This is a genomic window from Prochlorococcus marinus str. MIT 9211 (genome assembly GCF_000018585.1).
Classification (GTDB): Bacteria; Cyanobacteriota; Cyanobacteriia; order PCC-6307; family Cyanobiaceae; genus Prochlorococcus_D; species Prochlorococcus_D marinus_B.
The window spans coordinates 1-57671 of record NC_009976.1 but is presented as its reverse complement, the minus strand read 5'-3'; the positions used below and the strand labels follow the sequence as shown (position 1 = coordinate 57671).

Here is a 57671-nt window from a genome sequence, read left to right as displayed (position 1 = left end):
AAAAGTCAGTCCGACGGGGCCTGAAGGTGATTCATTAGATTTAATGGTATTAGTTAAAGAACTGAATAGTCGCAATCTAAAGTCACCTCTTTTACTTCGTTTCGATGACATTCTTGAAGACAGAATCAAAAAATTACATGGTGCTTTTAAAAATGCAATTTCACATTATGAGTATGAAGGAGAATATAAAGGTGTCTTTCCAATCAAATGCAACCAGCAGCGACATGTTGTCGAAGAAATAGTTACATGTAGCCGAGAATGGCATTTCGGCCTCGAGGCTGGAAGCAAAGCAGAATTATTAATAGCACTTTCCTTATTAGATGACCCTGAAGCATTACTAATTTGCAATGGTTACAAAGATAAGCGTTATATAGAAACATCTATTTTAGCAAGACAATTAGGAAGGAAACCTATAGTAGTTATTGAACAATTAGATGAAGTTGATCGCATTATCAATGCTACTAAGAAAATTGGATCTGCACCCTTTATAGGTATAAGAGCAAAATTATCGAGTCAAAGTAGTGGTAGATGGAGCAACTCTATTGGAGAAAAATCTAAATTCGGCCTATCAATACCAGAAATATCTCAAGCAGTCCAACAATTAAAAGATGCGGGCCTGCTCAAAGAATTAATTCTTCTACATTTCCACATAGGGAGCCAAATTAATGACATAGCAGTTTTGAAGAATGCATTGCAAGAAGCCAGTCATATTTATATCGAATTAAAGCGCCTAGGAGCACCAATGGGTCATCTTGATGTGGGGGGTGGCTTAGGAATCGATTACGATGGTAGTCGTACGGCAACACAAGCCTCTACAAATTATTCACTTCAAAATTATGCAAACGATGTAGTAGCCACCATTCAAGAATGCTGTAAAGAGAACCAAGTCCAAGTACCAACCTTAGTGAGTGAAAATGGAAGAGCCGTTTCTAGTCATTTCTCAATATTAGTTTTTAATGTTTTAGGAACCAGCTCAATTCCTAGTGATACTCGAGCAACAACAGAACATGAGTGTCTCAGTGTTCAAAATCTACGTCAAACATTAAGATCTCTAAGTGAAGAGCCACACAATATTGGCGTTGATATCTCAAGGTTGCAAGAAGCATGGAACGACGCACTTAAATTTAAAGAAGATGCATTGGCTGCATTCCGTTTAGGGTACATAGGTCTGGAAGAACGAGCTAAGGCAGAGCAACTTACCTGGGCCTGTGCAAAAGCATTAGCGGTGAAACTGCCAAAAGACACTTTGATTCCTGAAGAACTAAATGCACTTAATGCAGCACTAGCTGAGACCTATTACGCCAATATATCTATTTTTCGTTCAGCACCTGATACATGGGCCATTGGCCAACTCTTCCCAATAATGCCCATACATCGACTAAATGAAAAGCCAACTCAACTAGGGCATTTTGCTGATTTAACTTGTGATTCAGATGGTAAATTATCGAAATTTATTGATAATGGACAAGCTAAATCTCTGATTGAGTTGCATAGGCTTAACTCTAATGAAGATTATTTGATAGGCATGTTTCTAGGAGGGGCATACCAAGAAGTGATGGGCAATCTCCATAATCTATTTGGAAGTACGAATTCGATACATATCCGCATGGCAAAAAATGGAGGGTACAAATTAGATCACGTTATTCGTGGGGATACAAAAGCAGAAGTACTTAATGCAATGGAACATGACTCCGAGCAATTATTAGAAAGACTGCGAATAGCGAGCGAATCAGCTATACAACAAGGAAAGTTAAAAATCAATGATGCTCAACGCTTAATAGAACATGTAGAAACCAGTCTTAGGCAAAGCACATATTTACAAGAATAATTTCAAAGTAAAGCACCCATTAATTGCTCTCTTGCAAGATCTAAAGCCTTATCTAGAGGCTTCGCATCACGGCCACCTGCTTGCGCAAAATTAGGGCGCCCTCCTCCTCCTCCTCCACACATCTTGGCTATTGGCCCAAGAAATTTACCGGCATGTAATCCATGAGCAACTGTCTTAGCTCCAAATGCCGCAACAAGAATTACTTTATTGGGATCGCTCTGAGTTGGAGTTCCTGCAAGTAGTACAGCAGAACAATCACCCAATTGATCAACTAACACCTTTGCTGCCGATTGCAGTGCTTCACTTGGCACACCATCTAAACGGTGAATAATATAATGACTAGATTTAATAGCTGTTGCTTTACTAACAAGTGCCGAAGTCTTCGCGAATGCAATTTCTTCCTGTGCTTTGATCAGTGACTTCCCTAATAGCTTAACTTCATCTTGTAAAGCAATCACTCTATCGACAATCTCATTTGATTGAACCTTAAAACGTTCGCTCAGAATCCGTACAACTGAATCACGAGCATTAAAATAATCAAAAACTCCTGGGCCAGCAACAGCTTCGATTCTACGAATTCCAGCAGCTATTCCGGATTCTCCAACAATCTTAAAAGCTCCTATATCAGCTGTATTCGCTACATGTGTTCCGCCACAGAGTTCCATAGATACCCCTGGCACATCAACTACTCTCACTAAAGTGCCATATTTTTCGCCAAACATTGCAACTGCTCCAGCTTGTTTCGCATCATCTATCTTCATTTCTTTGACTACTAAAGAATGTGATTCAGATATCCATAAATTTATTTTTTTTTCAACCTTCTCTAGCTCTTCAGAGGACACTGGAGAGGAACAATGGAAATCAAATCGCAAACGCTCAAAACTTACTAAGGAGCCGGCTTGACTAATTTCAGAGCCAACAATTTCCTTTAATGAAGCTTGTAAAAGATGTGTAGCAGTATGATTTATTTGAGCACGTCTTCGATTTATATGATGAACTTGACTTTGAATTATATCGCCTACCTGTAGCCTTCCATTCTTAACAATACCTCTATGAACAAACACATCATTATTTCTAATTACACTATCAATTTCAATTAAGCAATTAGTGACAGATTCCTTAAACAGGATCCCTGTATCACCAATCTGACCTCCGGATTCTCCATAAAAAGGCGTAATATCAAGGGCTACTTGTATTACATCATTTTCTTGAGCTTCTTGAGCAAGCTCACCATTAATGAATATTGCTTGCACAGTACTAGTTTCTGTTAAGCATTCATACCCCTTGAAATTTGTTGGCTTAAGTTCTCTAACCGCCTTGTCAAGTGTATCCTGCAGTGTCAAATCAATTGTTGTACTGGCTGCTTTCGCACGGATACGTTGCCTCTGCATTGCCTTTTCAAAAGCTTTTAAATCAACTTCAATCGAATTTTCCTCAGCAATTTCTTGAGTTAATTCCAATGGAAATCCATACGTGTCATATAACTCAAATGCCTGTTCACCTGATATTTCTTTTGGATTGTTTGAAAGTAGATCTGCCAACAATCTCTCACCTCTCTCTAATGTTTCTAAAAAACGTAGCTCTTCTCTTTGCAACTCTTTCAAAATCACATCACGCCTTTCAAGTAGCTGAGGGTATGTAGACTTCATTAGAGAAATAGCTACTTCACCCAGATCAATTAAGAAAGGTTTTGGTATACCAAGAAGGCGCCCATGTCTAACAATGCGCCTCAACAATCGCCTCAAGATGTATCCACGCCCTAAATTACTCGCTGATACACCATCGCTTATCAACTGAACACATGCTCTAATGTGATCACCAATAACCTTATAAGAGATCCGCGTTTTTTTATCTGTCTTTTGATAATCAACACCTACTAAGTAGGCAACCTTTTCTAATAAAGGGTAAATTAAATCTGTCTCATAATTATTAGGCACTTTTTGTAAGATTTGTGCCATTCTCTCTAGACCCATACCCGTATCAATATTGCAATTAGATAGTGAAGACAACCTGCCAGTAGAATCCCTATTAAATTCCATAAAAACCAAGTTATAGAATTCTATAAATCTAGTGTCATCTTCTAAGTCAATACAATGATTCCCAAGCTCTGGATTGAAGTCATAATACAATTCCGAACAAGGTCCACACGGTCCTGTAGGTCCCGAAGACCAAAAATTATCTGCCTCATCCATCCGAATAATCCGATCAGGATTTACTCCAATGATATTTCTCCAAATTTCATAAGCGTCATCATCTTCTCGAAAAATACTAACTACAAGGTATTTGGGATCTAAGCCAAAGGTTTTTGTACTTAACTCCCACGCCCATTGAATTGCTTCTTTTTTAAAATAATCACCAAAAGAAAAGTTACCTAGCATCTCAAAATAAGTCTGATGCCTGGCAGTACGGCCAACATTCTCTATGTCATTTGTACGAATACATTTTTGACTCGTAACTACTCTAGACGAAGGTCTCTCTTCATGACCAAGAAATACAGGCTTAAAAGGTAGCATGCCTGCAATTGTGAGTAAGACTGTTGGATCATCAGGCACCAAAGATGCACTAGGTAAAACTTGATGACCACGTTCGGCAAAAAAATGCAAAAATGCAGTCCGAATCTCCTCTCCTGTCAGAGGGTGTGACTTTGAATGAGGCGACAATTGTTCAACTGTCATGATTGGCTATAGAGTTGACCTAAATCGTTATTGCCCTTGATGGAATAACGTTTCATAGGGAAGGAGCTCCAATTCATGCTAACCGCGTTGCGGGTATGAGTCTGCTACACGCTACTTGGCTGCCAGCAATGCGAACCGGAAGTTCGCATAATCCAGGACTACTCATCTGGGCTGATTCATGGAGAGTTGCAAAACCAAGCATAGTCAGCAATCAGCCTGTAATACATCCATTTGCCTTATCAGCAGCAGATTTACGTATTTGGCTATTGCAAAAAAAGCTTTTACCTAAAGAAAGTATTGAATGTACAGCCTTATTAACTCTACCTAGTAAATCTATTAAAAACTCATTAGACAAAAAATTAAATGGAGTAACGGACTCACAAAATACTAGCGATCAACCTCAATGGAGTGGACTACCTTTACAAGCAGGAGAGCCAGTAACTAAACAATGTGAATGGTGGCCCTGGCAAGTTGAAGGTATAGCAATCAAACCCAGTGAAGCTGCATCGTGGCTTGCAAACTTACCTCTCACGAAAAAAGATCCTGAGCTTAGTGAAGAGATCCTATGGTGGAGTCATTTAGAACGTTGGTCTCTAAGTTTAATTGCTCGTGGCCTTTGGTTGCCACAAGTTGAATTAAATACAATTGATAATATTGGAGCTAGAGCTAGGTGGAGTCCTTTACTTAATAACGAAAACGAGCGCAAAAGATTAGAAGAATTCTCTATCAGGCTTCCATTAGTAGCAACATGTGCCATAAAAAGAGAGGAAACTTCTGAAGAAAATCAAAACCATATATTAAAGACTACTCCTAGGGAAACACTCGATGAATACGGACTTGCAGTATGTCGACCAATCAATAGTCGACTTCAAGTGGCTTATCTCTTAGAAGAACTCGTGGATGGACAGCTAAGAAAAGATTTTGAGGAAAGTTCTGAAGACCTTGATCCATTGCTGAAAGCTTGGCAAGAGGCATTAGGATCACATAATGGAGTCATTCGTCTTCCGTTGGAAGATTGTGAAAGATTAGCCAAGGCAAGTAAAAATTGGAAAGAAAATTTATCAGGCAATGTTAAAGGTGCAAGAGCATGCCTTGAGCTTTTTGCACCACTTGAAGGAGAAGATTTATGGGACTTACAATTCTCTTTACAAGCTGAAGCAGATCCATCACTAAAGGTAGCAGCAGAAGCAGTATGGAATGCAGACTCAGCAGTTCTACAGATTGGTGATATTCAAATAGCGCAGCCTGGAGAAATTCTACTAGAAGGTCTTGGCAGAGCACTCAATATCTTTCAACCAATAGAAAGGGGTCTGGAAAATGCTACTCCAAATAATATGCAACTCACACCTGCAGAAGCTTTTGTTCTAGTACGTACAGCCTCAAAGCAATTACGTGATATTGGTATTGGTGTAATACTACCTAGAAGTTTATCAGGAGGATTAGCAAGTCGACTAGGTATAGCTATTAAAGCAGAGTTAGCGACTAGTGCCAGAGGATTAACACTTCGAGAGAATCTAGAATGGAGTTGGGAGCTAATGATAGGGGGAAGCATATTAAGCCTTAAAGATCTAGAACAACTGGCAAGTAAACGCAGCCCTCTAGTTCGCTATAAGGATTCATGGCTTGAATTACGTCCAAATGATCTTAAAATCGCCGAAAAATTCTGTAGCAATAATCCTGAATTAAGCCTAGATGACGCATTAAGACTTACCGCAACTAAAGGGGAGACTCTAATGAAGCTTCCAGTACATCAATTTAATGCTGGGCCAAAGCTCCAAGGCGTTTTAGAGCAATACCACCAACATACAAGTCCTGAGCCTCTAGCTGCACCAGATGGCTTCTATGGACAACTGAGGCCTTATCAAGAACGTGGCATAGGATGGTTGGCTTTCTTGCATCGTTTTAATCAAGGTGCATGTTTAGCAGATGACATGGGCCTGGGCAAAACAATTCAAGTGCTTGCTTTTATTCAGCACTTAAAAAGTAACAAGGACCTCAAGAAACCTGTTTTGCTAATTGCACCTACGTCAGTATTAACAAACTGGAAACGAGAAGCTTATTCATTTACACCAGAGTTATCTGTATTAGAGCATTACGGTCCTAATCGTTCATCTACATCAACACTCTTGAAAAAGATTCTCAAAAAAGTAGACATTCTTATTACTAGCTATGGCCTACTACATAGAGATAAACAGCTTCTGAAAACAATTGATTGGCAAGGTGTAATTATTGATGAAGCACAAGCTATAAAAAATCCAAATTCAAAACAAAGTCAAACAACTCGTGAAATTGTTAAAGGCGGAAAAATAATCCCTTTTCGTATTGCATTAACTGGTACCCCTATAGAAAATCGTGTAAGTGAGCTTTGGTCATTAATGGATTTTTTAAATCCATCAGTACTTGGAGAAAAAGAATTTTTTGATCAACGCTACAAATTACCGATTGAACGTTATGGTGATATTTCTTCGTTAACCGATCTCAAAGCTCGTGTCAGTCCCTTTATTCTTAGAAGGTTAAAAAGTGATAAATCAATTATCTCGGATCTACCAAGCAAAGTCGAACTAAAAGAATGGATTACTCTTAGTCAAGAGCAAAGAGCTCTTTATAACAAAACTGTAGACAATACCTTACAGGAAATCGCAAGAAGTCCTATTGGTCAGCGTCATGCGAAAACCTTAGGTCTATTAACACGTCTCAAACAAATATGTAATCATCCTGCTCTTGCCCTCAAAGAAAAAAACATTAGCGATGATTTTGGAATACGATCAACCAAACTTCAAAGGCTGGAAGAACTTCTTGATGTGATATTCGCAACAGAGGACAGAGCTCTTCTTTTTACCCAATTCGCTGAATGGGGTCACTTACTACAAGCTTATCTAGAAAAAAAGTGGGGACATAGCATACTTTTTCTACATGGAGGAACTCGCAAAATAGATAGACAATCAATGGTTGATCAATTTCAAGAAGATCCCAGAGGCCCAAAATTATTTTTACTTTCTCTCAAAGCAGGTGGTATTGGTCTGAACCTGACTCGAGCTAACCACGTGTTGCATATTGATCGATGGTGGAACCCTGCCGTAGAAAATCAGGCAACAGATCGTGCTTATAGAATTGGTCAAAAAAATAGCGTAATGGTTCACAAATTTATTGCTACAGGGTCAGTAGAAGAAAAAATTGATCAAATGATTACTGAAAAGTCTAAGCTCGCAGAAAATATAATTGGTGCAGGTGAAGATTGGCTTGGCAAACTTGGCATCAATGAATTACGTGAATTAGTTTCCTTAGAAAAAGAGAGTTAACAACTATGTCATTCTCTTCCAAAAACAACTCCGAAATAACAACTGCTCTGGGTAAAGAAGGACTAGGACAACAATCTTGGTGGGTAGAACAATGGATGGAACTAATTAATTCCTATCGATTTAAGAAACGTTTAGAGCGTGCCTGGGGCTATGCAAGAGAAGGCAATGTCACCTCAATACGGTTTGAAGGAAGAAGAGTGCATGGAAGAGTTCAAGGGACTGAAAAAGATCCTTATAAGGTAAAGCTTTGGTTAGACGTGCTAGATGAAGAAGATTGGCAATATGTCCTAGAAGCCATGGCTCAAAAAGCAAAGTGGTCAGCACAGTTATTAGCAGGAATTATGCCTAAGGATATTGAAACGGCTTTTGCAGCTAGTGGTCGCAGACTGTTTCCATTCAAGCTACAAGAAGTAAAAAGCGAATGTAGCTGCCCAGATCAAGCAAATCCATGTAAACACATAAGCGCTATTTACTTTTTAATGGGAGATAGATTTAAAGAAGACCCTTTTGTCCTTTTTCAATTGCGTGGTCGTAGTAAAAATCAACTATTAATTGACTTATCCAAGCAACGAGTAAAAATCTTAGAGGAAATTACTACAGGAACACATAAAAAGAAAGTATCCAGAAACAAAAGTGAAAAGCAATTAGTCAATCAAAGCCATCCAGCATTTTCAAATGCGAGCTTGTGGTGGTCATACACCAGTAATTTAAATTCAGATTTAGTGATCATCACAGCTGCTATGGAAGGAGAAGAAGGTTTATCCATTGCTGGGGCCTTGCCATTGGCTGAAGATCCACAATTCCAAAAATCTCATCAAACATTCTTCAAAAATTTAATCAGACATAATCAAAAAGAAGCACAAAAAGCAATGATCAAAGCAATGTCAGAAAATAATTAATGTAACCTAGTGAAGGCATTACTTTAGTTCTAATAAAAAGCATTAAGGAATGATTGGCTTTTCACTAAAGTTAGTCACGACAATTGACTTTGACTTATTAGAGTCTGCACAATCATGAAAAGAATGCATGACTGACCCTGTTGCTGTAATTGATCAATCCCAACCTGAGCTTCAGCTATCTTTGCAATGCGAGATAATTGCGCCCAATACTACTACTATTCGTTCATTAGATTGGAAGCGTAGTCGGTTCGATATTGAATTTGGTCTCAGAAACGGAACAACCTACAATAGTTTCATTATAGAAGGTGAGAAGAAAGCCTTAATAGATACCAGTCATGAAAAATTTCGAGATAGCTGGCTAAAACTTTTTAAAGAGCAAGTCAATCCACAAGAACTTGATTTTTTGGTTGTTAGCCATACAGAACCAGATCATTCTGGCTTAATCAGTTACCTTCTTGATTTCAATCCAGAAATTCAAATTATTGGCTCAAAAGTTGCAATTCAATTTTTAGAAAGTCAAGTTCATCGCCCCTTTAAATCCCAAGCTATAAAAACTGGATGCGAGCTTGATCTAGGCATTAACCCATCTAATGGAATCCATCACAAATTGGAATTTCTAAGTGCACCAAATTTACATTGGCCAGATACCATTTTTTCCTTTGATCATGCCACTGCAATCCTCTTTACTTGTGATGCCTTTGGCCTCCATTACTGCTCAAGTGACATGTTCGATATTGATCCAGAATTAATACTTCCTGATTTCCGTTATTACTACGATTGTCTCATGGGCCCAAATGCACGTAGTGTTTTACAAGCACTAAAGCGAATAAAAAATTTACCCAAAATAACAACAATCGCCGTTGGGCATGGTCCCCTTTTACGACACAACATTGATCTTTGGCTAAGCAGTTATCTAAGCTGGAGTGAAAAACGTAACAAAGGGGAAGGGTATGCAGCTGTTTGTTATGTAAGCCAATATGGTTTTTGTGACCGCCTAAGTCAGGCAATTGCATTAGGTATTAATAAAGCCGATGCGCAAGTTCAACTTATTGATCTGAGAGCTTCTGATTCTCAAGAAATCAGTGCACTCATAGGAGAAGCTAATGCAATCATTGTTCCTACTTGGCCTCATAACACTGATGCTGAACTTCAAAGCGCTATAGGAACACTGCTTGCAGCTCTTAAACAAAAACAATGGGTAGCTGTATACGATGCTTATGGTGGAAATGATGAACCAATTGATGTAGTAGCCAATCAATTAAGAAGCCTGGGTCAAAAAGAAGCCTTCTCGCCACTAAGAGTTCGTGGTACACCGGATGCAAATACTTTTCAACGTTTTGAAGAAGCAGGCACTGATTTAGGACAACTACTTAATCGTAAAAAAAATATTGCAAATATTAAAAGTTTTAGTGGCGATCTAATGAAAGCAATGGGTCGAATAAGCGGGGGTTTATATGTAGTAACAGCCAGTCAAGGTAAAGGAAAAGAGCAACGACGAGGCGCAATGGTAGCCAGTTGGGTAAGTCAAGCAAGCTTCAATCCTCCAGGCATCACTGTTGCCGTTGCAAAAGATCGTGCAATAGAAACTCTTATGCAAGTGGGAGATCGTTTTGTAATCAATGTACTTCAAGAAAATAACTATCAAAAATTATTCCGTCAGTTTCTAAAAAGATTTCCACCGGGAGCTGATCGTTTTGAAGGTATCTCCATATTAGAAGATGTCACAAAAGGAGGTCCAGTATTGGTCGATGCCCTCGCATACTTAGATTGTCTAGTCAAGCAAAGATTAGAGACTACAGATCATTGGGTTATCTACGCGTTAGTAGAGCATGGAAACGTCGCTAACGTAGAGTCCAAAACAGCTGTCCATCATCGCAAAGTAGGCACGTCATATTGATGTCAAATACAACAAGTCATCCATTATCTCAAACAAAAACTGACAAACATGTTGTCAGTATTCCTATAGAAGAAGATTTAATTTGTCTGAAATGTATGAGTCCAAGAAAATTAAGATTTGAAATTGAATATGCATTAGAAAAGGGAACAACAGCCAATGCTTTTCTATTTACTCAAATAAATGAAACCAATTCATCTGCTGTTTTAGTTCATCCACCAGGAATTAATTTTGAGGAAGTTTTTATTGCAGAACTAATCAACATTATTTCTCATAAAGATACAAACTTATTAGTTGTCATTGGGCATATCAACCCTAATAGGGTCGCCTTATTAAAAAAACTAGCGGAGATATTCAACCATATTGAGTTTGTGGCTTCTAATCCTGCAGCAAAATTATTAAAAGATCTTTGGTATCAAGTTAAGCCTTCACAACTCAGAAATAATGAAGAGAGCAATACAATCATTCCGCCTCTACCAAATATTAAGTTAATAAAGCAAGAGCAGACCATAGCTCTTTTTAATGAGTATGAAATGCAGCTCATACCTAGTCCTACTGCTCGATGGCCTGGTGGATTAATCAGTTTTGAGCGAAAATTAGGCCTACTAATGAGTGACAAGTTATTTGGTGCTCATTTGTGCAATGACCTCTGGGCAGAACCCAACAGAAGCAGTACCGAAGAAGAGCGTCGTCATTATTTTGACTGTCTAATGAGTCCTATGATCAGCCAAGTAAGTTCAATTATTGAAAAACTTGAAGATCTGGATATTCAAACTATTGCGCCTGGACATGGGCCAGCCATAGAAACCAGTTGGCGTAGTTTACTTAATGACTATCAAAGATGGGGCGAAGGTCAACAGAAGGCCTCCTTAAAAGTAGTTTTACTATTTGCAAGTGCCTATGGAAACACAGCATCTATTGCTGATTCTCTTGCAAAAGGAATTAATTCAACTGGTGTCAAGGTAGACAGTTTAAATTGCGAGTTCACTCCTGCAAATGAACTAGTTCAGGCCATAAAAGAAGCGGATGCCTATCTTATAGGATCACCTACTCTGGGTGGACATGCACCAACTCCAATAGTTGCAGCACTGGGAACCTTACTTGCTGAAGGAGATAGGCAGAAACCAGTAGGAATTTTTGGTAGCTATGGCTGGAGCGGAGAAGCATTAGATCTTCTAGAAAATAAGCTCCGAGATGGAGGTTTTGAATTTGGTTTTAACCCAATAAAAATAAAATTTAGTCCTAATAATAATATTATTAAAACCCTTGAAGAAACAGGAACCCAATTTGGGAGACAACTATTAAAAGAACAACGTCGCAAAAAACGTCGACTAGGGGGAGGTATTAGTACAACAAAAAGTGATCCTGCATTATTGGCTCTTGGGAAAGTAATAGGTTCTTTATGTATCTTAACTGCCTTCAAAAATACTGAAGAAGAGAGCCTTTCAGGTGCAATGGTCGCCAGTTGGGTAAGTCAAGCAAGCTTCAATCCTCCAGGTATAACAATTGCAGTGGCTAAAGACAGAGCTGTCGAAACCCTACTGCATAAAGAAGATTTATTTGCGTTGAACATTCTTAATGAGGAAAACTACCACAAACTTTTAAAACAATTTCTACAACCTTTTAAACCAGGTGCAGATCGATTTAAAGGAATACAGGTTGACCAAAGTCCAGGGAAACAACCAATACTTCCAGAAGCATTGGCCTGGCTTGAAGGCTCTGTCCAGCAAAGAATGGAGTGTGGTGATCATTGGCTCATCTATGCACAGATTCACCATGGCAAAGTACTAAGTTCAGATGGAGTCACAGCAGTCCACCATCGAAACACAGGAGCAAATTATTAATACTAAATTCTGATAAACCTAGATAAGGAACCTTTTCAACAGATTCGAATGATTACTACCAACGATTTACTAGTAATGACAGCTAGTAATGGCGAAAATCTCAAACTCGCGGAACGTTTTGTTCTTGCAAGCAAAAAACTAGGAGCCAAAGCTGATTTACTTGATCTGACAACACTTAATCTGCCTCTCTACAATCCCAGGACTCATCAAGAAAAAGGGAGTCCATCTTCTATTAATGCCTTACATGAACAATTAGTGACACAACCAAGATGGGTCATTTGTGCGCCTGAATACAATGGCTCAATACCTCCGGTACTAACTAGCGCAATTGCTTGGTTATCAGTTCAAGAAAATGATTTTCGCAAATTATTTAATGGCAGGCCCATTGCAATTGCAAGCGCTTCAGGTGGTGGATGCATGGAACTGCTGCTCTCGATGCGAATACAGCTCACACATCTAGGCGCTCAAGTAGTAGGTCGGCAATTAGCTAGTAATAGCAAAAATCCAGCAAAAGATGAATCCATTGAAGATCTTTTAAAAAGACTCATGCAAATGGAACCATTGAGGCTTTAGAGCAAAGTTCTCACACTCTATATATAGAGTTAGGCTAAGCGTAGGAAATACTCCAGTCATTTCTATCTTCAAGCAAGCAATTATGCTAAATCTTTTTTCAGGCCAAGGGTTTAGCAAATTAAGCATCCGATAACACAAGCTCAAGGAAGTTCATAATCTACATTTTTCATAATTGCAAAGACCCCATATATTGTGCTTTTATATAAGTAAGACGTGCAGCAATTATTTTCAACATGAGAGTCATCTCAGAAAAAATTACAGCAGTTCGCTATAAAGGTTTTATTCTGCTTGAACAGCACAACAAAACATGGCTGGTCAGACCAGAAAGAAGCCCCATGCATTTATTACCTTTTAGAACACCAATATGTTCTTTATTGGAAGTCAAAAAAATACTTGATTTAAAACTGTCTCAAAAAGAAGAAAATATTCAAGCGGCTTAATATCAGAACGTTTTTAAGAAGTTTATAAATCCTGATGCCATGCTTTCAGAACTTCTCTAGCCATTGGCAATGCATGGACTGAACCTCCACCAGGAGTATTTTGTGCAAAAGCGACTACAACAATTTCTGTTGATTCATAAGGGGCAAAACAAGCAAACCATGCATGATCACTACCTCCTGTACTGTCTTCAGCAGTACCTGTTTTGCCAGCAACAGGAGGGAGTGTAGATAAATCCTGATTAATGCTTCTACCGGTTCCGGAAACAGCTACTTTTCGGAGCCCCTGGCGAATTTTGTCTATCGTAGAAGCTTTTATATCTACCTTTTTTCTAAATTTTGTTGATAACCAATCAATCTTTCCATCAACCAAATGAGGAGTAATTAAATAACCCCCATTTGCAAAGACAGCATATGCACGAGCTAATTGTAACGGTGTGACCTGCACAACAGCCTGTCCTATAGATGCACTCGCTATATCTTCTGGAATCCAAGGCGTTGTTCCTGGCCTTCCCCAACCTCTACCTTTAGCGGCCCAAGCTTCATTACCAACAAAACCTTTACTCTCTTCATTTTTAATCTCTATACCTGTAAAAGAATGAAAGCCCAACTTTATAGCAGCTTCGTATAACTCTTCTGCACCAACGCCTACACCAACTTGATAAAAGAAAGTATTACTTGAAACACGTAATGCATCCTCATAACCAATTTTGCCAAAACCTTGACCATTATGTTCAGGAAAGCAATGTCCTCCATATCGAATGCAAGGAACAGTGTCCAAAACCACATTCGGCGGGAATTTTCCACTCTCCATCCCAGCCATCCCTGTAACTACCTTCCAAGTACTTCCTGGGTCATATGCATTTAAAGCTCTACTTAAAAGAGGTAATTGCGAAGATAAAAAGATTTCCTCATATTCTTTTTGAGTAGTAATTGATTTGGTAAAGAAATTGGGATTAAAGCTAGGTTGACTTGCAAAAGCTCTAATTGCTCCATTGCGTGGATCTAATGCAACAATTGCACCTCCTCTCTTTCCTTCCAGCGCCTTTTCAGCTGCTAACTGTAACTTTAAGTCTAATGTAAGCTCTAAATCTTTTCCGGCCTTAGGAGACTGATAACCAAGACTCTTTTGAATAGTACCTGCAGCATCAACTTCTAACATTTCACCTCCCCATTCTCCTCGAAGGTGATTTTCAAAAACAGCCTCTAGACCTATTCTTCCAATGCGATCCTTTATCTTATAACCCTTTTTAGCTAATTTTCTATATTCATCAGAAGTAATAAACTGGGTATAACCTAATGCATGAGCAGCAAGATTATTAAAAGGGTAATATCTAATTAATTCAAGATGTATTTGGACCCCTGGAAAGAGATTCTCATTTTCTCTAAAGCGTACAACCTGTTCATCAGACATTTCATTAATTAGAGTAATGCTAAATTCATTATCTTGAATTCCCTTGTTAAACAATTGATCAATTGTATTGTTATCTAAATATAATAAATCAGAAAGATTTTTAGAAAGCTCTGGCCATTTTTTAGTACTTATAATATGTGGTTGAATAAATAAAGAGTGAACAAGTCTACTGTCTGCTAAAATATTCCCATTAATATCTAATATCCTTCCTCGGATTGGTGGGCTGGATACTAGTCGAATTCTATTTTCTTCAGACAATTTGCGGTATAAAGAACCTTGCAAAATTTGCAAAGAAAAGAGTCGTGAAGCAATTAAACTAAATAAAGCAATTGTAAAAATTGCTAGTATTTTAGGTTGATTAGTTAAGTCAATCTTTCTATTCTTATTTGCATTAAAGCGATTATCTTTATCTGCTTTCATTTTAAATAATCCAATTAGAAAATAAAGATTTTAGGTTTATTCATCACTTAAATATAACTTAAGCAAATCCAATCTATCCTCAATCCTCTTTAGAACTGGTATCAATACAGAATCATCTTCTACATTATGATCATCTACCAAAATCTCTACTTCCATAACGGGATTACCCAAACCAGGGCTAATTTGATCAAGTTGCTCTCGTAATGATTTGGCTGCAGAGTGACCTTCAGTTTTCAGTTCTTGAAGAGGATCTAAAGATGAGGAGAATGCTTCTGCAACTTTATTTGCCCCACCCTGCCGAACTCTCTTAAACAATGCCATTCCTACAGGCAAAACTTCCTGCATCAACATTAAACGCAAATTATCCAAAATAGATGCAGGCATCAGAGGCCCTAAAACTAGTTGATACTAGTTTGATCTGTCGAGGAAAAATATGGAGTGCAGCTATTACTAGAAATACCCATCGACCAACCTCCAAAAACTGCAAAAACACAAATAGCAGCTAAAGGTACAACAGCTTTATGAGTTGTCTCAAGACTAAGCCATTCTCTCCATTCTCTCCAAAGTCGTTCTCTAGCGATCCGTTGCTTTTCTTGAGATTCCTTCTTAAAACGCCTTCTAAAAGACTTCTCTACCCACCTTTCAAATGCACGTTTTTTAGTAACCGCCATCTTCCTTTCAACTTCCAGGAGCTGTCCTGAACTAAGCTCTGGATGAAAAGTACTAATTAATTCAAGACTTTTAAGAAACATCTCAACAGCACCATCTTTAATATTTTTTTCTTCTTGCTCTAAATAATTCCAATCAATTTCCGGATAAAAACGCATTCGATTTATTCTAATTTGCTCTTCTCCTATTTGACCAGGTTCTCTCAACCATCGATCCGTATTGGTATCAAATCTGCGCCAATACAAAAAAGGGTTTAAAAAGATTGTTTTACCTGACAACTGGATACTGTCATACTGAAGCCTTCGATCAGCAACTACTTCAGTTTGATTGGCTACTGTCAATGTATTTTAAGTCACTGTTCTAAAATAACTACTACTCATCGCTTTAGCTAGTCCTAAGATGATGTCAATAGATATCGAAGAAAATAAATCAGCCATAAAAAGTCGTTACCGCTCAGAGATTGATGGTCTAAGAGCATTTGCAGTTGTAACCGTTATCATCAATCACTTCAACAAAGACATCTTACCTGGTGGATATCTCGGTGTTGATATCTTTTTTGTTATCTCAGGATTCGTTATAACATCATCTCTTTATCAAAGACCCAGTAAAAACTTCAAGGATTTCATCAGCGGATTTTACGAACGAAGGATCAAGCGATTAGTGCCAGCACTATCAGTTTTTGTCTTCATCACAAGTATTGCGATCTGCTTATTCAATCCAATACCAAACGTATCACTACAAACTGGTCTGACTTCATTATTTGGTTTATCTAATATATATCTCTTCCAACGATCAACTGACTACTTTGCCCAATCAACAGAACTCAATGTATTCACACACACTTGGTCTCTTGGTGTGGAAGAGCAGTTCTACATCCTATTCCCATTTCTGATTTGGTTTTCTGGGTTTAGCAGACAAACGAAAAATGGTTCTCGTAACCTATTCCTGACAGTTGGAGCACTAACAATTGCCTCATTGATTGGTTTCCTTTACCTCTATCCAATCAAACAATCAGCAGCATATTTCCTAATGCCGTCCAGGTTCTGGGAGATAGCATCAGGTTGCTTACTTTTTATTGGATTTCAGAAACGAAAATCGATCGAGTACTTACTTGCGAAGATACCGCCCCTAATGGTTTTAGCATTGATTGTTGGGGTGATGTATTTGCCGATGTCTTGGGCAGCAGCATCAACAGTTGCAGTTGTTGCTCTATCTTCCGTTCTTATCGCCTCTTTGAGGAAACAAACAACAGCATTCACATTTTTCACCAATCCCAAAGTCGTTTATATAGGTCTAATATCTTACTCGCTCTATCTATGGCATTGGGGTGTCCTTTCCATTAGTCGTTGGACAATCGGAATTCATTGGTGGTCAGTTCCATTCCAGATCGTTCTGATGTTTGGATTAGCAAATGCTTCCTATCTATGGATCGAAACTCCGCTACGAAAGGGCAACTGGTTTGGAAAACGATGGAAAACATTGATGATCGGCGGAGGATTGTTGGTTACTCTTTCTGCGGGTCTAGTTGCCCTTAGCAAACCGCTCAAAGGAAAACTCTATAGTGGTGAGGACTTTACTAACACCATCACAAAACCATTAGAGTTCAAAGGAGATATTACTGGGCGCATTGCAAAAGACTGCCATAGTTCCGACAGCAAAGAAAATGATGCCTTGGTAGGTGCAAATAAGATCACAACTCAATTCATTGATAACTGTTTGTCAGCAAAAAGTGAAAGACCGCTAGTTGCCTTTAGCGGAGACAGTCATTCGCTCGCGATCTTTCCCATTAGCGAGGTGATTGCATCTACATCGCAATACGATGTTTTTTCTCATAGCAGAGATGGATGTGCCTTCCCTCCCCAAGGTGAGACTAATAGAAAATACTGTTACGAGGTTCAGTCATCAATTATCAAGACGATGATTGACAAGATGAAAAGAAGGAGTAGCGGATCAGTCCTGGTCGCAACATCATATCTAAACTCTCATTTTGGATACGGTGGAAAGCATAGATTCCAAATCAAGAAGTATTCTGAACGTTCAAGAAATACTGTTGACAAAAACCTCTCAGACTTTATAAATACCTCCAAGAAACTTGCAAGCAAATTGAACGATGCCAATGCCTCTCTAATATTGGTTGCTCCACTCCCGCAGCATCCAGGTTTTAATGCTGAACTGTGTTCACCACAATGGTTCCGACCATCAATAAGAATCATCTGTCAGAAAACTGATAAGGATTTTCTCCAAAAACAAAGAAAGCACATACTTGAAGCGATGAATGCACTGGCAATGGAAGTTAGTAACATTTATATTTTCGATCCGTTTGATAAATTCTGCGACAAAAAAAACTGCTATGTGGTAAAAGAAAATACTTATTTATACAGTGATTCTGACCACCTAAGCAAAGAAGGAGCGATTATGATTTCAACAGACCTTCTCTCAATGATAGTTCATATAAACTCTTCAAAAGGTCATTCCAATAAGAATCAGTAGACAAATCAATACTTTACAAATACAAATTTAGTCTCGTGCACCTTCTCAGAGTATCTGTGGTCTATTCATCGAGACATTTGGTAAATTAAATCTAGCAGGTAGAGATGATTGAAGAAATTAAAGCAATATTCCCTATACATCAATTATTCAATCAAACATAAACGTAGAATGGCAAAATATAGATGTAGATAATATAAACCTACAAAACTTTGAAAACGACCTTGAGATAGCAATCAAATAAAAAAAATTGCCCAGTAAAAAATAGGGTAGGGGGTTTTATACCCCTACTTCAAACGAGATAAACTAAGACCAAATTTTCTAGATTTTTGACTAGAAGATGGGTCTTTTTGTTTCATAGTTCCAGTAAAGAAAGCATATTGACCAGTACCAAAAGTTCTCATTTGTTTTATAGGAAATTGACTTCCTTTTTTACTGAATAATCTCTTAGTTCGTACCCTCAAAAAACAATGTTTATATGATCTATTCAATCTGGTTTTAGTTATCCCCATATTGTCAGCGATAATATCTTCAGGAACCTCATCGTATATGGATTGAGAAGCATAAAAATGCCTCAAAGAATAAGGAACTAATTCTTTTCCTTTCAATTTATATTGATTAGTAAATTCTATAAGTCCATTACAATTACCTTCCCCATTGAATATGTCGCTGAACCAATCAGGTTCTAATCTATTGCCTTCTAAATCAGTAAATATCCAATCATTTTTACTTTTGAACTTTGTCTTTTCATAGATGTTTCGGAACCAGATACCACCAGTACAATGTGCTTCTCTTTGTCCAGTTTTAGTTGATGGATGAGTAATCATTTCAATCGCCAACTTATCTTCTTCATCAATAGAATCTTCATTTGGATAATCTTTTACATCTTTCCACTTCAATAAAGACCATTCTTTAGGTCTAAGTCCAGAGCAAGCACAAATACGAATGAGTTGATGAGCGATAAATGATTCCCAAACACGATCTTGATCTTCAGAGTTTTGTTCTAAGGCATACCAATCACATTCTCTTTTTAGGAACTCATTCCATTCATTCAATTCCCAAGTATCCCTTTTTACTTTTTCATCTTCAATGAAATTATGATCATCAAACGGGACATCTAATGATGATCTGATGAATCCTTTCTTGACTCCCCATCTCCAAACCTCACGAAACAAAGTAATCTCATCACCAATAGTTGATTGACAAGGTGCTTTTTTCTTTTTACCTACACCTGCCCAGTTTTCTTCTTGCCTTCTCCAATATTCCCATTCCTAAAACTCCTTAGGTTTTAGATTAGTAGCAATAGTATTAGCACCAACAAAAGGAATAAAGTAATTTTTCAGTTTTCCTTTTATATTGTCATACCTATCTTTAGTAATACTTTTACTACCACCTTCCTTTTTACCCATCATTTCAGGACGTACATTGATGAATTTCTTGGAAAGGAACTCATCAATCATTACTTGAACCTTACTTCCACATACATCAACACCTTGATCTAGGTCAGACATAATATTCACTACTTTTTGGAGTGCTTTTTTCTTCGCATTAGATAAATCGGAAGTACGAAGAGATAATCTTTTCCCATTACATTTGTTTGGAATGGGGATACCTACATACCAAGTTCTTTCTCTAACTGGTTTATTAGTTTCGCTGTCTAATCTTTTATAGATGTAAGCATTAGGTGAGTCATCATTCACAGCAATATCTAATTCAACGTACTCAGCGAAGGTACGCTCATTGTTTCCACGGAAACCCATAATTCTTCATTTTGTAAATTTATAAAAATATCGAATGTGCCAATCTAAGATTTCTCTGTGGAGATGCTTCAAACTTCTATGTGTGATGGAAGTGAAATGGTCATCTCAGAACCCTTGAAAAATGGGTTTATATTATCTTGTGTGTGACCTATGTGTGATCATTCCGATCACCCGATATCCCTTATTATAACAGGGATTACAGGAAAATCAACCCCTAGAAACTATTCCCACTCAATTGTTCCAGGTGGCTTACTTGTTATATCTAAAACAACGCGATTAACGCCCTTAACCTCATTCACTACTCGATTAGAAATAATTTGCAAAAGTGAATCAGGTAACCGTGACCAATCAGCTGTCATGCCATCTTCGCTAGAAACACATCTCACAACAATCGGCCATGCATAAGTACGTTGATCACCCATGACACCAACAGAGCAGACTGGCAATAAAACAGCAAAAGCCTGCCATATTTCATGATATAAACCTGCTCGATTAATTTCCTCACGAACGATTAAATCTGCATCACGTAGACAATTTAATTTCTCATCAGTAACTTCTCCAAGAATTCTTATTGCTAAGCCAGGGCCAGGAAAAGGGTGTCTACCAACTATTTCTTCAGGTAGTCCAAGTGCTCTGCCTACTTTCCTTACCTCATCTTTAAATAACATTCTTAAAGGTTCAACTAATTTAAATTGAAGATCCTTTGGTAGGCCACCAACATTATGATGACTCTTAATTTTCACAGCTATTCTTTCTCCAGTTTTAGGGTCTAAATTTGTCCCTGAACTTTCTATAACATCTGGATATAGGGTGCCCTGCGCAAGATAGTCAAAAGGTCCGAGGCGTTCACTTTCTTCCTCGAAAACACGAATAAATTCCCTGCCTATAACTTTTCTTTTGTCCTCTGGATCAGAGATTCCCTGGAGTTTAGAAATAAAGCGCTCACGCGCATTAATATATTGAACATTAATTTTAAATTTTTGATCAAAAAATTCCATCAAAAACTCAGGTTCACCTTTTCGCATAAAACCTTGATCAATAAACATGCAAGTTAATTGATCACCAATAGCACGCTTAAGTAGAAAAGCTAAGGTTGAAGAATCTACACCTCCTGATAAAGCAAGCAAAACCTTTTTATCTCCTACTTGACTTCTAACCGTACTTATTGCTTCATCGATAAAAGTGCTGGTTGTCCAATCAGGCTGACAACAGCAAATGTTATAAACAAAATTCCTTATCATTACCATCCCTTGCGTTGAATGAACAACTTCTGGATGAAACTGAACACCGTAGAAACGTTTGGTATGTAAAGCGATAGCAGCCTCTAAAGTATTGCTTGTATGGGCTAAACGAACAAAGCCTCTCGGAAGTTTATCTACAGAATCGCCATGACTCATCCACATTGTCGATCCACTCTCGACGTTCGTGAGCAATGCAGTTGGATCATCAACATGCAAAGGTGCTTTACCATACTCAGCCTTACCAACTGCAGCAGTTACATGTCCACCTAACTGTTGCACCATTACCTGCATCCCATAACAAACACCAAGAACGGGAATGTCCAAATCCCAAATCTCAGGATCAGATAGAGGTGCTGAAGCTGTATAAACTGAACTAGGACCTCCGCTCAAAATGATGCCTTTGGGAGCTAATTTGCGTAATTCTGCTGCTGAAGTGCTGTAACTCAAAACAATTGAATACACTTCTGTCTCTCTAATTCGTCGAGCTATCAATTCAGAATATTGTGAGCCAAAATCAAGGATGACTATTGAGGGGCTCCTTTGGCTTTTAAGCAGTGAGTCAGAAGACATATCAAACAAGAATCTGCATAAAGTTAGACTAGAGAAAACATCAAGACAAAACTTCAAGAGTTACGCCAAGCGCATTAACTTTTTTCAGACCTATTGGTCCTGCCCAGCGTAATTGTCTTTTACGATCAAACAAAATAGCTCCTATCTTTATAGACGAGGAAACATAACGTTTAACATATTCATGGCTTCTCTTCTCAACTTCTCTAGCCAATCTCAGCCAAAGTTTTTTAGCAGCTAAAGGATCTTGCTCTTCTAATATCAATAATGCTGATTCAATGGAAGCAGACTGAGCTAATAATTTAATTAAGTCAAAAGGAATACGTTCCTTCACTGCTAAAGCAGTAAGCACTTCTAATCGACCATCTGCTAAATGATGGTGGGTATGAAATATACCTCCTGCCAGTTTGACTAATTTTCCATGATAACCAAATAATAAAAGTTCACTAACGCGTTCTTCTGCAGCAGCAACTATTAAAGGGCCTAACCAATTACCAGTTTTTATGATTGGTTGAAGATTCAATCCAGATTGAATGGCTAAGTCCAATCCATTCTCTCCAATGACAAAAGTCAAAGCACCTTCAAAAGTTTGACTGGAGCATTGATTTCGCAACTCATCAAGAGATTGATGAAGTTGGTCAGGAGAAGCGCTAGTTTGTACTTCTGCTTGAGTACCAATCAACGCCAATCCATCAACGACACCAAAAGCGGCATTACTAGTTCGCTCAGCCAAGCTTTGTCCTTCAGGAAAAATAACTTCCAGTTTTATCTTCCGGCCTTTTTCTTTAAATGGTAAAAGGTTCAAATATAAAAGTTGTTTGGCAAAGTCTGACAGACAAATCTCTCCATTCGATTCAAACTTTCCAACACCAAAACCACCTATTATTTTTAACCAGGAATCTACAGAAAGTTCTATATCCTTTTCATCGTCCAATGTTTCATATTCCAACATCACCCATATTTCTAATCCTCTAGTTAAATCAAGACATAAGCCAGGGTCGCAATGACTAATCCCCATCGCTTTTTGAGCATTTACAAACGAACCAGCTGAAGTAACTGGGACATTTATGAATTCTTTTGTGTTTGGCAGTTGAATCTTCTGGGATGAGCAAAAAGCCTTTCCTGCCATAGCTTCAGCAGCACCCTTTGCTGCTGCTGCGACCCATACTGGCAGTGTAAAACCTCTCGAATCAGAAGATGAATTAGAAATAAAGTGAATTCCCTTGATAGCTTTTTAAGATAACTGTTTGGCCCCCCTCCTAGGCGATGAAAGAAAAACTTGCTCTAATGATCCCTGGACCAACCCCAGTGCCAGAGAGAGTTCTAAAAGCTCTAAGTCAACATCCCATTGGTCACCGCACTCCAGAGTTCCAAGAAATCGTCAAAAAAACAACTCAGCTACTGCAATGGCTGCATCAAACAGAAGGGGATGTTTTAACAATTACTGGCAGTGGGACTGCTGCCATGGAAGCAGGAATCATTAATACCTTAAAAAAAGGGGATAAAGTTATTTGTGGAGAAAATGGAAAATTTGGTGAAAGATGGGTGAAAATTGCCAAGGCCTATGGACTCAATGTTGAAATTATTAAGTCCAATTGGGGTGAACCATTAGAACCTGAAAAGTTCAGAAATATACTTCAAGCTGATAATGAAATTCGTGCCGTAATACTTACCCACTCAGAAACATCTACAGGAGTTATTAACAATCTAGAGGCAATTAGTAAAGAGGTTAGAAAACACGAAAAAGCAATCACTATTGCAGACTGTGTTACTAGTTTAGGTGCATGCAATGTACCTATGGATGAATGGGGCATAGACGTTCTTGCATCTGGCTCTCAAAAAGGATACATGATGCCTCCTGGCCTCAGTTTTGTTGCAATGAATCAAAGAGCTTGGAAGGCAAGTGAACGCTCAGATTTACCAAGTTTTTATTTAAACCTGAAGTCATACAAAAAAACTAGTGATAAAAATAGCAATCCTTTTACGCCTAGTGTAAATCTATATTTTGCATTAGAAGAAGCGTTAAATATGATGAAAGAGGAAGGTTTAGAAAAGATATTTAGTCGTCATAATAGACATAAAGAAGCAACCCAAAAAGCAATGGAAGCTATTGGTTTGAAATTATTTGCAGCCCCTGGGTATGGCAGTCCTTCCATCACTGCAGTAGAGCCTAAAGATATTGATGCTGATCTAATAAGAAAAGTAGTAAAAGAAAATTTTGATATATTACTTGCAGGTGGTCAAGATCACTTAAAAGGAAAAGTCTTTCGCATAGGTCATCTTGGATTTGTCAATGATCGTGACATTATTACAGCTATAGCATCTATAGAATCTGCTCTTAATCAATTAGGGGCTTTAAAAGAGCCAATTGGTACTGGAGTAGCTACCGCTTCAAAAATACTTTTTAAAGAAAATAGAGTATGAAGCTTTTCTCATAGGGAATACTTTAATTATTGAAGATCTTGCATATTTTCCATTAACTCCTAAATAATTAATTTTAGAAGGTAATCCGGCAGAATATTTTTTAAGCTGCTATCTCTTGGTTTTCTCCTGTATCGTCTGTCCAAAACTCATCATTATTTTCAACAGCGGTTGATGTATTTAATAGACCTTTACATTCCTGTAACAACTGATCAACTCCATCCAGCATAACTATTTCTTCATCAGTCTGACTTACTTCAGATTGATTGGACTGAGTTTCTAAGGCTTCTAATCGCTGCTCGAGTTTGACTAACCGCTGAGAAATGGCAGCAAGAGTCTGAGCAAGATCTTCAGCTGTTCTTGTAATCCTGAATGAACAAGAGGATGACATTTCGCAAATTAAGTACTTTCACTGATAACAACACATAAATCAAGAACTCTCAAGTCTCAAGTCTTTACAAACATTGAATACAAAATTTAGAATAGGCAATCAGGTTGACAATAGCGTCTACTAAGAAGTTGACTGTTTGGGTTAAGTGGACAAATTAACCTAGTGGGTAGTCTCAAGAAACTCCAAGAATCGTAGCTGGAACAACAACCATAACTGCACAAATGTAGTGAGCTTAATTACTGACGACTGATTTTGCCTTTAGTAATTAAATGACCTAGCTCTGACAAGCCTTCTAAATTGCCCAGAATACTAGACATTACTCAATAGGTAGATAACTTTACCAATAGGCGCATCACATAAAAATTATGCTCAAGAAAGACAATTTCATGACTATTCCAGTTTCAATTGGTTTTCTTACAGCAGTAAATTTAATTACTGCACCAATAGGACTAGCTGGGGCTGGTATTGGTGTAGATATCTACTGTGTCATGCGACAAGGAGGAAATGATCATGAAGCAAGCTGGCGAGCTGCTTATGAATCAATAAAAAATCAAAAGCCAGGTTTATTTAAAACTTCTCCAAAACAAGCCGCGGCTATGATTGTTGAAGCAGTTGTAAGAGAGCCAGAAAGATTTGATGGATGCATTAGCTATCTAGGAGATTTATATCCGAAACCATTAAAAGCTGAGAACAATAACATCTCAATAGGAGAAGAAGAAAATAATAATACTTCGAAAGAGAATTATGCAAAAGATAGATATAGCTACTAAGTATCATCTCCTGGAAAAAAATTTAGATTATTAAATTCAACTTTCTAGAATTAACGTCTCCAATAGAAAAGCGATAATTAAAGGTTAATAAGGCTGATCGTTATTTGATGAAGCTAAATATAAAAAACAAAATTGATTGAACATATTGACTAGAAGGTATATCACGTCAATATTTAGATAACCGAGAACCTCGGATGCAAAATAGGGACGCAGTTTTTCTCGAAGATTTCTGCCCCAAATTACGTGTTCGACGCTGGAGACAGTCGCTCCATACATTTACTGGCGAAAGTTGCATTTATTGCGGCAAGCCATCTGAATCAATTGACCACGTGCTTCCTAGAAGTCGAGGTGGTTTAAGTATTACCGAAAATTGTGTTCCAGCATGCCTGTCATGCAATGGGCATAAATCAGATGCAGAAGCCTTTGATTGGTACAGACGTCAAAGATTTTACGACCCTAGAAGAGCTATGGCTATAAGAGCTTGGATGGACGGAGATCTACGACTTGCAATTCGTTTGCTTGAATGGGCTCAGCCACAAATAGATAAAAATCAAGCCAGAAGCAAAGATTACTCAACCGATTGGGATTTCCAAGCTGCATAAAAAATTTCACCAAACCTTACAGGCATGGACAGAGTTGTGCTTTTCGCATATTGATGCAAATTGATGAGGCCTCTCAGGTACGAGAAAAGCAGCAAAGGCACATAAAAAAACTACAAGTATTAGAATAGATTGCCAACTTTTACCTTCATATTCCAGTGCAGAGCCTTTAGGAACAAAAACGCCAGAAATATTTCCTGGCAAAATAATCAAATGAGAACTAGCCATTAAAACTTTGCAAGTAATACATTTGTACTCATGTTAGAAAAGGTTGTCAAGCAATCCCATCAATTTTCTCCTAATTCAAAGCTTCTTATTTTTGGTGGAGGCTTTAGTGGTCAGCACATTGCCGCAGCAGCTAGGAGGCTTGGAGCAAAAGTACTTTGTAGTCGAAGAAGCTTTAATAAAACTGGTGCGGATTTCATCTATGACAGCGCTTCAGAAAGTATTCCAGAAGAAAGCGTCCTAAAAGATGTTACTCATTTAATTAGTTGCATCCCCCCTTTAGATACAGGTGAAGATCCTGTACTAAAAAATCTCAGTGCTGCGATTAAAAAGATGCCCCTCAAATGGGCAGGATATCTTTCCACAACAGGCGTCTATGGAGATTGTAAAGGTGCCTGGGTAAATGAAAATGATTGTGCAAATCCAAAACAAGCCAGAAGTATTCGTCGTCTCGCGTGTGAAAAAGCTTGGCAAAGTTCAGGATTGCCAGTTCAAATAATTCGATTGCCTGGAATTTATGGCCCCGGTAGATCTACCTTAGAAGCCATCAAGAATAAAAAAAGCAAAGTCATACATAAACCCGGTCAAGTATTTTCAAGAATTCACATAGATGATATAGCAGGCGGAATATTGCATTTGATTAACTTGATTTCTCAAGGTATAAACCCTGAAATCATTAATTTGGCTGATAATTTTCCAGCTTCTAACATAGAAGTAATGCAATATGCTGCCTACCTTCTCAACCAAGAGTTACCTCCTATTGAATCATTTGAAATAGCAGCAGAAACAATGAGCCCAATGGCTCTTTCATTCTGGCAAGAGAATCGAAAAGTAAGTAATAAAGTTCTTTGCAAAGAGCTTGGATATTCTTTAATCCACCCAGACTACAAATCAGGTTTAAAAGATTGCTTAATATCTTATGAGTCAAAAAATGAACCTTAGATTAATCTTTATGAATCATTTTTCTCAAATCTTTGACGAATAAATTCAGACCAATTCATAGGTTCTTCACGATTCACATCAGTAAATCCCACATCATGTAAAAGCGGACTCCAATGAATCACAAGCCATCCATTTTTGAAGCCTATGCCTATGCCATAAACCAAAAATCCTAAAGCCAATAAACGCAACATAGCGATGAGTAATTCAAACAATAAACACAAAGACCGCTTGGTTATCTCATTAGGAGATCCTGCAGGCATTGGGCCTGAGGTAGTCCTCAAAGCACTTAGGTCCTTGGACTTACCTAGAAATATGCAACCTTTGTTAGTCGGATGCAAACAGACTATTGAAATGATCTATACAAAACTGAAAGCCCAAGGTATTCAATCTTTAGCTGACCCTGGTTCTCTAGACATAGAAGATATTCCTTGTGAAGGGAAAATCTATATAGGAGAATCGAATACAGCAAGTGGCGAAGCTAGCTTTCAATGGCTTACCCGAGCCACTGAATTAATTCTGGAAGGTCAAGGAAAAGCTCTTGTAACTGCACCAATCGCGAAATATGCATGGCATCAGGCAGGACATAAATATCCAGGACAAACTGAACGTTTAGGAGAACTTACAAATGTTGAGAAACCATCAATGCTGTTTACCGCAATATCACCTCACAATGCCTGGAGGTTAAATACCCTTCTTGCTACTACCCACATACCTTTAGAAGCTGTTCCTAAAAAATTAAGTCCCGAAATAATCAATGCAAAATTAAATACACTATTAGATTTTTGCCAACAATTTAAAGATATGCCCAAATTACTGATAGCAGGTCTAAATCCTCATGCTGGAGAAAATGGCCAACTAGGTAATGAAGAAATTCAATGGATCATTCCCACTATCGAAATTTGGAAACAAAATCATCCAAATATTAAACTTGATGGGCCTATGTCCCCAGACACATGCTGGATTTCAGCTGCAAAGTCTTGGCAAGGTAAGCCAGATCCAAATGCCCCAGACGGTATTTTGGCTCTCTATCATGATCAAGGATTGATTCCAATCAAATTAATTGCATTTGAGTCAGCAGTTAATACAACCTTAGGCCTACCATTTATTCGTACTTCTCCTGATCACGGAACAGGTTTTGATATTGCTGGTAAAGGAGTTGCTTGCTTTAAAAGCATGAAGTCAGCCTTAGAAGTGGCTTGGGAGTTATCTAATTATTCACAAAAGAAGCTCAAAGAGGTTTAACTCGCATTAAAACTTGGCCAAATTCAACTGGAGTACCATTTTCAATCAAAATTTCGATTATTTCTCCATTGACCTCAGATTCCAATTCATTCATTAACTTCATTGCTTCAAGAATACAAATTGTTTGTCCTTCTGTTATGCGAGAACCCACTTCTACAAAGACTGGCTCTCCAGGTGCAGGCGCCCTATAAAACGTTCCTACCATAGGAGCCGTAATTTCATGATATTCAGGCCGAGAAGCAGCTACTGCAGGAGGTGGGTTACTAGGACTTTCAGAGATGGATTCAACAATTATTGGAGCAGCAGGTTGTGTTGCCTCAATAGAAGTCGACTGCTGAATGGCATTAGAAGTTGAAATACTGCTACTAGTAGTAGCAATATTTCGTTTGATTTCCAAACGAAAATCCTGCCCTTCTAAACGGAATTCTTGAATATCGCTGTCACCCAATTTGGCCAACAAGCGATGTAGTTCATCGTGATCAAGATTCATTGTCATTAGTTCTCCCGACCTAGATAACTATCATTACGTGTATCAACTTTGATCTTCTCACCTACTGAAATAAATAAAGGAACCATAACCTGTGCACCAGTTTCAAGAATTGCTGGCTTAGTTCCTCCAGTCGCAGTATCGCCTTTGACCCCAGGATCAGTTTCTTTAACAGTCAACACAACTGAATTAGGTAATTCAACCTCAAGAGGCCTTTCATTCCAAGAGACTACATTAACTTCCATACCTTCTGTTAGATATTTTCGACTTTCACCAATTTGTGCGGCTGTCAATCTGGTTTCCTCATAACTACTCATATCCATAAAAACATAGTCCCCTGAATCCATATAAGTATGTTGAAGGGTTGTCTTTTCAAGCAAAGCCTGAGGGACCATTTCACCAGCCCTAAATGTTTTTTCTACAACACTGCCACTTTGTACTGCTTTCAACTTTGTTCTCACAAAAGCTGAGCCCTTTCCTGGCTTAACATGTAAAAATTCAATCACACGCCAAACAGCACCATCTAATTCAATTGTGGTACCAGTGCGGAAGTCGTTACTTGAAATCATTTCCGCTATTCATCACAAATGATCATAGAACTGTGCGAAAGTCATGCATGACTTAAACATCAGATGACAAAAAAAATTCTCTTACTTGCAATTCTGACATTATTTATCCCATTTGCCTTGGTTTGGGATAAACCTGCCATTGCTGCACTCCCCAATGGTAATCGAATTAAAGATCCATATGCAATATTGAGAAATGCCCTGCCTATAAACCAAAAGGATTTAAGAGAAATACAAAATGGTCTTGAAGAAACAAGTGATTTAGTGAGAGGAGGGCGTTGGCCTGCAATTAGCAAAGCAACCTCAAGAAGTAAATCATTACTGAATAATAGAAAGAAGAAAATTATTGATTCAATTCCGAATACAAGCAAAAAGCAAGGGGAACAAATCATTATTTCCTTAAAAGAAGACCTTGAAAATCTGAATGAACAAGCTACCGCAAAAAACAAAGCAAAATTCATAGATATACGACGCAAAGCCCTTCAAGAGATTGGAGACCTTGAGTCACTATTCTTACCAGGAGAATTTCCATACAAAATTCCTAATGAATTTGATAACTTGCCTCGACTCCTTGGAAGAGCAACTGTATCTATTGAAACCACTAAAGGAAAAATGAATGCTGTTATTGATGGTTATAATGCTCCATTAACCGCAGGAGCATTTGTAGATTTAGTCGAAAAAGGTTTTTACGATGGGTTACCTATGAATAGAGCTGAAGAATTCTTTGTTCTGCAGACTGGTGATCCTAAAGGACCTGAAATTGGATATATAGATCCTGAAACAAAGCAAGAACGGAATGTGCCTTTAGAAATTCGTGTCGATGGACAATCGGAAACCATTTATAACGAAACATTTGAAGAGCTTGGACTATATACTTCGACGCCCACTCTTCCTTTCGCAACTCTTGGAACGCTTGGATGGGCACATTCAGAACAAGCACTGGATGATGGCTCATCTCAATTCTTCTTTTTTCTATATGAAGCAGAGCTAAATCCTGCAGGCAGAAACTTAATTGATGGAAGAAATGCAGCCTTTGGCTATGTAATCGAAGGGAATGAAATTCTCAATGAATTAGGAGTGAATGATCAAATAATTTCTATCAAAGTCCTAAATGGATCGGAAAAACTAAAGTCACATGCCTGAATCTTCAGGATCAAGTGAAACGCTATTAGAAATTGGTGAAAGAGAAATACTCAATCGCCTTAAAAAATATATGGATGATGGGCAAATTGATAATGACACAGCATTAATAAAAAATTGCAAAAAGGACTTAATTATAAATACAGACTTAATGGTGGAAAAAGTTCATTTCAGTTCGAGAACCATGACTCCTGAAGATATTGGTTGGAAAGCAATAACAAGTAATTTCTCTGATCTTGCCTCTAGTGGATTAGATAAAGTCTTATCAGTAACCATTGGCCTAATAGCACCACCTTCTACATCTTGGTCATGGGTAAATCGTTTATACAAAGGAATGACAAATGCATTGGAGGTTTATGGTGGCAAGTTAATAGGTGGTGATATATCTAAAGGAAATGAAAAAGTAATTTCGATTACCGCTATAGGTTCTCAAGGACCATTAGATCTGCATAGGTCTCATGCAATCCCCGGAGATTGTCTTGTGACAAGTGGTCCTCATGGACTAAGTCGCTTAGGCCTCGCATTACTTCTTGAGGATAAAGTCTTAGAAACTAAGCATGTAAGTGATGAATTAAAAGCAATTGCTATCGAAAGTCACCAACATCCTTCAGCGCCAATAAAAGCTCTGAAGTCACTAATCAATTGCAAGCCTACAAAGATTCCTTGGAGAGCTGCAGGAACTGATAGCAGTGATGGACTATTAGAAGCAATTAAAAGTATTTGCATAAGCAGTAACTGCAAAGCAATTATAAGAACTAATAATCTTCCTACTCATAAAGATTGGCCTAAAGGGAATCATTGGGATAAATGGTGTCTTAATGGAGGTGAAGACTATGAGCTTGTAATCAGTTTGCCGCTGGAATGGGCAAATGAATGGATAAAAATAATGCCATTGAGTAAAATTATTGGCGATGTAAAACAGGGTTCTCCCGAAATTCTTTGGGAGAATGGAAAAGAAATCGATTCTAAAAATTATTTAGACTTTGAACATTTTCAAAATAAGTAATTAATTTCTTTGAAACCAATTACTTCCAATTCTTAGCAACAATTTCTGCTAAATCTACAACCCTTTGACTATATCCCCACTCATTATCGTACCAAGCAACTACTTTGCCCATGTTATTACCAATAGCCATAGTCAAATCAGTATCAATAATAGAAGATTCATTAGTTCCGGCATAATCACTAGAGACTAATGGAAGATCTCCATATTTAATAATTCCCTTCATAGACCCCTCAGAAGCAGTTTTCATAGCAGCATTAATATCTTCTGCAGTAATTGAACAACCAGCTTCAAAAACTATATCAACTGCAGAAACATTAGGAGTAGGAACTCTCATTGCAATTCCAGTTAACTTGCCCTTCATTTCCGGATAAACTAACGCCACAGCTTTAGCTGCTCCAGTGGAAGTAGGCACTATGTTCATTGCTGCAGCTCTAGCTCTTCTAAGGTCACGGTGACTATTATCAAGAATTCTTTGATCACCTGTATAACTATGGATTGTAGTCATCAAACCTTTGTTAATTCCAAAAGTTTGATCTAAAACCTTCACTACTGGTGCAAGACAGTTCGTCGTACAACTCGCATTACTAAGAACATTAAAATCTGAATGATTATATTGATCTGCATTCACTCCAACAACGAAAGTACCAACGCCATCACCTTTACCAGGAGCTGTAAGAATAACTTTCTTAGCTCCTATAGCTAAATGCTTACTGGCCCCTTCATAAGTATTAAAAACACCAGTTGACTCAATTACAAGATCTACTCCCCAATCCTTCCAAGGCAAATTTAAAGGGTTCCTATCAGAAAAGCATTTGATCTCTTTTCCATTGATTATAAAATTGTCATCTGTATAACCAATTTCAGTGTCCTTGAGTTCGCCAAGAATAGAGTCATATCTAAGCAAATGGGCATTGGTCTTAGGGTCAGAAGTTACATTGACACCAACAACTTCTAAGCCAGTATTAGAGCCTCGACTCAACCAACAACGCATGAAGTTACGACCAATTCGGCCAAATCCATTAATCGCTACACGTAAGGTCATTTTGAAAGCCGGCTAAATCGGAAGAGAAACGGGCCTGTGATCATACAGAAATACGGCGCATTTCTTTAATTCTTTAAGAGGTTCCTACAAAAGTCACATCTAAAAGCCAGTAAAAACGAAAAATTCACTATGAAAAATTTTAAAAATGGGCCTTCTAGGCAAGAGACCGTTATTGTTCAATCAAGTCTCACTTACGAATAAGCATTCAAAAAGACGTGCGCCATATCCATTTCATAGGTATTGGAGGTATTGGGATGTCCGCAATAGCGCTGATCTTGGTTAAGCGCGGCTACTCCATATCAGGTTCAGACCAAAAAAGTAATAATGCAATGGCAGAGTTAAGTAATCATGGAGTTCAAACATTTACCAATCAAAGTGCGAAAAATATTCAAATAATATGTAAAAATATGGAGACTAAACCAATCATAATAATTAGTTCTGCCATATTCAAAGCAAATCCAGAATTGCAAGAAGCTTATAGACAAAAATTAAAAGTCTTTCATCGTTCTGATATTCTCGCTTGGCTGATTAAACAACAGCCATCAATTGTAGTGGCTGGAAGTCATGGCAAAACAACTACAAGCACAATAATTACAACTCTTTTGGCATTAAATAAAGAAGACCCCACGGCGCTTATTGGCGGAGTTGTTCCCTTCTACAAAAGCAATGGACATGCAGGAAAGGGTAAATTTCTTGTTGCAGAAGCAGATGAATCTGATGGAACACTAGTAAAGTTTGAAGGAGATATAGGTATAATCACTAATATTGAATTAGATCACACAGATTACTATAAAGATCTTGAATCTTTGAAAGAAACTATGGAAAAATTTAGCAAAAGCTGCAAAAAAGTTTTGGCCAACCATGATTGTCCTAATCTTCAAAATAAGTCAAATAAAAATATCAATTGGTGGTCTACACAAACGATAAAAGGTGTTGATTTCTCAGGCATACCAACTTCCATAAATGGCAATGAAACAACTGCTGATTTCTACGAAAAAGAAACTTTTTTAGGTGAAATAACAGTTCCATTACCTGGATTACATAATCTTAGCAATGCGGTTGGCGCAATAGCAGCATGCAGGCTTGCAGGCTTATCATTTTCTGAATTAAAAAATAGTCTCAAAGATATTAAACCTCCTAATAGAAGATTTGATTTTAAAGGTCAATGGCAAGGCAGGCAAATTGTTGATGATTATGCGCATCATCCTAGTGAAATAAATGCAACAATTGAAACCGCTAGGCTAATGATCAATACAAAAACCAATTGGCTACCTAAAATATCAAAAAGATTAGTAGTTGTTTTTCAACCTCATCGTTATACTCGGACTAAGCATTTAATAAAAGATTTTGCAAAATCTCTTGGAAAAGCTGATATTGTTTTTCTCGCACCCATCTATAGTGCTGGAGAAGAGATGATTAGTGATGTCAGTATTAACTCCCTTTTTTCATTAATAAAAAAAGAGCATCCGAACATCAGTATTTATACTTCTACTAACATGAAAGAACTCGAAAGTATCATTAAAAAAAACACCATAAAAGATGATCTCATTCTATTTATGGGGGCAGGTAATATTAATATGTTGTCTAAAAAATTACTAGAGAAGTCAAAAACTAATAAAAACCAGTCTAAACATCTAGTAGCCTAAAAGGTGATACAGGAAATTATTAAACCTCTAGTTTCTTTAGGAAATTTCACCACTTGGAGAGTAGGCGGCCCTGCTGAATGGTTAGCAGAACCTCAGACAATCGATGAGGTCAAAGAATTAATTACCTGGTCTAAAAACAATAATTTACGATGTCAAGCAATTGGAGCTGGCTCTAACCTTTTAATAAATGACCAAATTTTAAAAGGAATTACTTTATGCATGAAAAAATTACAAGGATGCAAGATTAACAATGTATCTGGATCAGTAATAGCTCTAGGAGGTGAATCAATACCTGTCTTGGCTAGACGTGCAGCAAAAGCTGGTCTTCATGGACTGGAATGGTCCGTAGGAATTCCTGGCACAGTAGGAGGTGCCGTAGTTATGAATGCAGGTGCTCAAGGGAATTGTACAGCTGACAGACTGCATTCGGTCAAAGTAATATCCATCAAAGAGGGCAAAGAATTCGAATTAACAAAAAAAGATCTGGGTTTTTCATATCGTAATAGTGTTCTTCAAAACGAAGAATTAATTGTTTTATCAGCACGTTTCGAACTAGAGCCAGGTCACGATCAAAACGAATTAACACGTCTCACAAATAGCAATCTGAATCATCGCTTAAAAACACAACCATATAATCAACCCAGTTGCGGGAGTGTTTTTCGTAATCCAGAGCCACTAAAAGCAGGTCAAATCATTGAGGGTCTTGGTTTAAAAGGATTTCGTATTGGTGGTGCAGAAATCTCGAAAATACACGCTAATTTTATTGTTAATACACACCATGCAACTGCCAAGGATATTTCTAAACTAATTTCGATCGTTCAAAAAAAAGTTCTAGATGTGCATGGCTTTATACTTCAACCAGAAGTAAAAAAGATTGGCTTTTAATAAATAGCTTAATCTAAAAATTCACTGATCAAAAACATGGCAGCTTTCGGACTCCCAAATTTTGGACAACTAACAGAAGCATTTAAAAAAGCTCAACAAATCCAACAAGATGCACAAAAACTTCAAGAAGAGCTTGATGCAATGGAGTTAGAAGGGAAAAATCAAGATGGTCGAGTGTCTATCTGTCTATCAGGCAATCAACTCCCACTTAGAATAGAAATAGACCCTTCTATCTTGCTCGAAGGAAAAGAAAAGGCTGAAATAGCAATTTTAGAAGCATTGAAAGATGCGCACGAATTATCAACTTCTACCATGAAAGAAAGAATGCAAGAATTAACAGGTGGTTTGAATCTCAACCTGCCTGGTATTGACGACGGCGATTAATCATTAATTTTAAAAATTGTTTGTAATTTGAATACCTCTCAAATTTTTTATCTAAGGCACAACCTGGTTCGCCTAAATGTAGACAATCTCTGAATTTACATCGATTGGTATGAATTTGTTGTCTTATTTCAGGAAATAAAAAAGCAAGTTCCTTTGGATCAATATCTATTTCAGGTCTATTAAATCCTGGGGTGTCAGCAATCAAAGAGTTATTAGTTAACTGAAAAAGCTCTACATTTCGAGTTGTATGTTTTCCTCTACTCAATTTTTTAGATAAATCACCAACTGGAATAGAAGCATAAGGTAAAAGATAATTAAGTAAACTACTTTTTCCTGCGCCAGAAGGTCCACAGAAAACTCCTATTTTTGAATTTGTCAATGTATTCTTTAGCTTCTGCACACCATCTCCAGTCTTTACAGATATTGGATAAGGATTATATCCCCATTGATTTAATCTATCAAGATATTGATTTAATAGATTCTGAGTAATTAAATCTTTTTTAGTTAAAATTAAACTTACTTTTTGCCTAGTATTTTCTGCAGTTAATAAAAAGCGGCTTGCTTGATCATAATCAAATCTCGGCTGATCTAAAGATATCAAAACAAAAATATTAGTGATGTTAGCCACTGGAGGGCGTTCAAAAAAACTTGATCTAGGAAATATCTTACATACTACACCTGTTGCTTTCGAGAAACTAATAGCTTCTACTAATACTCTATCTCCAACACTAACAAAAGATTCAGAATAGGCTAATCGACTTCTTTGTGTGCATAAAAGTCTACTAGATACTTCTATATCTAAATCTTCTAATATATTGGTTGAAAGATGATTAGTATCAATATCCACAAATAAATAATTAGCCTTTTTTGAAACAACAATCCCTTCAATTTGATTAATTTTATTCTTCACTAGAAATCACCCTTATTCTAAGCCAATCAATTTCATCAAGTATAACTTTGACTTTATGTCCTGCGTCCCTTAAACCTGGAAGAACCATCTTTTCTGGTTCACCCTTATCTAAATCAATGGTTAATGATTGATTAAAATCTAATTTTTCAATAGCTAACGAAGACTTAATAAAATTAACTGGGCAAGGAGTTCCTCGAAGATTGAGATATACATTATTTAAAGAAGATTCATTATTCATTATTGCTAAATAATTTTCCAAATAAGCCACTCTTATGATGGTGATGTTGTACACCTTTTGCAGAATGATAAGTTGCTAATTGCTCTAACAAAGTCTTTTCATCTTCCGTCAACCTTGTTGGAAGATTTATTTTGACTAAAATGCAATGATTACCTCTAGCTACAGGATTTCCTAATTTAGGAATCCCTTTGTTATCTAAGGTAAGAACTGCATTTGGTTGAGTGCCGATTGGTATTTCTATATTTGTTGGACCATCAACAGTATCAACTTCAATTGTATCTCCTAAAATTGCCTGCAAATAACTAACATTTACTTCTGAATGAATAGTCAAACCATCTCGTCTTAATTTTGGATGACTTTTCACCTTAAGAAAAACGTATAAATCTCCAGAAGGTCCTCCTCTTAATCCAGCATTACCTTCTCCAGAAACTCGTAATTTTGTTCCAGTATCTACTCCTGGAGGAATATTAATCCTAAGTTTTTTACGAATCTGTTTGACACCTTGACCACCACAACTAGAGCACGGATTAGCTATTAATTGTCCTGATCCATTACATGCAGGACATTCTGCAACTTGGGTGAAACTTCCAAAAGGCGTTCTTGTAGCTCTTCGAACTTGCCCAGCTCCTCCACAAGTAGAGCAAGCGGTAGGACCAGTACCAGGTTTAGCCCCACTACCATTGCAAGTGTCACAAGTTTCTAAATGAGGAATTTTAATTTCGGTTTCTTGGCCAAAGACAGCTTGTTGAAAATCAACAGTCAGGTCATAACGCAGGTCATCTCCTTGCTGAGGTCCTCTACGCTGAGATCTCGCACCTGAAGAAGAAGCCCCACCAAAACCACTAAAGAAAGTTTCAAAAAGATCTGCAAAGCCACCCATATCGCCCATATCTGGCATTCCAGCACTTCCTCCTAAGCCAGCTTCTCCAAATTGGTCATAAGTTGCACGTTTTTGTGGATCTCCAAGAACTTCATATGCTCGTCCTATCTCTTTAAAACGTTCTTCCGCTCCAGGTTCTTTATTGATATCAGGATGGTATTGACGAGCTAGTCGCCTATACGCACGTTTTAATGAGTCAGCATCAGCATCTCGACTAACTCCTAGTAGGTCGTAAAAATCAGCCATTAGTCATGAAATAGCTTGTTAAGACAAGTCAAATACATTTCCTCAATCCGATTTTTCTGAAGATTGTTGATCAGTAGTATTGTCCCCTTCCAAGGATTGTTCCGTAATAGTTTCTTCACCATCATCTTTTGGACCAGGGCCCATAGAAACCTTAACTAAGGCATGCCTTAAAACACGACCATTTAAGTGATAGCCACGCTGCAATTCTTCCACAATAATATCTTCTGCCAATTCATCACTTGGCTCTCTAAGAACTGCTTCATGCAAACTTGGATCAAAAGTTTGTCCTACTACACGCATAGGGGCCACTCCAAGCTGTTTTAAAACATCTACCAGTTGCTTATAAAGACCTTGATAGCTTTTGTGTAGAGCTTGTGCCTCTTCTCCCTCAGGATTTAATTGCTGCCTGGCTCGATCAAAGTTGTCTACAACAGGCAAAATACTGCTCAAAGTATTACATTGAAGTTGTAAGCGAAGGTCGTCTTGATCTCGACTTTGTCGTTTTCGAAAATTATCAAAATCCGCTGCAATTCTCATATATTGACTGTTTAATGTTTCATGTTCCCTTTCAAGTTGTTCAAGTCGCGCTTCATTATCAAGTGCTTGAGAAGAGGAATCCTTTGCATCTGAAGAAGTCACGTCTGTCTCTGCCCCAGCTTCTTGAGAACCTTCTGCGACGTTTGATAGTGAAGGTTCATCACTAGTAGGCTTTGCCTCCTGAGCTAAATCAACAGCAGATTCTTCTTTTAGATCTTCCTGGATTGGAGTAGAGGCTTCGTCATTCATATGAATTAATTGAAAATTCTTTTGTACTAATGTTGAAGGTTAATGCGCACATATAACAAGCTGCGGAAGCCCGCACCCATCAAAACAAAATTTTTTAATCCTCAAATAAAAATCCAGCTACTTTGATGGTCTAAAAGCTAGTGCTATTCCATTATTGCAATATCTTTTTCCTGTTGGTCTAGGTCCATCATTAAAAACATGACCTTGATGACCTCCGCAACGATGACAGTGATACTCGGTTCGAGGCACAATCAATTTAAAGTCTGTTTTTGTATCAATGGCATTGGGCAATGATTCCCAAAAACTTGGCCATCCTGTACCACTATCAAATTTCTTTGCCGACTCAAACAAAGGAAGATCACATCCAGCACAATGAAATACTCCTAGTCGCTTCTCTTCATTTAACAAGCTAGAAAAAGGTCTTTCTGTTCCTTCTTCTCTTAAAACTTTATAAGCCTCTAATGATAGACGCTTTTTCCAGTCTTCATCTGTCAAATTCCAATCTTCATCTGCTGCTTTGGAAGCAGCAAAAACTGTTTTAGGAGTAAAAAGTAACCCTAAGAATCCCGACCAAATTCCTAAAAGGATTGAACGACGATTAAGCGACAAAAAGTTGTTATACATAAAATCAAAAAGATTGTTCCAAAATTATCTAGAAAAACTTAGGATCTTATCTCTTGGATAGGCAACATAACAAAATGGTTGCCACTTACACTCCAAGAATTACTAACGCCTATCGTTTTAGTATTGCGCCAATGCTGGACTGCACAGATAGGCATTTCAGGGTAATTTTTCGACAAGTCAGCCGAAGGTCATTGCTATATACGGAAATGATTGTAGCTAAAGCATTGCAACATCAAAAAGGAAGGCGTCTTTTAGATTTTGATGAAATTGAACACCCTATTTCACTCCAAGTTGGCGGAGATAATCCAAAAGAGCTAGCTGACGCTGCCAAGCTTGCAGAAGATTGGGGATATGACGAAATCAATCTAAATCTTGGTTGTCCTAGTCCAAGAGTGCAATCAGGCAACTTTGGTGCATGCCTTATGGCAACTCCAAATCAAGTCGCTAAATGCATAGAAGCCATGAAAAATGCAACCCAAATTCCTGTGACAATCAAACATAGAACTGGCATTGATAACTTTGACAGTGAGGAATTTCTTTTTTCTTTTGTCGATCAAATAGCTAAAGCAGGAGCAGACAGATTTGCAATTCATGCTCGCAAAGCATGGCTGGAAGGATTAAATCCAAAACAAAATCGAACTATTCCACCATTGGAATATCTAAAAGTTAAAAAATTAAAATTAAAGCGTCCCGAATTAAAAATAGAGTTCAACGGCGGCTTACATACACCAGAGGAATGTGTAAAAACTTTAAAGATATTTGATGGGGCAATGGTTGGAAGATCCGCATATTCAAATCCTATGCTTTGGCAAGAAATGGATTCGTTAATTTATGGAGAGGATTATTTTCCAGTAAAAGCTTCGCAAGTTATTCAAAATTTAATTCCATATGCACAAAAGCACCTTGATAATGAAGGGAGGCTTTGGGATATAAGCAAACATCTTCTTCAATTAGTCCAAGCGGTACCTGGAGCTCGTGCATGGAGACACAACCTAAGCACTAAAGCTCAAAAATCAAGCGCAAAACTAATAATTTTAGAAAAAGCTGCCCAACAATTAGAAGAAGTTGGGCTTTAAATAATTAACCTTCTGCTCCACCATAATCAGAAGTCTCATCAGTTTCTGAAGCGGCTCCTCGTCTACGCCTACTGCGATTTTCATCTCTATCAGAAGTATCAGAAGAACCATAACTACGGTCCTCCCATCCCTTAGCGCCAGAAGATCGTTGTCCAGGATCTTGGTCACCACCATAGCCGCCTTGACCGCCACCGCCGCCATAGCCGCCTTGACCGCCACCACCGCCATAGCCGCCGCCATAGCCGCCGCCGCCATAGCCGCCTTGACCACCACCGCCATAGCCGCCTTGACCACCACCGCCATAGCCGCCTTGACCGCCACCGCCGCCATAGCCGCCTTGACCACCACCGCCATAGCCGCCTTGACCGCCACCGCCGCCATAGCCGCCTTGACCGCCACCGCCGCCATAGCCGCCGCCATAGCCGCCTTGACCACCACCGCCATAGCCGCCGCCATAGCCGCCGCCGCCATAGCCGCCTCTGCGAGGACCACCACCACCGCCACGAGGTTCTGCCTTATTAATTCTTAATGGACGACCCATTAATTCAGCACCTTGAAGGGCTTCGATAGCTGATGACTCAGCCGCCTCATCTGCCATTTCAATAAATGCAAAACCCCTTTTACGACCTGTGTCGCGTTCTAGTGGTAAAGAACAGTTTGCGACCTCTCCAAAAGGAGCAAACAATTGAATCACATCTTCCTGCTCAGCGCGGAAGGGCAAGTTGCCAACAAAAATACTCACTTGAAAATTGGACCGAAAAAATAAATGTGCCAAAAAGGCTTAAAAAGCCATAAGTAAATAATTGTACTAAAAATTATTTACGCTTTGATATTAATACCAATTAGCCTCTAAGAGGCAAGAGATCATTCTTTCAAAGAAGAAAACTGATTTTGCCAATTTTCCAACTGTGCAGACACTTGAGCAAAGCCTGTTCCGCCTTGACTAATCCTCGAGGCGACTACATGTTCTGGAGTTAACCTTTTATATATATCCTGATCAAAAGCAGGGTGCATATCCTGCCATTGATCAAAAGAAAGATCCTTAAGCAAAATACCTTCTTTCATACAAAGCTTTACTAAACGTCCAACAATCTGATAAGCCTCTCTAAAAGGGACTTCTTTAGAAACTAAATAATCTGCCACATCAGTTGCATTAGAAAAATCCGATTCCACGGCTGATCCCAGGCGATCTAAAGAAAACTCCAAACCCTCTTCTAAGAGAATAGACATTGCTTGAAGAGAATTTCTAACAGTCACTACTGTGTCAAAAAGAGCCTCTTTATCTTCCTGAAAATCTTTGTTATATGCAAGAGGCAGACCTTTGAGCATGACCAACAAAGCTTGGAGATGGCCAAAGACTCTTCCTGACTTTCCTCTAACAAGTTCAGGTACATCAGGATTCTTTTTTTGAGGCATTATGCTGCTACCAGTTGCGCATCGATCGGTTAATTTTACAAACGAAAATTCTTCGCTAGACCAAAAAATTATTTCTTCTGATAATCGGCTTAAGTGAACCATAATTAATGAAGATGCAGCAATAAATTCAACTGCAAAATCACGATCACTTACTGCATCTAAACTATTGGAATAAATACTAGTAAAATTTAATTGATCTGCTGTATATAGCCTGTCAATTGGTAAAGAAGTTCCTGCTAAGGCAGCTGCTCCCAAAGGAGAGGTATTAACTCGACTTTTGACTTCGACCAAACGATCTCTATCTCTCTGAAACATTTCAAGATATGCAAGTAAATGATGAGCTAATGAAACAGGTTGAGCTCTTTGCAAATGCGTATATCCAGGAATAAGTGTATACAAATTCTTTTCTGCATGGCCCAACAAAATCTTTTGAATATTTTCTAAATCAAAATTGATTTCATCAATTTTTCGTCGCAACCATAATCTTATATCTGTAGCTATTTGATCATTTCTACTTCTACCAGTATGCAGTTTCTTTCCAAGCGGTCCTAAAAGTTCTATTAATCTGTTCTCAACAGCGAAATGAACATCCTCAGCAGGTTGATCAGCATTAAAAACACCTTGGGATGCTTCTAAACGAATCTGGTTTAAGCCTTTTTCAAGTTGAGATGCTTCATCAGCATTAATTATGCCTGTTTTGCCTAGCATCCTTGCATGAGCTATTGATCCATCAAGATCTTCTTGCAAAAGAAGAAAATCAAACTTTATAGAAGCATTAAAACTCTCTATAAAAGGATGAAGGCCTACTTCGAATCGATCGCTCCAAGGTTTTCCCAAATTTTTTAATCCCAATTCTTTTATCTCTAATAAAGCAGTTTGTTATGGAATTGTCAGTCATAAGAATTATTTACATGCGGGAGCACTAATTCCTCATTTACTTTTAAAACAACCATAGAAGCATCATCTTCTAAATGATGATCATTACCAACAAAGCGGTCCAGGCGCTTAAAAAGCATTTCTAAAATTTCTTGAGCCCCTATAGATTGGCGAGCAGCATCCTCAAGCAAAGATATCAACCTAGTCTCATCAAAACGTTTGCCTGTCATGCCAGGGGCTTCTGTAACACCGTCCGTGTAATACAAAATAATATCTCCAGGTTGAAGAATAATTTCTCCACACACATATTCAGCTTCTGGTTGCAGTCCTATCAAAAGACCTGGAGCATCTAATCTGCAAATAGTTTTTTGCTCTTCTTTCCAAAGCAGTGGTGGATTATGAGCAGCATTAGCAAAACGCAATCTCCTAGATCTAGGGTCATAATCAGAATAAAAAAGGGTCACAAATCTATGAGACTGAGCCAAATCATCCAAAGCCAATTGATTTAGATCATGAAGAATGCGATCGGGTGGCAATCCACTAAGTACCTCTGCCCTCAGCATCCCTCTAAGCATCGTCATCAATAAGCCAGCAGGAATAACCTTTACCCATAACATCTCCAACTACCAAAGCCCATCTGCCTCGCTCTCTTCGCCTGCCATTCAACTCAGGTCGGGTCGGCATAAAGTCGTAATAGTCACCACCTACTTGAAAAGCAGTTCTACATTTTGCAGCTAATTCAATTCCTTCAATAACAGGACAATGATCAGGAAGTAATTGAGCCTGGATTTCAGCACCGATGCTTAACTGTCGATCAACAGTCTCATGTCGACGTGTCTCTTGGGTAAAAAAGTCATTTTCTATTGCTACAGCTGCTAAATCAGCAATAATTTGAATATGTCGCCTGTTTATATCACTCCAAACCAAAGGGGACTTAGGTTCAAAAACATAAAGTCTTCCTAGTTGCTTACCTCTTGCAACAAGTGATGTAACAAAGATGCCAGCATTGGCCAAATTTCTCTGAACCAAACTATCCATCAGAAGCAATTGCTTCTCATCAGACGCAAAGCCACAAATTTGACCCTGAGGAAACTCACAAAATTGCTTTATTAATTTTTCTGATAGATCTCCAGAAATACTATGTATTTGATCCTTCCATATCCGACCATCTAAGTGAAAAGGAACTAATAAGGAACCTTCAACCCCAACTAAACGAGAGGCAACAACAGGCACAAGCTCTAAGAACCTATTTAAATTAGTAAAGTTTCTCAGAGCAAAACAAATAGAAGACAATAATTCTTGATTACGACTTTGTTCTCTAGATAAGCTTTCTAAAAGATCTCGCAAAGATTCATAAGCAGAAGAAGATTGCAAGCTATTGTGAAGCGTTGTTTTTGAATGTGGACTGACAGGGTTAGTACTCACTGCAGTATTAATGCAGAACTAAAAAAATAGCAAAAAATATAGAAATAAGCTGCAATGTCAACGATTTGCCAAAAGAGCCTCAACAAATTCAAAACTATTAAAAGGTTTTAAATCTTGTAGCCGTTCTCCTGCCCCTATAAATCGAATTGGTAATTTTGCTTCAGAGGCAACTGCAAAAGCAACTCCTCCCCTAGAAGATCCATCAAGCTTTGTAATAACTACACCTGTTAAATTGGCAGATTCAGCAAAAGACATTGCCTGATTCAAACCATTTTGACCTTGACTAGCATCAAGCACTAAAAGTGATTCAACTATTGCTTCTGGAGCAAGACGATCAATAATACGTCTGATTTTTGCCAATTCTTCCATCAAATTATTTTTTGTTTGAAGTCGACCTGCAGTATCTACTAACAACAATTCAATTTCTTTAGATTTAGCCGCACCTATTGCATCAAAAACAATAGCTGCAGGATCAGCATTAGGAGTTTCATTAGCTATTACAGAAACACCACTTCTACGTCCCCATATTTGGACTTGTTGAACTGCAGCTGCACGAAAAGTATCAGCTGCAGCAATTAATGCAGTATATCCACTTCGTAAAGCAAGATGGGCAAGTTTTCCCAATGTGGTTGTCTTACCTACACCATTCACGCCTACAAGTAACCAAATATTTAAAGATTTATGTTTTGGAGCAAGTACTTCTTGATTGCTATTTTTAATCGGTTTATTAACAATTTGGCAGAGTTGCTGTTTTAAAAATCTAAAGCCCTCCTTAGAATCTAGAACTTCTTCATTTAATCTTCTTCGCAATGCAGTAATTATTTGATCTGTTGCATTTACACCTACATCAGCTCTTAAAAGTAAAGCTTCTAAATCATCTAGAACTTCTGGTGTAAGTGGATCATCTCCAAATTTTTCAAGTAAATCTGTTACAAAACCTTTTCTAGTTTTTTCCAATCCTTGTCGTAATCTCTTTAACCAATCAATATCTTCTAAAGATATACTATCAGGCTCCTTACCTTGAGCTGCCAATACCCCTGCAGACCATGTAAAAGAATCATCAAATTCTCCTAATCCTGAATCTTCTATATCTTTTAAAATATCTTTAGATGAATCATTTAAACAATCATCTTTATCTACATTATTAATTTTATTTTTTAATTGTAGATTATTTGTTTCTTGAGTTTCCTCAGTAACTTGTGCTAGTGAATTACTCTCTTTGAAAAGAGCTTCTTTCTTTTCTAACTGTTTCTGTTTTAATTTTTCAAAAGCTTGTTTTGCCCAATCTAATGATTCTTGTTCTTCTAAATTTAAATTATCTGATTGATTTTCCTCTATTGTCTCTTTAGAAGAAAGAGCATTTTGATTATTGGGAAGTTCGTCGCTAGACATTAGGCAATATTAATTGAATCAGAATTTTGTAGTCTCCTTAAAATACCATTAATCATTCGCCTTCCTTGTTTATCACTATATTTATTACCAAGATTTACAGCTTCATTACAAGCAACAGCAATTGGAGCATTTAATATATGTATGTCTATATATGCAAGTCTGAGAATATCCTGATCAATTCTTGGCAAACGTTTTAATCGCCATCCATCCATAACTTCATCTAGATTTAAATTAATACTCTGTAAATTTTGCAAAACTAAACTTACCCTTTGAATTGCATCTTCCCGAATATTAACTTGATCAGATAAAGCCAAGAGTGTTGTTAATTCTAAGCTATCAGACAAACTATTTATAATATCTCGTGAGTGATTTAAAGAAGTCTCTAAATGATTTCTAATTTTAGAAGCTGATGTTTTCTCACAGCTTTCCAATTCACTATCCAGTAATTGCTCTTGCGCTGATTCAAGCTGAACAGCACAGAAATCTAATTGCTCCCTCAAATGATTCATAAGAGTTTCAAGGCCAAGCATTAATAAATCTTCGAGTGATATATCTTCTATGTTATTAATTTGTTTATCTGAAATCTGACCTAATACCAAAAGTGCAATTTCTCTAGAAATAGATCGAGATTGCATTATCAAAAATGAAAGAAAAGAATGAGTTACAAGTCTAATTAGAAACAGACGATTGGGATTGATTAGATCTTAATTGTGCAAATAAGCTAGAAAAACTTGTATTAATTGAAGTATTTCTCTCATCTGGGTTAACAATTCCTGCTGAGATAATGGTACGGAAGGCATCCTCAACTGAAATATTTAAATCTTTAACCGACGACTCAGGGACTAAGGTATACCAGCCAGTAGTTGGATTTGGCGCAGTAGGAATAAATACACTAAGTAGTGGTTGACTTAATTCTGGTTGAAGTGATGGACCAACCAAGCCAGTAACAAAACCAACACTAAATAGTCCTTCACGAGGATATTCAACCAAAACAACTCTTCTAAATCTTTTAGAATTGTCTCTTAGAAAAGTTTCTAAGAGTTGCTTTAAAGTTTTATAAACTGAGCCTGCGAATGGAATCTTAGAAAGAGTCCCTTCTCCAAATTCAAGCAACCAACGTCCTACAAAATTCCTTGCCATCAATCCAATTAAAAGTATTCCTAATAAAGGGACAGTTAAGCCAAGAGCAAGATTGATCAAATCTTGCAAAAGTGGGTTAAGAGTAATAAATGGATTTAATTGCTTAGGTATAGACGTAAGGAAAGCAAGCACAAAGCGGCTAACTATCGTTGACAGCCAAATGGTGGTCGCCAATGGAATGACAACTAACAACCCAGCTATAAGGTCATTCTTAAGATCTTGCTGCAACCTTGAGGCTAAGGAAAGATCTTGTCTAGGAGATGACTGAACCAAAAAGTTTCTAAAACCCTTGAATTAGATTATTCAACTAAGTTAACCAATTTCATTTAGCAATAAGCTTTTATTAATGGAAATAATGAAAGATGAAGCAAAACTCTTCTCTTTTTTGATGAATTTTGGCCATGTTGGAAACCCAAGACAAGCTTTCACATGATTTTAAAGAGGAGGCAAAGCGTCACGGATTCAGTCCTGTAGGCATAGCCAGAATCCCCGGAAGCAATCGAATAAAGATGCGCACAGCTGCGCTACAGAGATGGCTAGATGCTGGCTATCACGGTGATATGAGATGGATGGAAGCCCCAAGACGTCAAAGCATACAAACACTTTTAAAGGATGTGCAAAGTGTTCTCGTAGTAGGACTGAATTATTACATTGATGCAAAAATAAGTGATCCAGACAAATTGTTAGTTGCTCGCTACGCATGGGGCAATGATTATCACAAAGTTTTAGAAAAAAGACTCAAAAAATTAGGACGATGGCTAGAGCAAAGAAAAGCTAATTGTAAATGGAAAATTTGTGTAGATTCATCTCCACTTCTAGAAAAGGCATGGGCAGAAGAAGCTGGGATCGGATGGATAGGCAAAAACAGTAATTTGATTGATAAGAAACATGGTTCTTGGATGGTCTTGGGATATTTACTTTGCACAGAAGCTCTAACTCCTGATAAGCCTTCAACTCCTCTATGCGGCAATTGTCAAAAATGTATTGAAGCTTGTCCAACACATGCAATTACAGAGCCTTTTGTAGTGAATGCTCAAAAATGTCTTGCATATCACAATATTGAAAATCGAAATCCTAAACTTCCAGAAAATATTGAAAAGTCAATGGGTAAATGGATTGCGGGATGCGATATATGTCAAGACGTTTGTCCATGGAATCACCAAACAATGGTGAGTAGCAAAGACCCAGATGTGCAGCCTCATGAATGGGTGCTAAATCTCAGTAAAGATAAAATATTGGCATGGGATGATGAGACATGGAAAAAAAAGCTAAAAAACTCTGCATTAAAAAGGATTAAACCTTGGATGTGGAGGCGTAATGCAAAGTTAGGAAATAAAGCTGTTAATTGTACTAAGCTAGAAAAATAAGGAATAGTTTTATGCCTAAATACAGTATTATTTCAATGAAAAAGACATATATAATTGTTTTAGCAGTTTTAAATTTTAATATATTAATACCTAATCAAAGATCATTTGCTTTTATTCCAAGTGTTTATGAGCCAAATACTAAAGAGCTAAAAGTCACAGGTTTAAGTATAGGAGATATGGCAGCTAAATTCATTAGGTTTGGACCAATAAAGCAAGGCACTAATCTTGCTAAATTAGCAGTTAGTCTTAATCCAGAAAAAGTAGAGCTTTGGATAATACTTGCAGAAGGTCAAATGAAAACTAATCAACTCGAAGATGCACTTTTATCAATTCAAAAAGCAAAATCATATAACTCTTCACTAGCTAATATTTGGTTTGCAGAAGCATCAATAGCATTAAACCTAAAAAAACCTAAATATGCTATTACATCACTTGAATCAGGTTTAAAAATTGATCCAAACAATCCAACTGCATATTTTCAGTTAGGAAATGCAAAGTTTATTCTAAACAAAACCAATTCTGCATTAAAAGCATTTCAAAAGGCGTCTGAGCTAAAACCTAATTTCTGGCAAGCAATTAATAATCAAGGTCTTGTTCATTACGAGATGAATAACATCAAAAAAGCAATTTACCTATGGCGGAAAGTCCTAGGAATCACAAATGATGCTGAGCCAAAACTTGCATTGGCAGCAGCGCTAAATAGTATTCATATCAACAATGAAGAATCTATAAAACTTGCTAAAGAAGCATTGAATTTAAATCCTAATTACGTTTCACAAATACATCAAAAAGAACAGCTTTGGGGTAACAAGCTTCAAGAAGCAACAAAAGAGCTATTTAAAAGTCCAAAACTTGCAACTTCAATCGCCAAGGCTTTGGCTAACTCAAACTTTCAAAATAAGTGATAACAAAAACTGGTGCAAAATGAAATAAGTCTGTACTCTTGAATCCTTAGGCCTTCTAAGAATCCTCAATTATCTGGATGGAAGAGCGCCTGCAAGCTATTTCACTGCATCACGAAATGCAGCGGTCGTACCTCGAATACGCGATGAGCGTAATCGTTGGAAGAGCATTGCCTGATGCAAGAGATGGGATGAAGCCTGTACAAAGGCGGATTCTTTATGCAATGCATGAATTAGGATTAACTCCAGAAAGACCCTTTAAAAAATGTGCTCGGGTAGTAGGGGATGTACTTGGTAAATACCACCCTCATGGAGATCAAGCGGTTTACGATGCCTTAGTAAGGCTTGTTCAAAGTTTTGCAAGCAGATATCCAGTTTTAGATGGACATGGAAATTTTGGATCTGTAGATGATGATCCACCTGCTGCAATGAGATATACAGAAACTCGCTTAGCAGCAATCGCATATGAAGCAATGCTTGGGGAACTTGGTTCAAATACTGTTGAATTTGCACCAAACTTTGATTCTTCACAACAGGAGCCAATTGTATTACCAGCTCAATTACCTTTTCTGATTCTTAATGGGTGCTCTGGCATTGCAGTAGGCATGGCAACGAGCATTCCACCGCACAACATTAATGAAGTTATTAATGCATTAATAGAAATAATTAAAAAGCCTAATATTTCAGAGGAAAGGTTACTAAGCATAATTCCAGGACCTGATTTCCCAACCGGGGGAGAGGTCCTAATCGGAACTGGTGTTAAAGAGACATATTTAAAGGGAAAAGGGAGTATTCCAATGAGAGGAATAGCTCATATCGAAGAAATTAATCCAGGGAAAGGAAAACACAAAAAAAATGCAATAATCATTACTGAATTACCTTATCAAATTAGTAAATCTAATTGGATAGAAAAATTAGCAGAGATGGTAAATAATGGAAAAGTAGAAGGTATAGCCGATATAAGAGATGAAAGTGATAGAGAAGGAATGAGAATAGTAGTAGAACTAAGAAGAGACAGTAACCCTGAAAAAATATTAAATACTTTATATCAAAGAACTTCTCTTCAAAGTAATTTTGGTGCAACCTTACTAGCAATTGTTAATGGACAGCCTAAACAATTATCACTTAAGAAATTCTTAGATATTTTCTTGGAGTTTAGAGAGTTAACAATTATTAGAAGAACAAAAAATAATCTATTAAAAACATTAGAAAGGCTTGAAATAGTTGAAGGACTATTAAAAGCCTTAGAAAATGTTAGAAATGTAATAGATATGATTGAAAGTGCTAAAGATGCAATGGAGGCTAGAACAAGACTTATGGTTCGACTAGATTTAACTGAGAAACAAGCTGATGGAATACTTTCAATGCCTTTAAGAAGGTTAACAAATCTAGAAACTCAAAGTTTATATAACGAGTTAGAAGAACTAAAGGAAAAGAAAAGTTGCTTAGAAATTGTTCTTAATGACAGAGACGAATTGTTAAAAGCAATGATCGAAGAACTAAAAGGATTAAGAAAGCAATTTGGGTCCAAAAGAAAGACCAAATTAATTGAGGGCGGTGATGAGTTATTAGCACAAAGGAACGCAAGTCTGAGACCTAATGCAGAATTGCAAAGAAAAAAAGCATATGAAAATCTACCTCGTGAAAGTAGATTAATGATACAAAATGACAATCAAGTAAAAATAGTAAGCCCACAACTTCTAGGAAGATTACATTTAGATGAAAGCTGTAATCTTGGAGATGCACCAATACCAGCAAGATTAATATGGCCTATAGAAAAAAATCCAAAAGTTATTGTAGTTACAAATTGCGGAAAAATAGCTTTAGTCAAATGGGAGTTTTCAGGAAATCAACCTGGAATAATTCAAAAGTTCATTCCAACAATATTAGAAAAAGAAAAGATCAGTAGTATTATTCCAATAGGAAAAGATAAAGAGCTTAGTATTGGACTTCTAACAAGTGATGGTAGATTCAAAAGATTAGATATAGAAGAAATAGTAGATATGTCAGGAAGAGCAGCATCATTATTAAAGTTAAAAGAAAATGTGAACTTGCAATCAGGTTTAATCTGTCGTTTAAATGACTATTTAATTATTGTAAGTGACATAGGAAGAATACTGAAAATAAAAATAGATGATGAAAATATCCCTATTATGGGCAAATTGGCTCAAGGATCAGTGATTATGAAACTTTTCCCAGGAGAGAGAATTATAGGTGCTATCACTTGTTCATCTAAAGAAGACTTAATAATGATAACTAAAAAGGGTTCTATTTTAAAACATTCTATAAATAGTATAAGAACATGTAAAAGAGGAGACTTAGGGACAATAAAAAATATATTAAAGGATTCTAATAAAGAGCAAAACAGGGTAGTACAAGTATTTAATGGCAAGAGCCTAGTTGGAGTAATTACATCAAAAGAAAGAAATGGAAGGATAAGTCAAGAGGCTATAAAGGAGATTAAGTATGATAAAATTAACAAAGATCTAATAAAAGTTGATGATGACGAGTATATAGATGAAGTTATTCCTTTAATAGATCCTAACAGTCATTCTTTTATTAATTAAGAAATATATTCAGTTTCAACCCAATTTAAATATTCATTAGTAACTGTTCCTGTAACATAATGACCTGTAAAGCAAGACATATCTAAATCTTCTATCTTGGAGTCATCCAAAATTGCAGTCTTAAGATCACCGACCTCTTGATAAACTAATTGATCAACTAATAAAATATTCTGAATTTCAAGAATGGATCGATCATATGCTATTAGCTCATCTTTTGAAGGCATATTAATCCCATAAACATGCGGAAATCGTATAGGCGGAGCTGCTGAAGTAAATGTAACTTTATTCGCTCCAGCAAGTCTTGCCATTTGAACTATTTCTCTAGAAGTAGTTCCTCGAACTATAGAGTCGTCAACAATGAGAATATTTTTTCCTTTAAACTCTGTACTCATAGCATTTAACTTTTGTCGTACTGATTTCTTTCGTTGAGATTGCCCTGGCATAATAAAAGTTCTGCCTACATATCTATTTTTAAAAAATCCTTCTCTATATTCAACACCTAATTGTCTAGCAACTTGCATGGCAGAAGGCCTGGAAGAATCGGGAATAGGCATAACAACATCAATATCTCCAGAATTAAGTGTCTTTTTTATAGTATTCGCTAATCGATCACCCATCCGAAGCCTTGCTTCATAGACAGAGATTCCATTCATAATTGAATCAGGCCTAGCTAAATAAACATATTCGAAAGAACAAGGAAATAGTTTGGGATTATCTGAACATTGTTGGGAATGAAGTTCACCATTGACTGATATAAATACTGCCTCCCCTGGATCTAAATCACGAACAATTTGAAAATCGTTATTTTCCAAGACCAGAGATTCGCTTGCAAGAATCCATTCATCCCGATTATCTTCCGAAATTCTTTTACCTAAAACTAATGGTCTAATTCCATACGGATCTCTAAAAGCAACTAATCCATGGCCAGCAATTAAAGCAATAGCAGCATAAGAACCTTCCACTCTTTTATGTAATGATTTAATAGCAGAAAAAATATGTTCTGGTGATAAAGAACTTCCATGAATTTGAGCTTGTATTTCAGTTGCAAAGATATTTAGCAACATTTCAGTATCACTAGAAGAATTTGTATGTCTTCGATCTATATTAAAAAGCTGCTTTTCTAGTTCTCTTGTATTAGTCAAATTTCCATTATGTACAAGAATAATGCCATAAGGTGCATTGACATAAAAGGGTTGTGCTTCATTTTCACTATCTGCAGTTCCTTTAGTCGCATATCTGACATGACCAATACCTATATTGCCAAGTAAACTTCTCATATCTCGCGTTCTATAAGCTTCTTTTACTTGTCCTTTTGATTTACATATATGGAATAAACTTCCTTCCATCGTTGCTATACCTGTAGAGTCTTGCCCTCTATGCTGCAATAATAACAAGCTGTCATAAATCAATTGATTAATCTGATGATTAGAAAAAATACCTACTATGCCGCACATAAAATACTCCTTAATATATACAGAATAAAAAATTATCTGAAGAAGTCATAGATAAGTTTTGAAGAATATATGTTTTCACGACATTCTACGAGGAATTGCATTATTAAATGAAGATGCTAATTGAGAAATTGATAATTGTATTAATTCAACATTAGCTTGAGAAATGGAAAGACTAGGGTCACGTTGAACATGACCTATTTGCATAGCAGGTATGGAAAAACTATTCTCTCTAGCAAAAGTCCTTAAATTTAATTTCCATTCAGAAAGTTTACTAGGAGAAATGCTTATAACAATTCTAGATCCACCTTCAGCAAATAATAAACTATCAATTCTATTTGAAGTATTAGGAAAGATACATTTTGCTCCTAATCCAGAAGATATAACAGATTCTGCTAAAGCAGTCGCTATACCTCCATCACTGACATCATGAGCAGAGAGTATTAATTGATTAGAAATTGATTTTCGGAGAAATGATTGTATTAATTTTTCCAAATTCAAATCTATTTCAGGGGGTCTGCCTGTATGTAAATTAAAAATATTCTCTAAATATGCAGTACAAGATAAGCTAATTCTATTATCTAATAATGATGATGCTTCTAAAGGAACACCTAATAACCAAATAAGATCACCTTCATTAATCCATGATTGACCTACAATAGTATTAATATCGTCTATTAAACCTATCATTCCTATGACTGGTGTTGGTTGAATAGGTTGTATTTCTCCAGTAGAAAGACGTATCTCATTATATAAGGAAACATTTCCTCCAGTTACAGGAGTATCAAGATGTAAGGATGCTTTAGAAATACCTTCACAAGCTTTAGCTAATTGCCAATAACCGATAGCATGATCAGGAGATGAGAAATTCAAATTATCAGTTAAAGCCAAAGGTTCTCCTCCAACACAAGAAATATTCCTTGATGCTTCAGCAACTGCTGCTATAGCGCCACGTTCAGGATCTAAAGCAACCCAACGATTAGGACAATCAACCACTGCTGCTAAACCTTTATTAATCAATTTATCACTTTTTTTTGAATCTATATCTCTTACGCGAATAACAGCCGCATCAGCAGCTCCAGGTGGAATAATTGTATTATTCTGAACCTGGTAATCATACTGATTATATATCCATTTCTTAGAAGCAATTGTTGGATCATCTAATAATTTTAATAAGATATTATTCCATGTAAAAAATCTGTCTTTTTTTATTTTATCTTGCACTGTTATACCTTTTTCATTAGAAAAAGGAAGGTTTTCTTCAGTCCATTTCCAATGATCTAAGATATATTTTGGAGGATTAGATAGTAAAGAATGTTCATTAACTGGAGTATCTTCAGCTAAAGCGTCAGCTGGTAAATCTACAACTATTTTTTTCTGATATAAAACTCTTACAACTCTTTCCTTGAGAACTTTTCCTACAACTTGAGCTTTTAGTCCCCAATTTGTAAAAATTTTCATCACATCATTTTCTTTGCCAGGCTTAACTACAAAAAGCATTCTTTCTTGAGATTCTGAAAGTAAAAATTCATATGGTGTCATACCTTGTTCACGAGCAGGAACAAGGTCCAAATCCAACTCAATACCTACTTCTCCCTTCGCAGCCATTTCAGAGCAACTACAAGTAAGTCCTGCAGCTCCCATATCTTGAGCAGCTATAACATTACCTGTTTTAAAAGCTTCTAAACATCCTTCAATTAAACCTTTCTCAAGAAATGGGTCACCAACTTGAACAGCTGGACGATCATCAAGAGAAGTGTTACTTAATTCCGCACTAGCAAAACTAGCACCTCCCATTCCATCTCTTCCTGTAGTACTACCAACATAAATGACTGGATAATCGATACCTTTTGCTCCAGAACAAACAATATCTTTTGTTTCTAGTAAGCCAATAGCCATAGCATTCACTAAAGGATTACCTGAATAGCTCGTATTAAAAGATGTCTCACCTCCAATTGTTGGTACACCAACACAGTTGCCATAATGCGCTATTCCAGCAACAACACCCTCTAATAAGCCAACATTTTTTTTATCTTCTAGCAAACCAAACCTAAGTGCATTTAATAAAGCAATAGGACGTGCACCCATTGTAAAAATATCACGTAAAATCCCCCCAACTCCAGTAGCAGCACCTTGAAATGGTTCAACTGCAGAAGGATGGTTATGACTTTCTATTTTAAACGCTATCCTTTGACCATCTCCTATATCAACAACTCCAGCATTTTCTCCAGGACCTACAAGAATACGCTTACCTGAAGTAGGCAAATTTTGTAATAATGGTTTTGAATTTCTATAACAACAATGTTCAGACCACATAACTCCAAACATTCCCAATTCAGTCCGGTTTGGAGCTCGTTCTAGACGTTTGCAGATTTCAATGTAATCTTCCTTTTTTAATCCTTCATGTGATAAAGAACTTAAAACATCATAATCGGTTTTAAAAGAAGATAATTTGACTAAATTTTCAAATTCGATTGAGGAGTTTTCTAGCATAGTTTTTATATCCAAGGATCTCCTTCTTTTTCAGGGTTATTTATTCTACTAGAAGAGTTTATATAAAACTGTTTAGCTTCGTCATCATTATTAATGTCCCAATCTCCAAATAAATCAAATCTACTATTATCTTCAGAAAAATTTTCAGAGAGCTCTTCGTCATCCCAAGGTAATTCTTCTAACCAACCTTCTAAACGAGTATTTGCTCTCAAAGAAATTTCTTGAAATTGATCACGCAATTTCAAACTTTTTTTTAATAAGTTCTGACGAAAGCTTGATTTCAGTATCGGAAAATCATCAAGTCTTAGATTATTAGTAAATACTAAACCAGGTTGTTGATCAATAATTTTATCAAGTGATAACTGCCATCTACTTGTTCCAGGTATTTTAGGATTTGATCTTGATACTAAGTAATATAAAATTTTACCTGTTTTATAGTCAAATACAAAATCAGCAATTAATGCTATTTTTTCTCCGTTTCTATTAATTAAATCAGCTTCTAATAATGTAGGGAACCTATCAAGGGTTGCTTGATCTGACTGAGCAGGTATTCCTTTTACATAAAGCTCTTGAGAAGAAATGCCTTTTAACTGATTCAAACGCCAAACATCCCTTGATAATTTTAAAGTAGAAGGTCTCGTAGCCCATCCAAGTAAACGATGGACAGGTGGATGCATCCAAGCAATAATGCCAGGACCATGGTCTATACCTTTATCACATCTAACATTGTGATTTAAAAGATTACTTAAAAGTAATTCGTTAGATAAAGTCAAATTAAGACCGAATTTGTATTGGCATTACAAGGTAAATAAAAGTATTTTGATCATCTATAGAAGACAAAATAGCAGGAGTAGTAGGTAAATTACAACGTAAACAAATTTTATCTTCTTCAAAAACTCTTAATCCTTCTAACAAATAACGAACATTAAAAGCAATTTGAAAATTATCTCCATTAAATTTAACAGGAATGGATTCAACACCACTACCAACATCCTGAGCATCAGCTGTTATTTTAACTAAATCAGAAGAAGGTTCTTTTGAAATTTTTATAACATTATTATGTTGATCTGCTAAAACAGCAATCCTTTCAAGAGCTGATATAAAAGGTTTTCTATCAAATTCTAAAATATTCGAAAATGATTCAGGTATTAATTGATTATAATTTGGATAATCTCCTTCTAATATTCTTGTTGTAACAACTTGATTTAATGCCGTAAATACAACTTGACCGCTATCATAAAAAAGACTAATTTTTTCCTCGTTTTTATAATTTCCAATAAATCTTTCAATTTCGCGAAGAGATTTAGCAGGAAGTGTGACTTCAATTTTATCATTAGTATTTAAATTCGTAGAGGAGTTCAAGTTAATAGCATCTTCCAAGTTTAATACAGCTAAACGATGACCATCAGTAGCTGCAGCTTGAAGAATATTTCCATCAAAAATTAAATGAACTCCTGTTAAAATTTGCTTTGATTCATCAGAGCTACTTGCAAATAACGTACTTTTTAAAGCATTAGCAAAAATCAAAGGGTTAATTTGCAACGAAGCTCCAGTCTGAACAAGAGGTAATTCAGGAAAATCATCTGCATTTAAACCACGCATTTGATAAGTACCACTTTTACTCGTTAAATTAACTTTTTCTCCTAATTCATCGCTTACTAGATTTATTGGCGAGTCACTAGAAAGTTTGGAAACAATCTCTCCAAACAACTTTGCAGGAAGGGTTGTAGCCCCACTAACTTCTACTGAAGCGGTTAGAGATGTTTGAATTCCTAAATTTAGATCAAAGCCTGTAAGGCTTAAGCGTCCTGTACCAGCATCTGCTGTTAGCAAGATGTTAGCTAATACAGGGTGGGTAGGGCGAGAAGCTACTGCTCTGCTAACAAGCTGGAGAGCAGAGTTCAGTTCGGATTGGGAGCATACTAGTTTCATCGAATCAAATTTAACGACGAAACAGAAAAAAGACATCCCAAATTTTCATATCATTTCAAAATTTGCAAAGCTTTTTAATTAGTGTTTATTACTGTTCTTATAAAAAAGAATAAATAAGAATTAGTAGTAGTAGAGCTTGTGGAAACTGTGGAATACCTTCAAGTTGGTTTTCTAGACTCTATTCTTTTTTATTTCCT

At 37.1% G+C, this 57671-nt stretch carries 50 protein-coding genes and 1 pseudogene (1 of these 51 running past the window's edge); 22 read left to right on the top strand and 29 right to left on the bottom strand.

From position 1 onward, the window contains the following. Positions 1-1828: the 3' portion of a biosynthetic arginine decarboxylase gene (speA, locus tag P9211_RS00250; RefSeq protein ID WP_012194608.1), read on the top strand. Its footprint begins 119 nt before the window's first position; only the last 1828 of its 1947 coding nucleotides appear in the window; its start codon lies beyond the left edge, outside the window; the stop codon is at positions 1826-1828. A gap of 2 nt (positions 1829-1830) precedes the next feature. On the opposite strand, the gene alaS is transcribed toward speA, so the two are convergent. Beyond that, positions 1831-4503: an alanine--tRNA ligase gene (gene alaS / locus P9211_RS00245; RefSeq protein ID WP_012194607.1), complete on the bottom strand. Its 2673-nt coding sequence runs from the start codon at positions 4501-4503 to the stop codon at positions 1831-1833. A 95-nt stretch (positions 4504-4598) separates the two neighbouring features. On the opposite strand from alaS, the gene P9211_RS00240 reads away from it, so the two are divergent. The 6 genes from P9211_RS00240 to P9211_RS00215 all read left to right on the top strand — a co-directional run bounded on the left by P9211_RS00240 (position 4599) and on the right by P9211_RS00215 (position 13452). Beyond that, complete coding sequence (locus P9211_RS00240) at positions 4599-7802, top strand: DEAD/DEAH box helicase (RefSeq protein ID WP_012194606.1); 3204 nt, start codon at positions 4599-4601, stop codon at positions 7800-7802. A gap of 5 nt (positions 7803-7807) precedes the next feature. After that, positions 7808-8701 carry an SWIM zinc finger family protein gene (locus P9211_RS00235; protein ID WP_012194605.1) on the top strand — a complete coding sequence of 298 codons (894 nt, stop codon included), beginning with the start codon at positions 7808-7810 and terminating at the stop codon, positions 8699-8701. Positions 8702-8828: 127 nt separating this feature from the next. Then, positions 8829-10598 (top strand): diflavin flavoprotein, encoded by a 1770-nt coding sequence (locus P9211_RS00230; protein WP_012194604.1) that lies wholly within the window; start codon positions 8829-8831, stop codon positions 10596-10598. After that, positions 10598-12439, top strand: coding sequence for a diflavin flavoprotein (locus P9211_RS00225; RefSeq protein ID WP_012194603.1), 1842 nt, complete (start codon positions 10598-10600; stop codon positions 12437-12439). The genes P9211_RS00230 and P9211_RS00225 overlap by 1 nt, the downstream gene beginning before the upstream one ends. Before the next feature lie 48 nt (positions 12440-12487). Then, positions 12488-13012 carry an NAD(P)H-dependent oxidoreductase gene (locus P9211_RS00220; protein ID WP_012194602.1) on the top strand — a complete coding sequence of 175 codons (525 nt, stop codon included), beginning with the start codon at positions 12488-12490 and terminating at the stop codon, positions 13010-13012. Between the two features lie 233 nt (positions 13013-13245). Next, a complete protein-coding gene (locus tag P9211_RS00215) occupies positions 13246-13452 on the top strand; it encodes a hypothetical protein (protein WP_012194600.1) in 207 nt (68 codons plus the stop codon). A gap of 22 nt (positions 13453-13474) precedes the next feature. Here the strand turns inward: P9211_RS00215 and mrdA are convergent, their stop codons facing one another. Genes mrdA through P9211_RS00200 form a run of 3 tightly spaced genes read right to left on the bottom strand, consistent with a single transcriptional unit; the run spans position 13475 to position 16293 of the window. Next, a complete protein-coding gene (gene mrdA / locus P9211_RS00210; protein WP_012194599.1) occupies positions 13475-15283 on the bottom strand; it encodes a penicillin-binding protein 2 in 1809 nt (602 codons plus the stop codon). Positions 15284-15319: 36 nt separating this feature from the next. Further along, complete coding sequence (locus tag P9211_RS00205; protein WP_012194598.1) at positions 15320-15667, bottom strand: hypothetical protein; 348 nt, start codon at positions 15665-15667, stop codon at positions 15320-15322. A 14-nt stretch (positions 15668-15681) separates the two neighbouring features. Next, on the bottom strand, positions 15682-16293 hold the full coding sequence (locus tag P9211_RS00200) for a hypothetical protein (RefSeq protein ID WP_012194597.1): 612 nt from the start codon (positions 16291-16293) through the stop codon (positions 15682-15684). Between the two features lie 58 nt (positions 16294-16351). Between P9211_RS00200 and P9211_RS00195 the strand changes: the two genes are divergently transcribed. Continuing rightward, a complete protein-coding gene (locus P9211_RS00195; protein WP_012194596.1) occupies positions 16352-18442 on the top strand; it encodes an acyltransferase family protein in 2091 nt (696 codons plus the stop codon). 284 nt (positions 18443-18726) lie between these two features. Here the strand turns inward: P9211_RS00195 and P9211_RS09830 are convergent, their stop codons facing one another. From P9211_RS09830 to cbiD, 4 genes are all read right to left on the bottom strand, one after another. Next, positions 18727-19614, bottom strand: a complete 888-nt coding sequence (locus P9211_RS09830; RefSeq protein WP_012194595.1) for a tyrosine-type recombinase/integrase — start codon at positions 19612-19614, stop codon at positions 18727-18729. Positions 19615-19710: 96 nt separating this feature from the next. Continuing rightward, the gene (locus P9211_RS09825) at positions 19711-20199 is read right to left on the bottom strand and encodes a hypothetical protein (protein WP_012194594.1); all 489 of its coding nucleotides are present in this window, start codon (positions 20197-20199) and stop codon (positions 19711-19713) included. Positions 20200-20420: 221 nt separating this feature from the next. Next, positions 20421-22010 carry a glutamine-hydrolyzing GMP synthase gene (gene guaA / locus P9211_RS00185; RefSeq protein WP_041390964.1) on the bottom strand — a complete coding sequence of 530 codons (1590 nt, stop codon included), beginning with the start codon at positions 22008-22010 and terminating at the stop codon, positions 20421-20423. A gap of 40 nt (positions 22011-22050) precedes the next feature. Then, a complete protein-coding gene (cbiD, locus tag P9211_RS00180) occupies positions 22051-23217 on the bottom strand; it encodes a cobalt-precorrin-5B (C(1))-methyltransferase CbiD (protein ID WP_041390963.1) in 1167 nt (388 codons plus the stop codon). 56 nt (positions 23218-23273) lie between these two features. Here cbiD and P9211_RS00175 point away from each other — a divergent pair, with 56 nt between their 5' ends. Continuing rightward, positions 23274-24431, top strand: coding sequence for a pyridoxal-phosphate-dependent aminotransferase family protein (locus tag P9211_RS00175; RefSeq protein ID WP_012194591.1), 1158 nt, complete (start codon positions 23274-23276; stop codon positions 24429-24431). A 100-nt stretch (positions 24432-24531) separates the two neighbouring features. Here the strand turns inward: P9211_RS00175 and P9211_RS00170 are convergent, their stop codons facing one another. Beyond that, positions 24532-24819, bottom strand: coding sequence for a hypothetical protein (locus tag P9211_RS00170; RefSeq protein ID WP_012194590.1), 288 nt, complete (start codon positions 24817-24819; stop codon positions 24532-24534). A gap of 386 nt (positions 24820-25205) precedes the next feature. On the opposite strand from P9211_RS00170, the gene P9211_RS00165 reads away from it, so the two are divergent. Continuing rightward, the gene (locus P9211_RS00165; RefSeq protein ID WP_049750840.1) at positions 25206-25589 is read left to right on the top strand and encodes a DUF6554 family protein; all 384 of its coding nucleotides are present in this window, start codon (positions 25206-25208) and stop codon (positions 25587-25589) included. A gap of 194 nt (positions 25590-25783) precedes the next feature. Continuing rightward, complete coding sequence (locus tag P9211_RS00160; protein WP_012194588.1) at positions 25784-26191, top strand: HNH endonuclease; 408 nt, start codon at positions 25784-25786, stop codon at positions 26189-26191. A gap of 6 nt (positions 26192-26197) precedes the next feature. Here P9211_RS00160 and P9211_RS00155 read toward each other — a convergent pair whose 3' ends face one another. Next, a complete protein-coding gene (locus tag P9211_RS00155; protein WP_012194587.1) occupies positions 26198-26416 on the bottom strand; it encodes a hypothetical protein in 219 nt (72 codons plus the stop codon). 30 nt (positions 26417-26446) lie between these two features. Here P9211_RS00155 and P9211_RS00150 point away from each other — a divergent pair, with 30 nt between their 5' ends. Next, positions 26447-27355, top strand: a complete 909-nt coding sequence (locus P9211_RS00150; RefSeq protein WP_012194586.1) for an SDR family oxidoreductase — start codon at positions 26447-26449, stop codon at positions 27353-27355. An 8-nt stretch (positions 27356-27363) separates the two neighbouring features. Here the strand turns inward: P9211_RS00150 and P9211_RS00145 are convergent, their stop codons facing one another. Continuing rightward, positions 27364-27546 carry a hypothetical protein gene (locus tag P9211_RS00145; protein ID WP_012194585.1) on the bottom strand — a complete coding sequence of 61 codons (183 nt, stop codon included), beginning with the start codon at positions 27544-27546 and terminating at the stop codon, positions 27364-27366. Between the two features lie 4 nt (positions 27547-27550). Between P9211_RS00145 and pdxA the strand changes: the two genes are divergently transcribed. After that, positions 27551-28597 carry a 4-hydroxythreonine-4-phosphate dehydrogenase PdxA gene (gene pdxA, locus P9211_RS00140; RefSeq protein ID WP_012194584.1) on the top strand — a complete coding sequence of 349 codons (1047 nt, stop codon included), beginning with the start codon at positions 27551-27553 and terminating at the stop codon, positions 28595-28597. On the opposite strand, the gene accB is transcribed toward pdxA, so the two are convergent. Beyond that, a complete protein-coding gene (gene accB / locus P9211_RS00135) occupies positions 28584-29093 on the bottom strand; it encodes an acetyl-CoA carboxylase biotin carboxyl carrier protein (protein ID WP_012194583.1) in 510 nt (169 codons plus the stop codon). The two genes, pdxA and accB, sit on opposite strands and share 14 nt — an antisense overlap. Then, complete coding sequence (efp, locus tag P9211_RS00130; RefSeq protein ID WP_012194582.1) at positions 29093-29653, bottom strand: elongation factor P; 561 nt, start codon at positions 29651-29653, stop codon at positions 29093-29095. The genes accB and efp overlap by 1 nt, the downstream gene beginning before the upstream one ends. A gap of 63 nt (positions 29654-29716) precedes the next feature. On the opposite strand from efp, the gene P9211_RS00125 reads away from it, so the two are divergent. Together P9211_RS00125 and thiL are read left to right on the top strand one after the other, a co-directional pair. Beyond that, the gene (locus P9211_RS00125) at positions 29717-30793 is read left to right on the top strand and encodes a peptidylprolyl isomerase (protein ID WP_012194581.1); all 1077 of its coding nucleotides are present in this window, start codon (positions 29717-29719) and stop codon (positions 30791-30793) included. Then, positions 30786-31796 (top strand): thiamine-phosphate kinase, encoded by a 1011-nt coding sequence (gene thiL / locus P9211_RS00120; RefSeq protein ID WP_012194580.1) that lies wholly within the window; start codon positions 30786-30788, stop codon positions 31794-31796. The genes P9211_RS00125 and thiL overlap by 8 nt, the downstream gene beginning before the upstream one ends. Positions 31797-31815: 19 nt before the next feature. Here thiL and gap read toward each other — a convergent pair whose 3' ends face one another. Next, complete coding sequence (gene gap / locus P9211_RS00115) at positions 31816-32838, bottom strand: type I glyceraldehyde-3-phosphate dehydrogenase (protein ID WP_012194579.1); 1023 nt, start codon at positions 32836-32838, stop codon at positions 31816-31818. Positions 32839-33053: 215 nt separating this feature from the next. On the opposite strand from gap, the gene murC reads away from it, so the two are divergent. The 3 genes from murC to P9211_RS00100 are packed head-to-tail and all read left to right on the top strand — an operon-like array spanning position 33054 to position 35753. Continuing rightward, entirely contained in the window at positions 33054-34484 is a 1431-nt protein-coding gene (gene murC / locus P9211_RS00110) for a UDP-N-acetylmuramate--L-alanine ligase (RefSeq protein ID WP_012194578.1), read from the top strand. A 3-nt stretch (positions 34485-34487) separates the two neighbouring features. Further along, on the top strand, positions 34488-35369 hold the full coding sequence (gene murB / locus P9211_RS00105) for a UDP-N-acetylmuramate dehydrogenase (RefSeq protein WP_012194577.1): 882 nt from the start codon (positions 34488-34490) through the stop codon (positions 35367-35369). 36 nt (positions 35370-35405) lie between these two features. Next, entirely contained in the window at positions 35406-35753 is a 348-nt protein-coding gene (locus P9211_RS00100) for a YbaB/EbfC family nucleoid-associated protein (protein ID WP_012194576.1), read from the top strand. On the opposite strand, the gene rsgA is transcribed toward P9211_RS00100, so the two are convergent. The 5 genes from rsgA to msrB form a co-directional block, all read right to left on the bottom strand. Then, complete coding sequence (gene rsgA, locus P9211_RS00095) at positions 35722-36663, bottom strand: ribosome small subunit-dependent GTPase A (RefSeq protein ID WP_012194575.1); 942 nt, start codon at positions 36661-36663, stop codon at positions 35722-35724. The genes P9211_RS00100 and rsgA overlap by 32 nt on opposite strands. After that, positions 36653-36901: a sulfurtransferase TusA family protein gene (locus P9211_RS00090; protein ID WP_012194574.1), complete on the bottom strand. Its 249-nt coding sequence runs from the start codon at positions 36899-36901 to the stop codon at positions 36653-36655. Before P9211_RS00090 ends, rsgA begins: the two co-directional genes overlap by 11 nt. After that, positions 36894-38027, bottom strand: coding sequence for a molecular chaperone DnaJ (gene dnaJ, locus P9211_RS00085; protein ID WP_012194573.1), 1134 nt, complete (start codon positions 38025-38027; stop codon positions 36894-36896). Before dnaJ ends, P9211_RS00090 begins: the two co-directional genes overlap by 8 nt. Before the next feature lie 42 nt (positions 38028-38069). After that, the gene (grpE, locus tag P9211_RS00080; RefSeq protein WP_012194572.1) at positions 38070-38813 is read right to left on the bottom strand and encodes a nucleotide exchange factor GrpE; all 744 of its coding nucleotides are present in this window, start codon (positions 38811-38813) and stop codon (positions 38070-38072) included. Positions 38814-38930: 117 nt separating this feature from the next. Continuing rightward, on the bottom strand, positions 38931-39437 hold the full coding sequence (msrB, locus tag P9211_RS00075; RefSeq protein ID WP_012194571.1) for a peptide-methionine (R)-S-oxide reductase MsrB: 507 nt from the start codon (positions 39435-39437) through the stop codon (positions 38931-38933). Positions 39438-39511: 74 nt separating this feature from the next. Here msrB and dusA point away from each other — a divergent pair, with 74 nt between their 5' ends. Beyond that, a complete protein-coding gene (dusA, locus tag P9211_RS00070; protein WP_012194570.1) occupies positions 39512-40513 on the top strand; it encodes a tRNA dihydrouridine(20/20a) synthase DusA in 1002 nt (333 codons plus the stop codon). Positions 40514-40517: 4 nt separating this feature from the next. Here the strand turns inward: dusA and P9211_RS00065 are convergent, their stop codons facing one another. The 6 genes and pseudogenes from P9211_RS00065 to P9211_RS00040 form a co-directional block, all read right to left on the bottom strand. Further along, positions 40518-41255: an RNA recognition motif domain-containing protein gene (locus tag P9211_RS00065; RefSeq protein ID WP_012194569.1), complete on the bottom strand. Its 738-nt coding sequence runs from the start codon at positions 41253-41255 to the stop codon at positions 40518-40520. A gap of 122 nt (positions 41256-41377) precedes the next feature. Then, positions 41378-42781, bottom strand: coding sequence for an argininosuccinate lyase (gene argH, locus P9211_RS00060; RefSeq protein ID WP_041390961.1), 1404 nt, complete (start codon positions 42779-42781; stop codon positions 41378-41380). A gap of 38 nt (positions 42782-42819) precedes the next feature. Beyond that, positions 42820-44179: pseudogene (locus P9211_RS00055) on the bottom strand (PP2C family protein-serine/threonine phosphatase). A 108-nt stretch (positions 44180-44287) separates the two neighbouring features. Then, the gene (ftsY, locus tag P9211_RS00050) at positions 44288-45622 is read right to left on the bottom strand and encodes a signal recognition particle-docking protein FtsY (protein ID WP_012194565.1); all 1335 of its coding nucleotides are present in this window, start codon (positions 45620-45622) and stop codon (positions 44288-44290) included. After that, the gene (locus P9211_RS00045; protein WP_012194564.1) at positions 45622-46257 is read right to left on the bottom strand and encodes a transcription antitermination protein NusB; all 636 of its coding nucleotides are present in this window, start codon (positions 46255-46257) and stop codon (positions 45622-45624) included. The genes ftsY and P9211_RS00045 overlap by 1 nt, the downstream gene beginning before the upstream one ends. A gap of 34 nt (positions 46258-46291) precedes the next feature. Then, positions 46292-47035: a DUF502 domain-containing protein gene (locus tag P9211_RS00040; protein ID WP_012194563.1), complete on the bottom strand. Its 744-nt coding sequence runs from the start codon at positions 47033-47035 to the stop codon at positions 46292-46294. 128 nt (positions 47036-47163) lie between these two features. Here P9211_RS00040 and queG point away from each other — a divergent pair, with 128 nt between their 5' ends. The 3 genes from queG (at position 47164) to P9211_RS00025 (ending at position 51598) form a co-directional block, all read left to right on the top strand. Next, the gene (gene queG, locus P9211_RS00035; RefSeq protein ID WP_012194562.1) at positions 47164-48129 is read left to right on the top strand and encodes a tRNA epoxyqueuosine(34) reductase QueG; all 966 of its coding nucleotides are present in this window, start codon (positions 47164-47166) and stop codon (positions 48127-48129) included. 11 nt (positions 48130-48140) lie between these two features. Continuing rightward, the gene (locus tag P9211_RS00030; RefSeq protein ID WP_012194561.1) at positions 48141-49034 is read left to right on the top strand and encodes a hypothetical protein; all 894 of its coding nucleotides are present in this window, start codon (positions 48141-48143) and stop codon (positions 49032-49034) included. A 77-nt stretch (positions 49035-49111) separates the two neighbouring features. Beyond that, a complete protein-coding gene (locus P9211_RS00025) occupies positions 49112-51598 on the top strand; it encodes a DNA gyrase/topoisomerase IV subunit A (protein ID WP_012194560.1) in 2487 nt (828 codons plus the stop codon). On the opposite strand, the gene purF is transcribed toward P9211_RS00025, so the two are convergent. From purF to dnaN, 4 genes are all read right to left on the bottom strand, one after another. After that, positions 51595-53052, bottom strand: a complete 1458-nt coding sequence (gene purF / locus P9211_RS00020) for an amidophosphoribosyltransferase (RefSeq protein WP_012194559.1) — start codon at positions 53050-53052, stop codon at positions 51595-51597. The two genes, P9211_RS00025 and purF, sit on opposite strands and share 4 nt — an antisense overlap. A 75-nt stretch (positions 53053-53127) precedes the next feature. Beyond that, positions 53128-55542 carry a phosphoribosylformylglycinamidine synthase subunit PurL gene (gene purL, locus P9211_RS00015; protein ID WP_012194558.1) on the bottom strand — a complete coding sequence of 805 codons (2415 nt, stop codon included), beginning with the start codon at positions 55540-55542 and terminating at the stop codon, positions 53128-53130. 5 nt (positions 55543-55547) lie between these two features. Then, a complete protein-coding gene (locus tag P9211_RS00010) occupies positions 55548-56315 on the bottom strand; it encodes a PRC-barrel domain-containing protein (RefSeq protein ID WP_012194557.1) in 768 nt (255 codons plus the stop codon). Position 56316: 1 nt separating this feature from the next. Continuing rightward, entirely contained in the window at positions 56317-57474 is a 1158-nt protein-coding gene (dnaN, locus tag P9211_RS00005) for a DNA polymerase III subunit beta (RefSeq protein ID WP_041390960.1), read from the bottom strand. Positions 57475-57671 lie beyond the last annotated feature (197 nt).

Coding starts and splice junctions, on each gene's coding strand:
- msrB (WP_012194571.1), bottom strand. CDS start 39,437: ATGTATAACAACTTTTTGTCGCTTAATCGTCGTTCAATCCTTTTAGGA.
- P9211_RS00220 (WP_012194602.1), top strand. CDS start 12,488: ATGATTACTACCAACGATTTACTAGTAATGACAGCTAGTAATGGCGAA.
- pdxA (WP_012194584.1), top strand. CDS start 27,551: ATGAGTAATTCAAACAATAAACACAAAGACCGCTTGGTTATCTCATTA.
- P9211_RS00205 (WP_012194598.1), bottom strand. CDS start 15,667: ATGCCTGCATCTATTTTGGATAATTTGCGTTTAATGTTGATGCAGGAA.
- ftsY (WP_012194565.1), bottom strand. CDS start 45,622: ATGTCTAGCGACGAACTTCCCAATAATCAAAATGCTCTTTCTTCTAAA.
- grpE (WP_012194572.1), bottom strand. CDS start 38,813: ATGAATGACGAAGCCTCTACTCCAATCCAGGAAGATCTAAAAGAAGAA.
- gap (WP_012194579.1), bottom strand. CDS start 32,838: ATGACCTTACGTGTAGCGATTAATGGATTTGGCCGAATTGGTCGTAAC.
- P9211_RS00100 (WP_012194576.1), top strand. CDS start 35,406: ATGGCAGCTTTCGGACTCCCAAATTTTGGACAACTAACAGAAGCATTT.
- P9211_RS00240 (WP_012194606.1), top strand. CDS start 4,599: ATGAGTCTGCTACACGCTACTTGGCTGCCAGCAATGCGAACCGGAAGT.
- guaA (WP_041390964.1), bottom strand. CDS start 22,010: ATGTCTTCTGACTCACTGCTTAAAAGCCAAAGGAGCCCCTCAATAGTC.
- dusA (WP_012194570.1), top strand. CDS start 39,512: ATGGTTGCCACTTACACTCCAAGAATTACTAACGCCTATCGTTTTAGT.
- P9211_RS00025 (WP_012194560.1), top strand. CDS start 49,112: ATGGAAGAGCGCCTGCAAGCTATTTCACTGCATCACGAAATGCAGCGG.
- P9211_RS00030 (WP_012194561.1), top strand. CDS start 48,141: ATGCCTAAATACAGTATTATTTCAATGAAAAAGACATATATAATTGTT.
- P9211_RS00215 (WP_012194600.1), top strand. CDS start 13,246: ATGAGAGTCATCTCAGAAAAAATTACAGCAGTTCGCTATAAAGGTTTT.
- P9211_RS00090 (WP_012194574.1), bottom strand. CDS start 36,901: ATGAATAATGAATCTTCTTTAAATAATGTATATCTCAATCTTCGAGGA.
- P9211_RS00150 (WP_012194586.1), top strand. CDS start 26,447: ATGTTAGAAAAGGTTGTCAAGCAATCCCATCAATTTTCTCCTAATTCA.
- alaS (WP_012194607.1), bottom strand. CDS start 4,503: ATGACAGTTGAACAATTGTCGCCTCATTCAAAGTCACACCCTCTGACA.
- P9211_RS00155 (WP_012194587.1), bottom strand. CDS start 26,416: ATGGCTAGTTCTCATTTGATTATTTTGCCAGGAAATATTTCTGGCGTT.
- purL (WP_012194558.1), bottom strand. CDS start 55,542: ATGCTAGAAAACTCCTCAATCGAATTTGAAAATTTAGTCAAATTATCT.
- P9211_RS00195 (WP_012194596.1), top strand. CDS start 16,352: ATGATGTCAATAGATATCGAAGAAAATAAATCAGCCATAAAAAGTCGT.
- P9211_RS00045 (WP_012194564.1), bottom strand. CDS start 46,257: ATGCAATCTCGATCTATTTCTAGAGAAATTGCACTTTTGGTATTAGGT.
- P9211_RS00145 (WP_012194585.1), bottom strand. CDS start 27,546: ATGTTGCGTTTATTGGCTTTAGGATTTTTGGTTTATGGCATAGGCATA.
- efp (WP_012194582.1), bottom strand. CDS start 29,653: ATGATTTCAAGTAACGACTTCCGCACTGGTACCACAATTGAATTAGAT.
- P9211_RS00170 (WP_012194590.1), bottom strand. CDS start 24,819: ATGTCATCCTCTTGTTCATTCAGGATTACAAGAACAGCTGAAGATCTT.
- P9211_RS00165 (WP_049750840.1), top strand. CDS start 25,206: ATGACTATTCCAGTTTCAATTGGTTTTCTTACAGCAGTAAATTTAATT.
- P9211_RS00230 (WP_012194604.1), top strand. CDS start 8,829: ATGACTGACCCTGTTGCTGTAATTGATCAATCCCAACCTGAGCTTCAG.
- P9211_RS00160 (WP_012194588.1), top strand. CDS start 25,784: ATGCAAAATAGGGACGCAGTTTTTCTCGAAGATTTCTGCCCCAAATTA.
- dnaJ (WP_012194573.1), bottom strand. CDS start 38,027: ATGGCTGATTTTTACGACCTACTAGGAGTTAGTCGAGATGCTGATGCT.
- mrdA (WP_012194599.1), bottom strand. CDS start 15,283: ATGAAAGCAGATAAAGATAATCGCTTTAATGCAAATAAGAATAGAAAG.
- P9211_RS09825 (WP_012194594.1), bottom strand. CDS start 20,199: ATGGGTTTCCGTGGAAACAATGAGCGTACCTTCGCTGAGTACGTTGAA.
- accB (WP_012194583.1), bottom strand. CDS start 29,093: ATGACAATGAATCTTGATCACGATGAACTACATCGCTTGTTGGCCAAA.
- P9211_RS00225 (WP_012194603.1), top strand. CDS start 10,598: ATGTCAAATACAACAAGTCATCCATTATCTCAAACAAAAACTGACAAA.
- queG (WP_012194562.1), top strand. CDS start 47,164: ATGTTGGAAACCCAAGACAAGCTTTCACATGATTTTAAAGAGGAGGCA.
- purF (WP_012194559.1), bottom strand. CDS start 53,052: ATGTGCGGCATAGTAGGTATTTTTTCTAATCATCAGATTAATCAATTG.
- thiL (WP_012194580.1), top strand. CDS start 30,786: ATGCCTGAATCTTCAGGATCAAGTGAAACGCTATTAGAAATTGGTGAA.
- P9211_RS00125 (WP_012194581.1), top strand. CDS start 29,717: ATGACAAAAAAAATTCTCTTACTTGCAATTCTGACATTATTTATCCCA.
- dnaN (WP_041390960.1), bottom strand. CDS start 57,474: ATGAAACTAGTATGCTCCCAATCCGAACTGAACTCTGCTCTCCAGCTT.
- P9211_RS00235 (WP_012194605.1), top strand. CDS start 7,808: ATGTCATTCTCTTCCAAAAACAACTCCGAAATAACAACTGCTCTGGGT.
- P9211_RS00175 (WP_012194591.1), top strand. CDS start 23,274: ATGAAAGAAAAACTTGCTCTAATGATCCCTGGACCAACCCCAGTGCCA.